The 56,044-nt window shown below is 61.5% G+C and carries 54 protein-coding genes, 2 tRNA genes and 1 pseudogene (1 of these 57 cut by a window edge); 24 read left to right on the top strand and 33 right to left on the bottom strand.

The genetic code is table 11. The annotated features are described in order from the left end of the window. A protein-coding gene (flgK, locus tag KP701_RS06325) for a flagellar hook-associated protein FlgK (RefSeq protein WP_215746380.1) crosses the window boundary here: on the bottom strand, positions 1–26 show its start. It extends 1,504 nt beyond the left edge of the window; the window shows 26 of its 1,530 coding nt (coding positions 1–26); it begins with the start codon at positions 24–26; the stop codon falls past the left edge of the window. Between the two features lie 25 nt (positions 27–51). Next, positions 52–1,338, bottom strand: a complete 1,287-nt coding sequence (gene flgE, locus KP701_RS06320) for a flagellar hook protein FlgE (RefSeq protein WP_252345458.1) — start codon at positions 1,336–1,338, stop codon at positions 52–54. Between the two features lie 169 nt (positions 1,339–1,507). On the opposite strand from flgE, the gene KP701_RS06315 reads away from it, so the two are divergent. Continuing rightward, a complete protein-coding gene (locus KP701_RS06315; protein WP_252345448.1) occupies positions 1,508–2,893 on the top strand; it encodes an MATE family efflux transporter in 1,386 nt (461 codons plus the stop codon). Between the two features lie 73 nt (positions 2,894–2,966). On the opposite strand, the gene KP701_RS06310 is transcribed toward KP701_RS06315, so the two are convergent. Then, positions 2,967–3,932 (bottom strand): DMT family transporter, encoded by a 966-nt coding sequence (locus KP701_RS06310; RefSeq protein WP_225198165.1) that lies wholly within the window; start codon positions 3,930–3,932, stop codon positions 2,967–2,969. Positions 3,933–4,325: 393 nt separating this feature from the next. Between KP701_RS06310 and KP701_RS06305 the strand changes: the two genes are divergently transcribed. After that, positions 4,326–4,643: a hypothetical protein gene (locus tag KP701_RS06305; protein WP_252345447.1), complete on the top strand. Its 318-nt coding sequence runs from the start codon at positions 4,326–4,328 to the stop codon at positions 4,641–4,643. Between the two features lie 58 nt (positions 4,644–4,701). On the opposite strand, the gene KP701_RS06300 is transcribed toward KP701_RS06305, so the two are convergent. Then, a complete protein-coding gene (locus KP701_RS06300; protein ID WP_215746378.1) occupies positions 4,702–6,624 on the bottom strand; it encodes a S9 family peptidase in 1,923 nt (640 codons plus the stop codon). A 150-nt stretch (positions 6,625–6,774) separates the two neighbouring features. Between KP701_RS06300 and KP701_RS06295 the strand changes: the two genes are divergently transcribed. Then, positions 6,775–7,374: a DedA family protein gene (locus KP701_RS06295; protein WP_215746447.1), complete on the top strand. Its 600-nt coding sequence runs from the start codon at positions 6,775–6,777 to the stop codon at positions 7,372–7,374. Between the two features lie 23 nt (positions 7,375–7,397). Beyond that, entirely contained in the window at positions 7,398–8,369 is a 972-nt protein-coding gene (locus tag KP701_RS06290) for an SDR family oxidoreductase (RefSeq protein ID WP_215746377.1), read from the top strand. A 99-nt stretch (positions 8,370–8,468) separates the two neighbouring features. On the opposite strand, the gene hemJ is transcribed toward KP701_RS06290, so the two are convergent. The 3 genes from hemJ to hemE are packed head-to-tail and all read right to left on the bottom strand — an operon-like array spanning position 8,469 to position 10,674. Next, positions 8,469–8,915 (bottom strand): protoporphyrinogen oxidase HemJ, encoded by a 447-nt coding sequence (hemJ, locus tag KP701_RS06285; protein WP_011252598.1) that lies wholly within the window; start codon positions 8,913–8,915, stop codon positions 8,469–8,471. Next, positions 8,912–9,616 carry an HAD family phosphatase gene (locus KP701_RS06280; RefSeq protein ID WP_215746376.1) on the bottom strand — a complete coding sequence of 235 codons (705 nt, stop codon included), beginning with the start codon at positions 9,614–9,616 and terminating at the stop codon, positions 8,912–8,914. Before KP701_RS06280 ends, hemJ begins: the two co-directional genes overlap by 4 nt. Continuing rightward, complete coding sequence (hemE, locus tag KP701_RS06275) at positions 9,613–10,674, bottom strand: uroporphyrinogen decarboxylase (RefSeq protein WP_215746375.1); 1,062 nt, start codon at positions 10,672–10,674, stop codon at positions 9,613–9,615. The genes KP701_RS06280 and hemE overlap by 4 nt, the downstream gene beginning before the upstream one ends. 353 nt (positions 10,675–11,027) lie before the next feature. On the opposite strand from hemE, the gene KP701_RS06270 reads away from it, so the two are divergent. From KP701_RS06270 to KP701_RS16555, 4 genes are all read left to right on the top strand, one after another. Further along, positions 11,028–11,639, top strand: coding sequence for a nucleoside triphosphate pyrophosphatase (locus KP701_RS06270; RefSeq protein WP_215746374.1), 612 nt, complete (start codon positions 11,028–11,030; stop codon positions 11,637–11,639). Between the two features lie 90 nt (positions 11,640–11,729). Further along, positions 11,730–11,805: transfer RNA gene (locus tag KP701_RS06265), tRNA-Ala, on the top strand. A gap of 140 nt (positions 11,806–11,945) precedes the next feature. After that, positions 11,946–13,088, top strand: coding sequence for an AGE family epimerase/isomerase (locus tag KP701_RS06260; RefSeq protein WP_215746373.1), 1,143 nt, complete (start codon positions 11,946–11,948; stop codon positions 13,086–13,088). Between the two features lie 126 nt (positions 13,089–13,214). Continuing rightward, positions 13,215–13,652 (top strand): YjjA family protein, encoded by a 438-nt coding sequence (locus tag KP701_RS16555; protein ID WP_225198159.1) that lies wholly within the window; start codon positions 13,215–13,217, stop codon positions 13,650–13,652. 51 nt (positions 13,653–13,703) lie between these two features. Here KP701_RS16555 and KP701_RS06250 read toward each other — a convergent pair whose 3' ends face one another. Further along, positions 13,704–14,207: an aminoacyl-tRNA deacylase gene (locus tag KP701_RS06250; protein ID WP_215746372.1), complete on the bottom strand. Its 504-nt coding sequence runs from the start codon at positions 14,205–14,207 to the stop codon at positions 13,704–13,706. Between the two features lie 81 nt (positions 14,208–14,288). Here KP701_RS06250 and KP701_RS06245 point away from each other — a divergent pair, with 81 nt between their 5' ends. The 4 genes from KP701_RS06245 to KP701_RS06230 all read left to right on the top strand — a co-directional run bounded on the left by KP701_RS06245 (position 14,289) and on the right by KP701_RS06230 (position 17,126). Continuing rightward, positions 14,289–14,696, top strand: a complete 408-nt coding sequence (locus KP701_RS06245; RefSeq protein ID WP_215746371.1) for a lytic transglycosylase domain-containing protein — start codon at positions 14,289–14,291, stop codon at positions 14,694–14,696. A 73-nt stretch (positions 14,697–14,769) separates the two neighbouring features. Then, positions 14,770–15,657 carry a metal ABC transporter solute-binding protein, Zn/Mn family gene (locus KP701_RS06240; RefSeq protein WP_252345446.1) on the top strand — a complete coding sequence of 296 codons (888 nt, stop codon included), beginning with the start codon at positions 14,770–14,772 and terminating at the stop codon, positions 15,655–15,657. After that, positions 15,644–16,333: an ATP-binding cassette domain-containing protein gene (locus tag KP701_RS06235; RefSeq protein ID WP_215746370.1), complete on the top strand. Its 690-nt coding sequence runs from the start codon at positions 15,644–15,646 to the stop codon at positions 16,331–16,333. Before KP701_RS06240 ends, KP701_RS06235 begins: the two co-directional genes overlap by 14 nt. After that, complete coding sequence (locus KP701_RS06230; RefSeq protein ID WP_215746369.1) at positions 16,320–17,126, top strand: metal ABC transporter permease; 807 nt, start codon at positions 16,320–16,322, stop codon at positions 17,124–17,126. The genes KP701_RS06235 and KP701_RS06230 overlap by 14 nt, the downstream gene beginning before the upstream one ends. On the opposite strand, the gene KP701_RS16475 is transcribed toward KP701_RS06230, so the two are convergent. After that, a complete protein-coding gene (locus KP701_RS16475; protein WP_256445006.1) occupies positions 17,113–17,241 on the bottom strand; it encodes a hypothetical protein in 129 nt (42 codons plus the stop codon). The two genes, KP701_RS06230 and KP701_RS16475, sit on opposite strands and share 14 nt — an antisense overlap. 133 nt (positions 17,242–17,374) lie before the next feature. Here KP701_RS16475 and KP701_RS06225 point away from each other — a divergent pair, with 133 nt between their 5' ends. After that, a complete protein-coding gene (locus KP701_RS06225) occupies positions 17,375–18,859 on the top strand; it encodes a sugar porter family MFS transporter (RefSeq protein ID WP_215746368.1) in 1,485 nt (494 codons plus the stop codon). Positions 18,860–18,893: 34 nt separating this feature from the next. Beyond that, a complete protein-coding gene (locus KP701_RS06220) occupies positions 18,894–19,334 on the top strand; it encodes an HIT family protein (RefSeq protein WP_215746367.1) in 441 nt (146 codons plus the stop codon). Here the strand turns inward: KP701_RS06220 and KP701_RS06215 are convergent. The 5 genes from KP701_RS06215 to rfbB form a co-directional block, all read right to left on the bottom strand. Then, a complete protein-coding gene (locus tag KP701_RS06215; protein ID WP_215746366.1) occupies positions 19,326–20,264 on the bottom strand; it encodes a glycosyltransferase family 2 protein in 939 nt (312 codons plus the stop codon). The two genes, KP701_RS06220 and KP701_RS06215, sit on opposite strands and share 9 nt — an antisense overlap. Before the next feature lie 111 nt (positions 20,265–20,375). Then, complete coding sequence (gene rfbD / locus KP701_RS06210; RefSeq protein WP_215746445.1) at positions 20,376–21,269, bottom strand: dTDP-4-dehydrorhamnose reductase; 894 nt, start codon at positions 21,267–21,269, stop codon at positions 20,376–20,378. 8 nt (positions 21,270–21,277) lie between these two features. Next, a complete protein-coding gene (rfbC, locus tag KP701_RS06205; protein ID WP_215746365.1) occupies positions 21,278–21,841 on the bottom strand; it encodes a dTDP-4-dehydrorhamnose 3,5-epimerase in 564 nt (187 codons plus the stop codon). 102 nt (positions 21,842–21,943) lie between these two features. Beyond that, positions 21,944–22,810, bottom strand: coding sequence for a glucose-1-phosphate thymidylyltransferase RfbA (gene rfbA / locus KP701_RS06200; RefSeq protein WP_194264946.1), 867 nt, complete (start codon positions 22,808–22,810; stop codon positions 21,944–21,946). Between the two features lie 20 nt (positions 22,811–22,830). Next, a complete protein-coding gene (gene rfbB / locus KP701_RS06195; protein ID WP_215746364.1) occupies positions 22,831–23,886 on the bottom strand; it encodes a dTDP-glucose 4,6-dehydratase in 1,056 nt (351 codons plus the stop codon). A gap of 199 nt (positions 23,887–24,085) precedes the next feature. Here rfbB and KP701_RS06190 point away from each other — a divergent pair, with 199 nt between their 5' ends. After that, positions 24,086–26,134: a hypothetical protein gene (locus tag KP701_RS06190; RefSeq protein WP_215746363.1), complete on the top strand. Its 2,049-nt coding sequence runs from the start codon at positions 24,086–24,088 to the stop codon at positions 26,132–26,134. Beyond that, entirely contained in the window at positions 26,131–26,817 is a 687-nt protein-coding gene (locus KP701_RS06185) for a histidine phosphatase family protein (protein WP_215746362.1), read from the top strand. Before KP701_RS06190 ends, KP701_RS06185 begins: the two co-directional genes overlap by 4 nt. Before the next feature lie 111 nt (positions 26,818–26,928). On the opposite strand, the gene KP701_RS06180 is transcribed toward KP701_RS06185, so the two are convergent. From KP701_RS06180 to KP701_RS06140, 9 genes are all read right to left on the bottom strand, one after another. Beyond that, a tRNA-Lys gene (locus tag KP701_RS06180) sits at positions 26,929–27,004 on the bottom strand. Between the two features lie 119 nt (positions 27,005–27,123). After that, positions 27,124–27,999 (bottom strand): ParB/RepB/Spo0J family partition protein, encoded by an 876-nt coding sequence (locus KP701_RS06175; RefSeq protein WP_215746361.1) that lies wholly within the window; start codon positions 27,997–27,999, stop codon positions 27,124–27,126. A gap of 6 nt (positions 28,000–28,005) precedes the next feature. After that, a complete protein-coding gene (locus KP701_RS06170; protein WP_062510748.1) occupies positions 28,006–28,809 on the bottom strand; it encodes a ParA family protein in 804 nt (267 codons plus the stop codon). Next, a complete protein-coding gene (gene rsmG, locus KP701_RS06165) occupies positions 28,799–29,380 on the bottom strand; it encodes a 16S rRNA (guanine(527)-N(7))-methyltransferase RsmG (protein WP_215746360.1) in 582 nt (193 codons plus the stop codon). The genes KP701_RS06170 and rsmG overlap by 11 nt, the downstream gene beginning before the upstream one ends. Then, complete coding sequence (mnmG, locus tag KP701_RS06160; protein ID WP_215746359.1) at positions 29,377–31,233, bottom strand: tRNA uridine-5-carboxymethylaminomethyl(34) synthesis enzyme MnmG; 1,857 nt, start codon at positions 31,231–31,233, stop codon at positions 29,377–29,379. The genes rsmG and mnmG overlap by 4 nt, the downstream gene beginning before the upstream one ends. Positions 31,234–31,236: 3 nt before the next feature. After that, positions 31,237–32,550 (bottom strand): tRNA uridine-5-carboxymethylaminomethyl(34) synthesis GTPase MnmE, encoded by a 1,314-nt coding sequence (gene mnmE, locus KP701_RS06155; RefSeq protein WP_215746358.1) that lies wholly within the window; start codon positions 32,548–32,550, stop codon positions 31,237–31,239. Between the two features lie 126 nt (positions 32,551–32,676). Continuing rightward, entirely contained in the window at positions 32,677–34,113 is a 1,437-nt protein-coding gene (locus KP701_RS06150; protein ID WP_215746357.1) for a cytochrome c, read from the bottom strand. A gap of 29 nt (positions 34,114–34,142) precedes the next feature. Beyond that, positions 34,143–36,416: a PQQ-dependent dehydrogenase, methanol/ethanol family gene (locus tag KP701_RS06145; protein ID WP_215746356.1), complete on the bottom strand. Its 2,274-nt coding sequence runs from the start codon at positions 36,414–36,416 to the stop codon at positions 34,143–34,145. A 238-nt stretch (positions 36,417–36,654) separates the two neighbouring features. Further along, entirely contained in the window at positions 36,655–36,882 is a 228-nt protein-coding gene (locus KP701_RS06140; protein WP_215746355.1) for a hypothetical protein, read from the bottom strand. Here KP701_RS06140 and KP701_RS06135 point away from each other — a divergent pair. Further along, entirely contained in the window at positions 36,881–37,327 is a 447-nt protein-coding gene (locus tag KP701_RS06135) for a methylated-DNA--[protein]-cysteine S-methyltransferase (RefSeq protein ID WP_215746354.1), read from the top strand. The genes KP701_RS06140 and KP701_RS06135 overlap by 2 nt on opposite strands. A gap of 86 nt (positions 37,328–37,413) precedes the next feature. Here KP701_RS06135 and rho read toward each other — a convergent pair whose 3' ends face one another. The 3 genes from rho to KP701_RS06120 form a co-directional block, all read right to left on the bottom strand. After that, on the bottom strand, positions 37,414–38,715 hold the full coding sequence (rho, locus tag KP701_RS06130; protein WP_011252631.1) for a transcription termination factor Rho: 1,302 nt from the start codon (positions 38,713–38,715) through the stop codon (positions 37,414–37,416). A 286-nt stretch (positions 38,716–39,001) separates the two neighbouring features. Next, positions 39,002–40,531, bottom strand: coding sequence for a GMC family oxidoreductase (locus KP701_RS06125; protein ID WP_215746353.1), 1,530 nt, complete (start codon positions 40,529–40,531; stop codon positions 39,002–39,004). A gap of 14 nt (positions 40,532–40,545) precedes the next feature. Then, complete coding sequence (locus KP701_RS06120; RefSeq protein WP_215746352.1) at positions 40,546–41,193, bottom strand: gluconate 2-dehydrogenase subunit 3 family protein; 648 nt, start codon at positions 41,191–41,193, stop codon at positions 40,546–40,548. A 203-nt stretch (positions 41,194–41,396) separates the two neighbouring features. Between KP701_RS06120 and sucB the strand changes: the two genes are divergently transcribed. Beyond that, positions 41,397–42,506: a dihydrolipoyllysine-residue succinyltransferase gene (gene sucB, locus KP701_RS06115; protein WP_215746351.1), complete on the top strand. Its 1,110-nt coding sequence runs from the start codon at positions 41,397–41,399 to the stop codon at positions 42,504–42,506. Between the two features lie 115 nt (positions 42,507–42,621). Continuing rightward, positions 42,622–43,632, top strand: coding sequence for a L,D-transpeptidase (locus KP701_RS06110; RefSeq protein ID WP_215746350.1), 1,011 nt, complete (start codon positions 42,622–42,624; stop codon positions 43,630–43,632). Here the strand turns inward: KP701_RS06110 and KP701_RS06105 are convergent. Continuing rightward, a complete protein-coding gene (locus tag KP701_RS06105; RefSeq protein WP_215746459.1) occupies positions 43,629–43,853 on the bottom strand; it encodes a hypothetical protein in 225 nt (74 codons plus the stop codon). The two genes, KP701_RS06110 and KP701_RS06105, sit on opposite strands and share 4 nt — an antisense overlap. 75 nt (positions 43,854–43,928) lie before the next feature. On the opposite strand from KP701_RS06105, the gene KP701_RS06100 reads away from it, so the two are divergent. Beyond that, complete coding sequence (locus tag KP701_RS06100) at positions 43,929–46,040, top strand: TonB-dependent receptor (RefSeq protein WP_371818904.1); 2,112 nt, start codon at positions 43,929–43,931, stop codon at positions 46,038–46,040. Beyond that, a complete protein-coding gene (locus tag KP701_RS06095; RefSeq protein WP_215746348.1) occupies positions 46,037–47,212 on the top strand; it encodes a histidine-type phosphatase in 1,176 nt (391 codons plus the stop codon). Before KP701_RS06100 ends, KP701_RS06095 begins: the two co-directional genes overlap by 4 nt. Positions 47,213–47,288: 76 nt before the next feature. Here KP701_RS06095 and KP701_RS06090 read toward each other — a convergent pair whose 3' ends face one another. The 3 genes from KP701_RS06090 to KP701_RS06080 all read right to left on the bottom strand — a co-directional run bounded on the left by KP701_RS06090 (position 47,289) and on the right by KP701_RS06080 (position 49,524). Continuing rightward, positions 47,289–47,681: a DUF3597 domain-containing protein gene (locus KP701_RS06090; RefSeq protein WP_011252638.1), complete on the bottom strand. Its 393-nt coding sequence runs from the start codon at positions 47,679–47,681 to the stop codon at positions 47,289–47,291. 75 nt (positions 47,682–47,756) lie between these two features. Beyond that, positions 47,757–49,052, bottom strand: coding sequence for an adenosylhomocysteinase (gene ahcY / locus KP701_RS06085; protein WP_215746347.1), 1,296 nt, complete (start codon positions 49,050–49,052; stop codon positions 47,757–47,759). Positions 49,053–49,146: 94 nt separating this feature from the next. Beyond that, on the bottom strand, positions 49,147–49,524 hold the full coding sequence (locus KP701_RS06080) for a hypothetical protein (RefSeq protein ID WP_052327488.1): 378 nt from the start codon (positions 49,522–49,524) through the stop codon (positions 49,147–49,149). Positions 49,525–49,777: 253 nt separating this feature from the next. Here KP701_RS06080 and KP701_RS06075 point away from each other — a divergent pair, with 253 nt between their 5' ends. Continuing rightward, complete coding sequence (locus KP701_RS06075; protein ID WP_041111545.1) at positions 49,778–50,842, top strand: transporter; 1,065 nt, start codon at positions 49,778–49,780, stop codon at positions 50,840–50,842. Positions 50,843–50,930: 88 nt separating this feature from the next. Here the strand turns inward: KP701_RS06075 and KP701_RS06070 are convergent, their stop codons facing one another. The 3 genes from KP701_RS06070 to mutY all read right to left on the bottom strand — a co-directional run bounded on the left by KP701_RS06070 (position 50,931) and on the right by mutY (position 54,986). Next, complete coding sequence (locus KP701_RS06070) at positions 50,931–52,622, bottom strand: alpha-keto acid decarboxylase family protein (protein WP_215746346.1); 1,692 nt, start codon at positions 52,620–52,622, stop codon at positions 50,931–50,933. Between the two features lie 661 nt (positions 52,623–53,283). After that, a complete protein-coding gene (locus KP701_RS06065) occupies positions 53,284–53,928 on the bottom strand; it encodes a hypothetical protein (protein WP_215746345.1) in 645 nt (214 codons plus the stop codon). After that, on the bottom strand, positions 53,925–54,986 hold the full coding sequence (mutY, locus tag KP701_RS06060) for an A/G-specific adenine glycosylase (protein ID WP_215746344.1): 1,062 nt from the start codon (positions 54,984–54,986) through the stop codon (positions 53,925–53,927). The genes KP701_RS06065 and mutY overlap by 4 nt, the downstream gene beginning before the upstream one ends. A 10-nt stretch (positions 54,987–54,996) precedes the next feature. On the opposite strand from mutY, the gene KP701_RS06055 reads away from it, so the two are divergent. Both KP701_RS06055 and KP701_RS06050 read left to right on the top strand, forming a co-directional pair. Then, a complete protein-coding gene (locus tag KP701_RS06055; RefSeq protein WP_172492401.1) occupies positions 54,997–55,539 on the top strand; it encodes a DUF721 domain-containing protein in 543 nt (180 codons plus the stop codon). Between the two features lie 112 nt (positions 55,540–55,651). Continuing rightward, positions 55,652–56,044, top strand: a pseudogene (locus KP701_RS06050) (hypothetical protein); the annotation flags it as partial.

Genomic DNA, 56,044 nt, shown 5'->3' with positions numbered 1-56,044 from the left:
ATCGAGAGTGCGCTGTTCAGTCCCATGAGGCAGGTATCCCTTCAGTCCGGCTTACTGGATCATCGCCAGGGTTGTCTGAAGAAGCTGATCAGCCGTGGAGACCACTTTCGTGTTTGCGCCATAGGCCTGCTGCGCCACGATCAGCTTGCTGAGATCGCCGGTCAGGTCCGTGGTGGATTCTTCGATGGAGCCCGTGGTCAGGGTGCCGGCGCCATTGGTGTTGACGGCATTGATCTGCGGGCTCCCGGACTGCGACGTGGCGGTATAGGCCTGTCCGTTCTGGGCAGACAGGCTGTTCGGATCTGCGAAGGTTGTCAGCGGGATCTTGGCGACGAGCTGGGAATAGCCGTTGTCGAAAGTCGCCATGACAGAACCGTCAGTTCCCATGGAAATGCCGGAGAACGTGCCGCTGGTCACGCTGTCCGACGTCATGGAAACGGTGTTTGCCGAACCGAGGGTGACGCCGCTGAGGCTCACGGTCATATCCTGAGGGGAGCCTGTATAGTCGAAACTTGTGCTGGAAGTGCTGCTGGTTCCAGCGCTGTTCTGGGACGTCACGGAGGAAACGGCGCCGGTGGAATCAAACGTCACGGTTGCGCTGTTGCTGGTGTCGTTGGCATCCTTAACAGTCCAGGTCGTGTCGTTGACCTTCGTCCAGGTCAGATCGACCGTCGAGGCCGTACCTGTGCTGTCATAGGCTGTCGCCTTCATATCCGTGCCCTGACCGACAGGAGTGGTGCTGGAGCTGTCGAGCGTGCCGGTTGCGGTCAGTTTCGTGCTCTCTGTCGGTCGGAACGCGACGCTGGAGGGGACCTGAATGGCAGAGAGAGACGTGCCCAGGGTGCCTGAGGTGGCGTCAACGTTGTAGCCCTCAAGGTAATAGCCGGACGTGTTGACCAGATAGCCGTTCTTGTCCTGCGAGAAGTCACCGTTACGGGTATAATACTGCTGCGTCCCCAGAACGGGGGTGCTGTCATTGCTCTGGCCGGTGGCATGCACGACGTTGAAGAACCCGTTGCCGGAAATGGCGAGGGCGGTGCTGTTGGTCGACGTCGTAACCATACCCTGGGTGTCGGTGTGCTGACGGGTGGTCGCAGCGACGCTGTCACTCAGGGATTCACCGTCATTGGCCAGTTCGTTGTTGGTGACGTAGTCCTCGAAACTGGTGGTGCTCGCCTTGTAGCCGGTGGTCTGGCTGTTGGCGATGTTGTTGGACAGGTCGGTAAAGGCGTGGGACTGCGAATTCAGGCCACTGACGGCGGTGTGAACCGCATTGATGATCGAGGACATGGCATACTCCCGGACGTGGAACAGGCTGCGGGTCGTATGCCCGAGCATCACGGCCAAGGATTCCACGACGGATATTAAAGAAGTCCTTACAAACCTGAAAAGGACGGATTCGCCATTGCTGGCGCTGGATTCGCGGGCTGTCACGGCAGGGTGTGGGCGCGAAAAAACGCCCGGGACCTCTGGTTCTCCGGTTGCGGAGGGGGCATGATGGGCGCGCATGCCCCAGCCAGACGACGACCCGAAAAAGCCCAGTATTCCTGACGATTCTCCGGTCAGACCCGCCAGATTCGTTCATGGCAGCATCATGCGTCATGTCGTGACCATGGCCGGGACGGGCGCTATCGGGCTGATGGCGGTCTTTGCCGTTGATCTGCTCAATTACGGCTATATTTCCCATCTGCATGACAAGACACTGACCGCGGCGATCGCGTTTGCGACGGCGGTCAGTTACGTGCAGGTCTCTGTTTCCATTGGCATGACGATCGGGCTCGGAGCCTGCACGGGACGGATGATCGGGGCGCGGCAGCATGCCGAGGCGCGGCGGATGGCCTCGGCGTTTCTGGTGGTCATGGTGGCGATTGCGGCCGTTCTGGGGTTGCTGACGGCGACATTCGCGATGCCTCTGCTCGGGCTGCTGGGCGCGCATGGCGAGGCGCAGAAACATGCGGCCACGTTCCTGCATATCGTCTCTCCGGCGTTGCCGCTGGTGTGTATGGGAATGGCGCTGTCGTCACTTCTGCGGGCGGTCGGGGATGCCAAGCGCTCGATGCGGGTGACGCTGACAGGGGCCGTCGTTTCAGCCTGTCTGGATCCGGTCATGATTTTCGGGCTGCATCTGGGGCTTGAGGGCGCGGCGATCAGCACGGTTCTGGCGCGTCTGGCCATTGCTGCGAGCGGATTCCTGAATCTGCGGGGTCACGCCATGCTGGAATGGCCGGAGCGATCGGCGTTCGGGCCGTCGACGCGGCTGATTGGCGGGATTGCTGTTCCGGCGATTGCGACCAATCTGGCGACACCGACAGGGGCGCTGTTCGTGACACATGCGATGGCGCGTTTCGGGCTCAATGCGGTTTCGGGACAGGCGACGATTGACCGAATTGTGCCAGTGGCGTTTTCGCTGGTCTTTGCGCTGACGGGATCGGTAGGGCCGATCATGGCGCAGAACCTTGGCGCGCGGCAGATCCATCGCGTGCAGGAGGCATTGTTGGCGGCGCTCAAGCTGACGGCGCTGTGTGTGGGCGTGACCTGGCTGATCCTGGCGGCGACGCACAGTTACATCATCCAGCTTTTCGAGCTTCAGGGTGTAGGCGTGGATATCGTACGGCTGTTCTGCTGCTGGCTGGTGCTGAGTTACATGTTCGTGGGACTGCTGTTCGTGGCCAATACGGCGTTCAACAATCTGGGGCACCCGTTCTATTCCACGGGCTTCAACTGGGGCAGGGCGACGCTGGGGACCATTCCGTTCGTGTGGTTCGGGTCGGCTTACGGGCCGATCGGAATTCTGGTCGGGCAGTCGCTGGGCGTGGTGCTGTTTGGCAGTCTGGCGGTGGTGACGGCGTTCCGGGTGATCCGGAAGCTGGAGCCGGGGATTGTGAAGCCTTAAGCAACTGCTGGGGTTGCCGCTGCGTCTCTGAAGCCAGTGTTCTGACCCGGAGGCGCAGCGGCGGGAGCTGGTTTTATCGTGCGGAGAGAGCCGTTTTCTTTGCGGCTTTGAGGTTGCCCTTGGCGATTTTGCGCGCCTTGAGGCGTTCGAGACGCTCTTTCATCGCCATTTTCTCGTAGCGGATGCGCTGACGGATCCAGTTCAGCATGCCGGAGGCTGTCAGGACCGCAATGCCGACGAAAGTCCAGCGGTCGAGCGGCTGTTTGAAAAGGAAGTAGCTCAGCGCAACGCCCCAGGCCATCTGGCTGTATTGCGGCAGGGCGACGCGGTTTGCCGGTGCCCGGGCGGTTGCGAGCATCATGCAGAGCTGTCCGAGAGCGGTCAGGAAGCCGTATCCGAACAGGTAGAACCAGATCTTTGTGCTGGACGGCCATGTGGCGTGGGCGATCATCAGCAGACCGTTGCCAACCAGGGCGCCCATCAGGCTGGACCCGAAGAGCGACAGGCGGACGGTTTCCTTACTGGCGATCCGGTAGGCGATCACGCTGCCCGCATTCGCGCAGGCAGCCATGAGGGCGCACAGATGGCCGAGATTGAGAGGACGCACGCCGGGGCGCAGGACGATCAGGACGCCCGCAAAGCCGAGCGCAACGGCCAGCCAGGCCCAGAAGGTCACTTTCTCCTTAAGCAGCACGACGGACAGGATCGTGACAAACAGCGGCATCAGGAACGTGATCGACAGCGCCTCGGGCATCGAGAGCAGCATGAAGGCTTTGACGCTGGCGGCCGTGGCGACGAAGACGCAGACGGCCCGCAGCAGCCACATGCCACGAAGTTTCGGACGCACGATGTCGAGATAGGATTCAGTCGGTTTGCGAATGAAGGGAAGGATGAGAAACCCGAACACTCCGCCAAAAAACGCAACCTCGAAGGGATCGAGACTCCCGTCCAGCAGTTTGGAAAAGGCATCGCTGATGGCGAACGCGGAGTATGCTCCGAAGGCCAGGGCCATTCCGGAGAAGAGGGTTTTGGTGTCCATGAGACTCTGGGATTCTGAAGGAGAAAAGAGAAAGCGTGCAGTCCTGAGACAGGGCACCAGTAATTTCGGTGAGGCTTCTTAGAAGAAGTACTATGGAAATTCAAACCCGTTTCCGTAATGGCGAGTATTTTCTTTTATGATTGGGCATATATTTTATAATAACATATATTTATTTATATATAACATTTTAAAGGTGATTAATTCACACTGAATCCTGCTTTTGGTGTGTTCCGGTTCAGCCGGAAAAATCGACTCTGGTGAAGGCGCCCGTTATAGAAGCGGCACTCTTCAATGCTGTTTTCAGGGGAACGGTCTGTGCAGTGCGAATGGCGTAGGTCTTACGACAGGCTGGTTCCAATGCTGATTAAGGAGCATTTCGGGGATCCGGGGGTCATGACCCGGCAGTTTCCCTACATGAAATCGAATTTTCTCTGGAAAGGGGATGATTTCATCCTCACACCGGAGGCGCTCGCCAATCCCAAGAACAAGTATCATGGGCTTGAGCGGCTTGCGCTGGAGCATCATGCGGCCGGGGACTGGCGACTGGCCGGGGAATACTGGCTGATCGCTGCGGGATGGCGACGGAACATGATGGATCCCGAAAACGAGCGGCATGTCGAATATGATCGCGCGCTGGCGGACTGGAAAAAGAAGAAGCTTGGTCGGAATGCGATGCCTTATCCCAGCCAGTTCGGGCTTTCGGACGACTGATTTTCCGGAGCGCTCCATGCAGGGAGAGAAATCCCTGCATTAAGACCCAGTCTGAAAATTACTGACCAAACACCTGCTGATAGAAAGCGAGCTCTCTTTGCAGGGCGTCTTCTATGGTGTCGCGGGCGCGGAAGCCGTGGGCTTCCTCCGGATAGACGTGCAGGGCGGAATGTTCGAGTTTTGTGCGCATGGACTCCGCCTGTGAGAGGGGGACGACCCTGTCTGCGCCGCCATGCAGGAACAGGACGGGAACAGTAATTCCCCCGGCCTGCGTGATGGGAGAACGTTTCAGATACACGGCTTCGTCTTCCGGATAGGGACCGATCAGGCCGTCCAGATAGCGGGCTTCGAATTTGTGGGTTTCTTCGGCCAGGGCGCGCAGGTCGGTGACGCCGTAGAGGGAGGTTCCTGCAGCGAAGAGGTCCGACTGGGTCAGGGCGCCGAGGACGGTCAGGCCGCCGGCGCTGCTGCCGCGAATGACGCAGCGGGCGGGATCAGCAAGGCCGCGGTCGAGCACAGCCTTCACGCCAGCGAGGCAGTCTTCGATGTCCGCGACGCCCCACTGGCCATCCAGTGCTTCGCGATAGGCGCGGCCGAAGCCGGTTGAACCGCGATAATTGACGTCGAGGACAGCGAAACCGCGCGAGGTCCACCACTGCACCTTGAAGGCGAAGGACGGATTGGCCCGACCGGTCGGACCGCCATGCGCCATGACGACGAGCGGCGGTTTTTCGCCGGGCTGGAGCGCGCTGGTGCTGCTGGCAGGGGTGTAAAAAAGCGCGTGGGCTTCTGCGCCATTGGCCGTCGGGAAGGTCAGGGGAGTGGGGGTTGCGATATCAGCTTTTGTCACGCCGGACGGCAGGGTGACGCTGGTGCGGAAGCGGTCATACGGTTCGCCGGGACGACCGACAGCAATGGCGGCTGGCGCGTCGGACGGGGCGTCGATCCAGGCGAAGCGTCCGTCTTCGAGCGGTTGCGGGACATTGACTGGGCTTCCGAGGGAGACGTCCGTCCAGTGTCCGTTGTCTTCCAGCAGGACGTGATTGAGGCCGTGGCGGATGCCGAGGGCCAGCAGTCTGTTTTCGGGCAGCGGGGCCATGGTGCGTTGACCGAAGACCCAGTGCGGCAGGCCGATTTCGGCATTGGCGCCATCGAGAGTGTGCGGGTGCCAGCCTGTGTCGTCATGGGAAAAGCGGATGGGCGTCCAGCGGCCTGCGGCATCGGACGTGGCGTAAAGTGTGCCGTCCTGGGACCAGCAGGGTTCGATGATGCTACATTGTTCCGGGCCGGTCAGGTCGGTGACGGGACCGAGTGTGCCGGTTGTGCGGTCGAAGGGGGCGACGGAGAGGGTTGTGACGGTCCAGGGCATGGCCGGGTCGTTCCAGCTGAACCAGGCCAGGAAGCGTCCGTCGGGTGAGGGGCGGGGCGCGGCGTAGAAATCTGCGCCTTTAGCCAGCACGGTTTCACGTCCGTCGGCCTGAATATGGACGATGGCTGCAACAGGCACGCCTTCGCCGTGGGTTTCGCGCACGCAGAACACGGCATCAGAGACAGGATCGAAGGTCAGATCGGCGTAGCGGTGTTCGGGGGTTTCGCCCGGGTTTGCCCATTGCGTGGCGCTGGGGCCGTTGCTGAACCAGATGCCGCCACGTTTACGGTCACTGAAGACGACCTGCGGGGCGCCGTCCTTCAGACGCACAGCCCATGCGCCGCCGCCATATTCGTGCACACGGGTGCCGACCGAATATCCGGGCGGGATCAGGTCGTGGATTTTGCCTTCGGGGTCGCGGGCGGTGATGACAGAGCGGCCCTGTTCATCCGGACGGCTTTCGAGCCAGAAGATCCAGTTACCCGCCGTGCGCAGTTCGGAGAAGGACAGGGTGCGACCGGCCACGAGTTCGGGCGTGACCCAGGACGGCCAGTTTCCGGATGCGGATGCGGGAGCGCGGGGGGAAACTGTGGGGGAAGGCGATGTCGTCATTTTTCATCCTGTCTCCGATGCCGTAGTATCGTAACCGGCGGCACTCTCTTCCGCCACAGCTTGAACGGGACCAGGACACTGTTTCACCTCAGTCATTTTCTCGACCACATGCTGGTGCATTACGGCTATGGCGTCGTCGGCATCATCGTCATGTTCGAGAGCATGGGCCTTCCTCTTCCGGCGGAGAGCGTCATCATCGCCGCTTCGCTCTATGCGGGCAGCACCCATCATCTGGAAATCCGCTCGATCGCACTGGCCGCCGTGCTCGGCGCCATCATGGGCGACAATATCGGGTATCTTATCGGCCATCACTTCGGTTACGGCATTCTGAAAAAGCACGGCTACAAGGTCGGCATGACGGAAGAGCGACTGATGCTGGGGCGGTATCTGTTCCGCAAGCATGGCGGGATTGTCGTGTTCCTCGGCCGTTTCATCGCGGTGCTGCGGGTGTTCGTGGCGCTGCTGGCCGGAGCGAACCGGATGCCCTGGCATTCGTTTCTGTTCTTCAATGCGATGGGCGGCATCTGCTGGGCGGGAGGCTATGCTTTCGTGACCTATGAGCTGGGCAAACAGATCGAGAAGATCTCGGGTCCAGTGGGTGTGGTCATGGCCATTCTGGGGGTGAGCTGTCTGATCGGGGCGCTCGTTTTTCTCAAGAAGAACGAGAAACGCCTGACGGAAGAGGCGCTCAGGGAAGCCGAAGCGGACGAAAAACGCGACGAAGCCCGCGCAGATACGAAACCGAGCTGACCCACACTGGAAGGACAGACCCGATGACACAGACCGCCTCACCCGCATGGTCCACGGATTCCCTTGAGCGTCTGGACGGAAAGACGGCGCTCATCACCGGATCGACGGGGGGTCTGGGATTTGAGGTCGCCTGCGGGCTGGCGAAACAGGGCGCCGCGATCCTTCTGAGCGGGCGCAATCATGACAAGGGGCAGGCGGCTCTGGCGCGGCTGCATGAGCGGGTGCCATTCGTGAAGGCACGGTTCGAGCTTCTGGATCTGGCGTCTCTTGCGGGAATTGAAGCGTTTGCGTCAGCCATGCGCAGCCGGGGAGAGCCGATCCATCTTCTGGCGAACAATGCCGGGGTCATGGGACCCGCGACAAGGCTGACGACGAAGGACGGGTTCGAACTTCAGTTCGGGACCAATCATCTCGGGCATTTTGCGCTGACCGGACGGCTGCTGCCGCTGCTGGCAACCGGGAATGCGACGGTCATGACAGTGGCGTCTCTGGCAGCTCTGAAGGGGGAAATCCCGTTCGGCGATCTGAATGCGCGGCATTCCTACAATCCGATGGTCCGCTACCGGCAGAGCAAGCTGTGCAATCTGCTGTTTGCGCTGGAACTGAACCGCCGGGCGCTCAAGGCACCCTGGCCCATCTATTCACGGGCCGCGCATCCGGGCTGGGCGGCGAGCGATATCGTGGCGAATAACGGCAGTCTCGATCAGTCCGCCAACAGGGCGGCCCGGTTCATGCGTGGGCTGGCGCGGCGTGTGGCCGGGCCGGTCTTTCACGCCATGGGACAGACGGTCGAGGAAGGCGCATGGCCGCTGCTGTATGCGCTGGCCAGTCCGGAGGCACGGGACGGCGGCTATTACGGGCCGCAGGGCCCGGGAGAGCGCCGGGGGGTGCCGGGGATCGCAGGGCTTCCGGCTCTGGCGCATGTACCGGCACTGGCAGAGCGTCTGTGGACCGTCTCCGAACAGATGACCGGCGTCAAATACGGACTGCTCTGAGACGAATAAAAGTTTTTGGTGAAGCTTTTTCCAAAAAGCTTCAAAGAACGTCACCTTTTTGAAAAAAGGCGACACCCAAAAACTTTTATCAGGACGCTATCAGGGACGGACGATGATCATGATGACGATGATCATCATCAGGATCGTGGGGACCTCATTGGCGATCCGGTAGAATTTTTCCGGATGCTGGTTGCGGTCTTCGGCGAAAGCGCGACGCCAGGCCCCGCAGGCACCGTGGAATCCGGCGAGCCCCAGAACGCAGATCAGCTTCGTCCACCACCAGCCGGCATTCCAGTCAATCAGGCCGGGAATGGAGGCCAGCGCGCCGCCGGCGAGAAAGGTCACGATCATGGCCGGAGTCATGATCTGGCGCAGGAGTTTGCGCTCCATGACCTTGAACCGCTCGCTCTCGGCCGAACCCGGTACCACCTGACAGTGATAGACATACAGGCGCGGCAGATAGAACGTCCCGGCCATCCAGGCGATGAACGCCATGATGTGCAGGGACAGGATCCAGCTCTGATAGGTCGCGAGAAAGTCGGTCATGTGTGTTTCTGGCTTTCCAGCGTCCGGCGCAGCAGGGGTACCAGCTCGTCCAGATGCGTGATGCGGACGGAGCCTTCGACAGGCCAGAACGAGGGCAGGGGCACATCCTCGGGGCGAAGAAGCACACAGGCCATTCCAGCCTTCCAGGCAGCTTCCGCACCGGTATTACTGTCTTCAATGACGACACAGTTTTCTGGCAGTACACCTTCGGCCTTCGCGGCGTACAGATAGACGTCCGGAGCGGGTTTGGGGCAGCCCATGTCATTGGCGGAATGGATGCGGTTTTCGGGGAAATACTGCGACATTCCGGTACGCTCGAACTTGGCTTCCATCTCGCGGACGGAAGAATTCGAGCCGACGCGAACCGGCATTCCCAAAGACCGGACGCCTGCCAGCATTTCGAGCGCTCCGCTTACGGGTTCTGCGCTTTTTCGCATCATCTGTACGAGATTTTCGCGCAATCTGAATGCCGTTTCTTCCGGCAGGGAATGCCCGAGTTCCTGCTCGAGTTCCGTCACGATCTGCGGCAGGGCCTTGCCTGCAAAACGCTTATGCGCCTCATCATCCGAAATGGACAGCCCCTTGGATCGGGCGAATTCCGCCGTGGCCCGGCAGGACGGGCCTTCGCTGTCCACGAGAACGCCATCGCAGTCGAAAATGACCAGTTTCAGCTGGCCTGCCGGGTCCAGAGCGGTTGTCATACCGAGCGTACCGCCTCGACGAGGGCCGCCACGTTTTCAGGTGGCGTGTGCTGCATGACGCCGTGACCGAGGTTGAAAACATGCGGTTTTCCGCGCATCGCGTCACGAATGGCCTGGGCTTCGCGCACCATTGTCTCGCCGCCGGAAAACAGGATCATGGGATCCATGTTGCCCTGAAGCGTCAGGCCGGGGCGGACTTCGGAGACCAGTTCGGAGATCTGGGCCGGGTCGGCAACAGTGTCGAGAGCGAGCGTGTTGACGCCGGTTTTCTGCGCATATTCGCGAACCATGATGCCGCCAAGACGCGGGAAACCGATGATCGGGGTTTTGGGATGCCGGGCACGGATGTACTCGACGATCTGGCGCGTCGGTTCGATCACGTAGCGGCGGAAAGCAGAAGGCGGCAGGATTCCGGCCCAGGAATCGAAGAGCATCACGGCTTCCGCGCCGGCTTCAATCTGGCCGCAGAGCATCTCGGCAGTACTCGAGGTCAGGGTATCGATCAGGCGATCGAACAGGGCCGGGTTGGTCTGCATCATGCGGCGGGTTTCGGCGAAATCCCGCGATCCGCCGCCCTCAACCATGTAGCACGAGACCGTGAACGGGCTGCCTGCGAAGCCCAGAAGTGTGGTGACGTCCGGAAGCTCTTTTGTGAGGCGGGACAAGGTTTCCCGCACTGGAGCGACGACATCCTGTACGCGTTTGGGGTCCAGTCTGGCGAGGTCAGCTTCGGAGCGGATGGCGCCGAGCACGGGACCGCGTCCGTCAATGAATTCAAGGGACTGACCCATGGCCCAGGGCAGGATCAGGATGTCGGAAAACAGGATGGCACCGTCCATGCCGTAGCGGCGGATCGGCTGAATCGTCAGCTCGGTGGCCATGTCCGGGGTCATGCACCGGGTCAGGAAGTCGGCCCTGTCACGCATGGCGCGGAATTCGGGGAGATATCGGCCTGCCTGACGCATGAGCCAGACCGGAGGCGGCCAGACGGCTTCACCACGGAGGGCCCGCAGAAGCGGTTTCGACGAGGGTGAGGAAGGTGCGTTTTCCGAAATCATGCCGCCCACTAATCATAAAAGAAAAAAGAAAGAAATGCTGGAGGTTAAGATGATCCCTGTGGATACCGGGGTACCCGGCTTTCTGAAAATGTACCCCGTCTTACTCACACTGTGTACAACTCCAGAAGCCGCACTTTGCAAGGGAGTCGTTGATTCAATCCCGAATTGCCCACAGAGAGCCTGTGTACAACCCCCAGTTCCGGCTGGTGTACCGTACAATCCACGGTACTCGGTACTCCTTTCGCAAGGGCAGGTACTATCCCCATGTACCCCAGTACTGACGCAATCTCTTCACCGGGTGATCCGCAGTACTCGTCCCTGTTCCAACAGTCGATAGTACGGAGTCGTACTTCATGATGTCTTTCAGTACTTCCCTCATTCTTGCCAGCGGCTCTTCGGCCCGGCGCATGCTGCTCGAAAATGCGGGGCTGGCCGTGCAGGTCAGACCGGTCGATCTCGACGAGGAGGCGCTGCGGCGATCCTGCGAAGAGCAGGGGCATACGCTTTCCCAAACGGCCATCGCGCTGGCGGATGCGAAAGCCAACCTTGCGACGCGGGATACGGGGTTCGATGAACTGACGGTCGCGGCGGACCAGATCCTCGATCTGGATGGCGTTGCGTTTGCCAAGCCGGGGTCTGTGGCCGAGGCGGCGGAGCATCTGCGCCGGCTGCGGGGGCGGACGCATGTCCTGCGCACGGCTGTCGTTCTCTATAAGGGGGGCGAGAAGGTCTGGGAGCATCTGGCGTCGCCGCGCCTGACCATACGGGATTTCTCTGACGACTTTCTGAAGGCCTATCTGGAGCGGGAAGGGCCAGCGATCCTGTCCTGTGTGGGGGCGTATCGGCTCGAGGGGTCTGGGATACAGCTTTTTTCGGCTGTCGAGGGGGCGCAGGATGCCGTGATGGGACTACCGCTGTTGCCGCTGCTGGAGGAACTGCGGGAACTGAAGGTCCTTGCGGCCTAAAAAATCTGTTTTTCAGGCTTGTCAGGGCGAAATCATGACGATATACCGCCCTCATCCGGCCCCGTCCCAAAGGGGCCGCTTGAAACATGTGGGGCCATAGCTCAGTTGGGAGAGCGCCTGAATGGCATTCAGGAGGTCGTCGGTTCGATCCCGATTGGCTCCACCAGTTTCCCTTTTTCCCTGAAAATCTGAATTTTCTGTTTCAGCTCCGCCGTAGCAAGCTCGCGATCTGTTGACGCGGGCGTTCAGCTCTCATACGGCAGTCGGATGCAGACCGGAACGCGACACGCCCCCTTGCTCACCTTCATGGATGCTGACCAGCGGGCGCTGTGGAGCGGCTGGCTTAAGCGGACGGTGCTGCCGGTATGGAGCGGCGTCGGGTTTGATCGCAGCCGGTGCCTTTATCATGAGCGACTGACATTTTCCGGAGAACCGCTAGTTCTGCCGGCCTCGCGCCTGATGGTGCAGGCGCGGCAGATCTCGACGTTCTGTCGGGCTGCGCTGGACGGGCTGCATGATGCTTCGGCGCAGGCGCTGGCATGTCTGGAGGAAGTCGAGCGGCTTTACCGGCATCGGGACGGTCAGGCGGGATGGATCTTTTCCGTGGCGCCCGACGGGGCGCCGGTCGGGACGCAGCGCGATCTTTATGCGCATGCCTTCATTCTCTTTGCTTATGGCTGGGCTTACCGGTTGAGCGGCAATCCGGATTTCCTCGCGGTGGCGCGGCAGACGGTTGTGGAGCTTCACCAGATCTTCGCGGCGGAGCATGGCGGATTTCTGGATGAAGTGCTGCTGACGGAGGGTGGGGCTACGGGAGTTGTAAGGCATCAGAACCCGCACATGCATCTGCTTGAGGCGTTTCTGGTGTTGTTCGAGGTGTCAGGGGACAGCTTTTATCTGGACGAGGCGACGGCGCTGGTGCGTCTGGCGCTGGAGCGGCTGATCCAGCCGGGGTCCGGGGTCTTGCCCGAGGAGTTCGGAGCGGACTGGCGGCCGGTGGCGGCTCCGGGAGAAAACCGGGTGGAGCCGGGGCATCTGTTCGAATGGTCCTGGCTGCTGGGGGATTATCTGCGTCTGAACCCTGTGGCGCAGGATAGAGGAGCGATCCGGCAGGCTGCGGATGGGCTATTCGCATTCGGGATGCGTTACGGAGTGCGGTCTGGAGGGCAGGGAACTGCGGTGCGGGATGCCATTGCGGATGATGGACGCTCCCTGGAAAACGCCACGCGGATCTGGCCGCAGACCGAGCTGTGCCGCCTGCTGATCTGCCGGAACGAGAACCCGGAGATCCTGCGGGGCCTGACGGAGCATTTCTTCGGGACGTTCATTCCTGACAGCACGCGTGCTCTGTGGATCGACCGGTTTGATGCGTCTGGTAAGGCGAGCGTTCCGGACGTGCCGGCCAGTTCGCTTTATCATATCTATGGTGCGGCGCGGGAGTTCTGCTGAGACGGCAAGGGTGGACCTGCTGTCCAGCTATGTTAGCGTGGCCCCGGGGTCGGTATGAATTCTGGCAGCGACGGTTTCCGACTTCTGGCAGGTGCTGCCCTGAACGTTCTCTGAAGGAGAAATACGGTGCGTTACTCAAACGGTATTTTCGCGGTTCTTGCGGCAGCAGGTCTTGTTGTGTCCTCGGCTCATGCCCAGTCCATTCCGGGCGTTGGCAGTGCAGGCAATGCCATGAGCGGCATGTCGGGCATGAGTGGCATGACCGGTGGCACCGGCATGATGAGCAGCATGCTGCCGAACATCTCTTCCGCCAGCACGGGCAATGTCGCTGGCGTTCTGAGCTACTGTGTGCAGAACAACTATCTGAGCGGCAGCGGTGCGACCTCGGCCCTGAGCAGCCTGACCGGCAAGCAGGATGTGACGTCGTCCAGCGATTATACGGCCGGTCAGCAGGGGCAGCTTCTGACGGGGGGCAGCAATGCGTTTTCGCTGTCGAGCCTGAAGGGGCAGATGAAGCAGAAAGTCTGCAACATGGTCCTCAGCCGCGCGAAGAATCTGCTCTGAGGCATCCGTGTTCCGGGTGGTCGCGTTCGCGACCATCCGGTTTGGGATGGCTTAAAGTGGCTTGACGAGATCGGCCGTGATCCCGTTGGTGGCGGTCAGGGCATCCTGGGGTGAAAGCTCGATCAGGAGGCCCTGGCTTCCGCCATTGATGACGACGGGCGGGCCGTCCATGCCGCAGTGTTCGAAGGCTGTGGGGACGGTGCTGCGCTGGCCAAAGGGGCTGACGCCGCCGATGCGGTAGCCTGTGCGCTGTTCGGCATCGGGGCGTGACAGCATCTTGGCTTTGCGGCCTCCAAAGGCCTGGGCCACGCGGGCGAAATCCAGTTCGCGGTCCGCAGGCAGCACGACGCAGGCGGGGCGGCCGTCGATCTGCACCATCAGGGTCTTGAGGACGTGATCCGGCGACAGGCCGAGTGCTGCGGCAGCGGCCACGCCGAGTTTTCCGGCCGAGGGATCGTAGTCATAGACATGGCGTTCATAGGAAATGCCGAGCGCGTCCAGTGTCAGGGTCGCGGATGTGTCCTGCACGCTTGTCCTCCTGTCCTGTGCGGTCATCTTGCATGTGTTCAGGATGGCAGGCGCGGGCGTCCGATGCTAGGGTCAGAACCATGATTCAACAGCGTTTCGTCCGCAACCATGGCTGCTAGTCTGCTGGCCTGCATGCTGGCTTCGGCCCTGCATTACCGGCTGCCACCACGCATCCTGCCTGCGATCCAGCGGGTCGAGGGCGGGACGATGGGTCATGTCAGTACGAATACGGACGGGTCGGTTGATATCGGGCTCATGCAGATCAATTCGCGCTGGATTTTGCCGATCGCGTCCATGATCCATCAGCCTGTGCCGCAGGTGGCGGCGCGACTGGCGCTTGATCCGTGTTTCAACATCGCGGCAGCAGCCATGATCCTGCGCAGGGCACTGGACGACGAGCATGGCAATCTGATGAAGGCGATCGGGGATTATCATTCCCGGACGCTGCCGCTCAATCTGGATTATCAGCGTAAGGTGGTGGCCGCGGCGGCGATCCTCTATCTCCGTCGGGGGTGAGGGGCTCTGGTGAGGTGGTCAGACGGGATGTGTTACTTTATAACGCTACACCCATGACGCTTTCCCGAGGAAAATGATGCGCTGTTTCCCGGCTTTTTTGCTGGCTGGCCTGGCTCTGGGCAGTCTTGGGAGCGGTTTGGCCGCTGCTCAGGCCGAGCCTTCTCGAATTCCTGTATCCGTGGTGTGTGCGGAGGCGGCGTGGTGCGATGTGGCGGCGCAGATCGGCGGGGCGGATGTGCAGACCCATGCCCTGCTCGCAACACCGGGGATCGATCCGCATGATCTGACGCCTTCGCCTTCCATGGCGCGGGCTATGGCAGGGGCGACGATCGCGGTGGTGAACGGGGCGACCTATGATGACTGGGCGCTGCCGTTTGCGGCGTCCGTGCCCGGAAAGATCGTGGTGGCGGGGATTGCCGGATGGCAGCCCGGCGATAATCCGCATCTTTTTCTTGATCCAGAGGCGGTGGGAAAGGTCGCGCATGTCTTTGCGGACATGCTGGCGCATCAGCCGGGAATTTCGGCATCGGCTGTGGAAGCGCGGCTGGGGGCGTTCCTGAAGGAACTCGACGGTGTGAAGGCCTGGCTGGCCGTAATGAAGGCGCATCATGAGTCCGTGCCCGTGGCGGCCGTCGAGCCGGTCGGGGAGATGCTGCTTCGGGATGCGGGGCTGAATGTCGTGGATGAGAGTTTTGCCCTGGCGATCATGAACCATGCCGAGCCGTCTCCGCGGGATGTGGCGCAGGTCGATACGCTGATCGACGGGCGGAAGGTGCGGATGCTGATTACCAATCCGGCCATTCATTCCCCGCAGATCGACCGGCTGGTGGATCGGGCGCAGGCGGTGGGGCTGCCGGTTGTGGCGATTGGCGAGACGCTGCCTCCCGGTCAGTCCTGGCAGGGTTGGGTTCACGGGATTCTTCAGACTGTGGAGCAGGCGCTGGGTGATGGTGGACACTAAAAGGGTCTGCTGTCAGCCGGAGCGGGGGCTGGTCCTGCGGGATGTGACGCTGACGGCAGGATCGACCTGCGTGTTGCGGGATGCGTCCCTGACGGTGCCACTCTCGGGAATGACGCTTCTGTCCGGGCGCAACGGGGCCGGGAAATCCACGCTGCTGCGGGCGATGCTGGGGCTGGTGCCGCTTCAGGGCGGTGAGATCCTCACCCATGGTCTGCCACCGGCGCAGGCGCGGCAGCATATCGGTTACATGCCGCAGAGTGTTACGGATGCGGCGCTTCTGCTTCCGGCGGTCAGCCATGTGCGGGCGGCGGTGGACGGTCTGCGCTGGGGGCTGCCGCTGCGTCTGCGGCCACGGCGGGAAGAGGCAGACCGGCTTCTGGCGCTAACGGGGGCTTCGGCGTTTGCGCATCGTCCGCTGGGGCTGCTGTCCGGCGGGGAGCGTCAGCGGGTCGGTCTGGCGCAGGCTCTGGCGGGAAATCCGGATCTGCTGCTGCTGGATGAGCCTCTGGCGGCGCTTGATCATGCGGGACAGGAGCAGACGGTGCGTCTGCTGGGAGATCTGACGGCGCGTCTGGGGATCGGAATTGTCCTGACGTCCCATGAAACCGAGGCGCTGGCGGGTGTCGTGACGCGGGTCATGCAGCTTGCGGACGGGGGGCTGCATGTTCGAGTTTGATTTCATGCGCCATGCCTTTGTGGGCGCGGCAGTCGTGTCGGTTCTGGCGGGGACGGTCGGCTGGTTCCTGATGCTGCGCCGTCAGGCATTTGCGGCGCATGCACTGTCGCATATCGGGTTCAGCGGTGCGGCCGGGGCGGTGTGGCTTGGTTTTCCGCCGCTGTCGGGGATGGTGGTGTTCAGTCTGATGGCAGGGTTTGTCATCGGGGCCGAGCGGGAAGGGGAACGGGGCGTTCCGGCCCAGCGGGACAGCACGATCGGGCTTGTGCTCGCGGCCAGTCTCGGGCTTGGGGCCTGGTTCCTGCACATGAGCAACCGTGGTTCCAGTCTGGCGACCACGCTGCTGTTTGGCGATGTGCTGGGGATCGATCTGCGGACTCTGGAGGCGCTGTGCGGGGTGGCCGTGCTGTGTCTGGGGCTGCTGGCGTTTCTGGGGCGGCGGCTGCTGTTTGCCAGTCTGGCGCCGGAAGTGGCGCGGGCGCGGGGTGTGCCGGCGCGGCTGGTCTCGGTGGTGTTCATGGCTGTGGCGGCGCTGGCCTGCGCGGCCTGTGCGGAAGTGGCCGGGGCGCTTCTGGCGTTCAGTCTGATGATCGGGCCGGCCGCGACGGCGCTGAAGCTCGGGCTTGGGCCGCTGGCCGGGATTGCGCTCTCGGTCGGGCTGGCGCTGGGGCTGTCATGGGGTGGGCTGATGCTGTCCTGGGTGACGGACGCGCCTGTGCCGTTCTGGATCGGGCTTGGAGCCGCCCTGTCCTATGCGCTGGCCGATCTGTGGCGTCGGTTCAGAAGTCTGTAAGGCCGGATAGCTTGAAATGGATCAGCATGATGAATGCGACCAGCATTCCATGCATGATGATCAGCGCTTTCGTGCCAATAACCGGAACATCATTGGTTGTGTCGGGTGTCTGCATGGGGCGTATCCTGACGGTCTTCGGATGTGATAGTCAATCCTGATCGTGTTTTCCTGACTGTGTTTCAGGTCGAATTTTGGCGGTTTTCTCCCGGGCCTGAAAAACCATCCGTTTTGTGATATGTTATCCCACTATGGAAAACGATACGAAAACAGTCCGAACCGGACGGGACCACATCGATCCCGCGTCCATCGAAGTTTCTCCCAACGCCAAGCTGATGCTGATTCTGGCCGCTGTGGTCGCCGCGATCTGCGGTGGTCTCTATGGCTATGACACGGGCATCATCTCCGGCACGCTGCCGCTAATCGGGGATGATTTCCGCTTGGGTGCCACCATGAAGGAGTGGGTTGCATCCGCCATTCTGCTCGGTGCCATCTTTGGCGCATTTGCGGCCGGAGGGCTTTCGGAGAAATTCGGACGCCGGAATACCACCTGCATGGTGAGTGGTCTTTTCGTGATGGGTGCCACGGCCTGTTCGCTGGCGCCGGATGTGTGGAGCCTGATCGGCGCGCGCTTCGTGCTGGGGCTGGCGGTTGGCGGTTCGACGCAGGTCGTGCCGATGTATATTTCCGAATTGGCGCCACAGGAGCGCCGTGGCACGCTGGTTACGATGTTCAACGTGGCCATCGGTCTGGGCATTCTGATCGCCAATATCATCGGCTTTACGGAGCGGGTGAACTGGGGCTGGCGGCCGATGGTCGGTGTTGCGGCCATTCCGGCGGCCATCGTGTTCATCTCGATGTTCTTCATGCCCAAAAGCCCGCGCTGGGCGGCTGAGAACGAGGGCATGAAGAGTGCCATCATCCAGCTTGGCCGGATCCGCACGACCAAGCGGGCCATCCGCCGCGAGGTGCAGACCATCCGCGAGAACGCGGAAGGGATCGATCCGAAGAACCGTGGCTGGCGCGGCCTGTTCCAGCCCTGGGTGCGCCCTGCACTTGTGGCCGCTCTTGGCGTTGCGTTCTTTACGCAGTGCGGCGGTCTGGAAATGATGATCTACTATACGCCGACCTTCCTGAATGATGCGGGTTTCGGCACATCCTCGGCCCTTCTGGCGTCGCTGGGTGTGGCGGTGATCTACTGCATCATGACGTTCCTGGGCTGCATGTTCGTGGATCGGATCGGCCGTCGTCGCCTGATGCTCATCATGGGGCCGGGAGCGGCTCTGTCGCTGGTCGGGCTTGGGGTGATGTTCCTGAGCCATCCGGCTCCGGGCAGCGTGGGTGCCTACATGATCGTCGTGTTCCTGCTGCTGTTCATGATGTTCAATTCCGGCGGCATCCAGGTCTGTGGCTGGCTGCTGGGGGCTGAGATGTTCCCGCTGTCGATGCGCGGACAGGCGACGTCTCTGCATGCCGCGACGCTGTGGGGGGCCGATCTTCTGGTGACCAGCACGGCGCTGAGCATGGCCGAAGCCATCGGGCTGAGCTGGACGATGTGGTTCTATGCTTTTGTGAACCTGGCATCCGTGATCTTCGTGTTCTTCTTCGTGCCGGAAACGGCTGGTGCGTCGCTTGAGGACATTGAAGAGGCTCTCCTTGAGAAGCGCTTCCGTCCGACGCCGGGGAATACCCGGATTGTGCAGAGCGATGACGGGGACGCCGAAGCCGCTGCATGATAGCTTTCCCCTTCATACAGAAGGGGAACTGACCATGACGGATGTTATCGCACAGAGGGTTGCTGCCGCACGATGTGGCAGCAACCCTTCTGTTATCGGGCGTATGAAATCGGGCTGGCTGGTGATCGGTCAGACCCAGCCTCTGCCGGGCTATTGCCAGCTTCTGGCTGATCCGGTCGTGCCCACGATCAATGATCTCAAGGGTGAGGCGCGGGCGCAGTATCTGGCGGATATGGCGGCGGTCGGGGATGCGTTGCTGGCCGTCACCGACGCGGTGCGGATCAATTACGAGACCTGGTGCAATCTGGCGCCATCCCTGCACACTCACATTGTCCCGCGCTATGCCTCTGAAGATCCGGAAAAAGCCACGCGCCCGGCGGGGACGGTCTATGACTACGACGCAGCGCGGCCGTTCAGTCTGGAGCAGGACGGCTCGTTCATGGAGGCCATGCGGCGTTATCTGGATCTAGCGTGAGAGTAGGTACCAGATCCGGAAGACGGTGGTTTCGGAGAACCGCTGTCGCCGGAGGGACGGATATCTGAAAAGCGTGCGCAGTCGGGCGCGGAATGTGCGGGCGGCGGCGATGTCCGTCAGCAGGCGCCGGGCCGGAGCGGACAGGTTTTCCGGACGGTCCAGCAGATGCGTCACGTTGGAGTGGAAGATCGTCATGAAGACCTTCGGTCCACGACGGCAGGCGGCCCAGGCGCGTCTGATGAAGGAACCGGTTGCACCAACGGTGTTGTGGGCGTGCTGCCGGTAGTAGCTGACGCAGCGGTTGTCGAAAATGACCTCTCCGCCGGCTGCGGCCGTCAGGAGATAGGCCCACCAGTCATGCAGGACCGAAGGCGGGGGTGGCGTGTTCCGCATCAGGCTGTGGGTTGCGGCGTTCAGCAGGATGGTGTGGCCGGTTGCGATGTTTTGCGTCAGGGAAGCCGGGAAATCAGGTCTGCGACGCAGGGGAGCGGATTCCTGGAAAATGACGAGATCCGCGTCTGTCAGATACTGGCGGGCGCAATAGAGGGTCGGCTTTTCGGCCGCGCGACGGCTGACGGCATCAAGGGCCCATTCCAGCTTCTGCGGTTCCCAGATGTCGTCCTGATCGGCGAAGGCGACATAGGGCGTGTCGGGGATGGCGTCGAGCAGATGCGCGTAAGATCCTGCGACGCCCAGGCGGCCGTTGCGGGTCGTGATTTCGACGCAGCGGCCCTGTCCGGGGCCTTCGGCAAAGGCACGCATCCGTTCGCGCGAGAGATCGGTTGAGGCGTCATCGCGCCAGTAAAGCGTCCAGTCAGGATGGGTCTGGGCCAGGATGCTGGCAAGCTGGGCGTCCAGATAGGTTTCGCCATTGTAGAGCGACAGGAGAATGGCGACCTGACGGGAAGATTCGGCCCTTTTCTGTGTCATGTTTCGGCACCTGGGCATGAGGCCGAAAGAAAGGAAAAGGGAATCATTCGGACGCAACGGCAGAGAGTGTGATGGTCGGTTGCCCTCCCGCCGGGAGAGGGCAACAGGCAGTCAGGCTTCAGGAGAAAACAGCTTGTGGACGATATGCGTCACGCTGTGGCGCCAGTCCGGCATTTTTACGCCGAAGACGCGATGGAGTTTCGAATTGTCCATCCGGGAGTCCTGCGGACGCTTGGCTGGCGTGGGCCAGTCTTCGGTGCGGATGGCGTTGACCTGCGGCATGGTCTGGCCATGCTTTGCGGCCTCTTCCAGCGCGGCGACGGCCAGGCCGTGCCATGTGGTTTCACCGGTTCCGCTGGCGTGGAAAATGCCGCAGTATTCCGGTTTCCAGCCATCGCGTTCGATCAGGGCGATGATGGCGAGAATGGCTTCGGCCAGATCGTCCGAACTGGTCGGATTGCCCTTCTGGTCCCCGACGACCTTGAGCACGGGGTTTTTCGCGCCCGCATTGATCATGGTGCGCACGAAGTTCTTGCCATGAGCGGAATAGACCCAGGCAGTGCGCAGGATGATGCTCTTGATGTTGGCGGTCAGGACGGACTGCTCACCTTCGGCCTTGGTGCTGCCATAGACCGTCTCGGGAGAGGTGGCATCGTCTTCGGTGTAGGGCGTGCCCTTGTCACCGGAGAAGACGTAGTCCGTCGAGACATGGATGAACGGGATATCCGCCTTGGCGCAGGCTGCGGCCAATGCGGCCGGGCCGGAATTGTTGGCGCGTTCGGCGCCGTCCTTTTCCGTCTCGGCCAGATCGACGGCCGTCCAGGCGGCTGCGTTCACGACCACGGAAGGTTTATACTTCTCGACCGTGGCGGCAATGGTTTCCGGGCGGTCGAAATCGAATTCCGGACGGCCGACGCGGATGATGCGTTCGTCGCCGAGATTCTGAAGGGACGTCGCAAGCTGGCCGTTGCCGCCCGTGACGAGAATGGGACCTGTGCTGGACATCGTCATGCTCACTTTTCGTACGAGAACCAGCCCTTGGCTTCGGTAAAATGCGGTGCGACCTTGTCCTTGTCGGACAGGATGGCGTCAGCTTCGGAAACGGGCCAGTCGATCTTCAGTTCCGGGCAGTTCCAGATGACGGCGCGTTCGGAGACCTTGCTGTAGAGCGAGGTGCATTTGTACTGCACCTCGGTGTTCTCTTCGAGCGTGACAAAGCCGTGCAGGAAGCCGGGCGGAATCCAGAGCTGGGACCAGTTTTCGGCGGAGAGTTCCGCTGCGCACCATTTGCCATAGGTCGGCGAGCCCGTGCGTGCGTCGACGGCCACATCCCAGATGGCGCCGCGTGTGACGCGGACAAGCTTGCCCTGTTCGTAAGGCGCAAGCTGGCAGTGCAGGCCACGGACGACGCCCTTCTGGCGTGAAAGGCTCTGGTTGTCCTGAACGAAGGGCAGGTCGATGCCGGCTTCGCCCATGCGCTCTACATTGTAGGTTTCGGAGAAGAAGCCGCGATTGTCACCAAAACGGGGAGGCGTGACGAGAATGACCTCTGGAATGGAAAGACGTTCGACTTTCATGCTCTGAAAATCCCTGTTTTGCAGATGGGGTCGTGAAAATTGGTCACGAAAAAACGGCTCCGGCTGCAAAAAGATGCAGGAAGCCGGAACCGTATGAAGAAATCAGCTGTCGGCCAGTTCCCGCAGCAGGCGACCGAGTTCGGTCTTGCCCATTTCCTTCGCGTGTTCGCGAAGCTGGTCGGCGGTGATGAACTTGTTGCGGAATGCCACTTCGGCCGGAGAGCCCACCAGCATGCCCTGACGGGACTGGATGGTCTGCACGAAGGTTCCGGCCTGCATCAGGCTGTCGGGCATGCCAGCGTCGAGCCAGGCGCAGCCACGGCCCAGACGATCCACCTGAAGGGTGCCTTCTTCGAGATACATGCGGTTGAGGTCGGTGATTTCCAGCTCGCCGCGGGCGCTGGGCTTCACTTTCTTGGCGAAGTCCACGACGCGGTTGTCGTAGAAATACAGACCCGTGATGGCCCAGTGGGATTCCGGATGGGTCGGCTTTTCCTCGACCTTCAGGGCCCGGCCGCTCTCGTCGAAGGAGACCACGCCGTAACGTTCGGGATCGCGGACCTGATAGGCGAAGACCGTGGCACCCTGCGGACGGTTCGACGCGGCACGCAGAAGAACGCCCAGGTGTTCGGAGAAGATCAGGTTGTCGCCCAGTGCCAGGGCACAGGGAGCGCCCTGGATCCAGTCTTCGGCGATCAGGAACGCCTGTGCCAGACCGTCCGGCGACGGCTGAACACGGTATTCGAAAGTGACGCCGAACTGCGAGCCATCGCCCAGCAGGCGCTGGAACTGAGGCATGTCATGCGGGGTCGTGATGATCATGATGTCCCGGATTCCCGCCAGCATCAGCGTGGAAAGCGGATAGTAGATCATCGGCTTGTCATAGACGGGCAGGAGCTGCTTGGAGGCTGCCATCGTCATCGGATACAGGCGTGTGCCCGAACCGCCGGCGAGAATGATGCCCTTCATGGGCTTTGTCTCGATGGTGCTCACGTGTTTGCTCCCAGTCTCTGGCCGGTGTAGCGCTTGGAGCGGATTCCTTCCCACCAGGCGCGGTTATCGAGATACCACTGAACGGTCTTGCGGATGCCGCTTTCGAAATCGTGCTTCGCTTTCCAGTCGAGTTCCTTCTCGGCGTGGGACGGGTCGATCTCGTAGCGGAAGTCATGGCCGGGGCGGTCCGTCACGAAGCGGATCAGACGCTCGCGCGGGCCAGCCGGATCGGGCTGAAGCTCGTCGAGGACGGCGCAGATCTTCTTGACGACTTCGAGATTGGTGCGGGGCTGACGGGCACCGATGGCGTAGGTTTCGCCCGGCTTGCCGATTTCGACGGCCTTGACCAGTGCTTCGGCATGGTCTTCGACGAACAGCCAGTCGCGGACATTCTCGCCCTTGCCGTAAACCGGAAGCTCGCGGCCTTCGATGGCGTTGATCGTGACCAGCGGGATCAGCTTCTCGGGGAAGTGCCAGATGCCGTAATTGTTGGTGGTGTTCGTCACGAAGGTCGGCAGGCCGTAGGTGTGGAACCAGGCGCGGACCAGATGGTCGGACGAGGCCTTGGAGGCCGAATACGGGCTGCGCGGATCGTAAGGTGTGGTTTCCGTGAACGGCGGGTCGTTCGGCTCCAGATGGCCGAACACTTCGTCCGTGGAAATGTGATGGAAGCGAAAGGCCTTCTTTTCGGCCTCTCCCAGCGTGTTCCAGTATTTCCGCGCGGCTTCGAGCAGGGAATACGTGCCGACGACGTTCGTCTGGATGAAAACGCCGGGACCATCGATCGAGCGGTCCACATGGCTTTCCGCTGCGAGATGCATGACGGCGTCCGGGCGGTATTCCTCGAACAGGCGCTGCATTTCCACGCCGTTCACGATGTTCGCGCGGGCATGGGAATACCGGGGATCGTCTGCGACTTCGCTGACCGTGTCTTCCGACGCTGCATAAGTCATGCAGTCAACGTTCAGAACCGAATGTTCGGTGTTCCGGATCAGATGGCGTACAACGGCCGATCCTATGAAACCACAGCCGCCTGTCAGCAGAATCCGCATTTGAACCTCATGATATTGGATCAGGGTCTGAAACCCCGACAGAATAACTTTTATCTTACAGCGTTGTTGAAACAGCGCAAATAACGCCGGTACGTTTCTTTACACGCCGGACAGGTGACATTGGGAAATGCTTTCACCTCTCGCGCTGTCCGGGCTGATGGGCTAATCCCACAGTCGTGCGGAGGCAGGAGAGGCAGATATGCTGGCTGATACTTTGACACGCTCCCTGACGGATGTTCTGGAGCGGCCCGATCTTCGGGTGATTGCGGATGGGCTGGTTCCCGTTCTGGATGTGTCACTGTCGCTCCCATTCCGGATCGTGGGAACGCTGGAACCGGGGAAGCCTTTCTGTCTGCAGACGGCCACGCTTACTTTAGGTGGTCCGTGTCTTGAAGCGCCGCGTCTTGCGCCAACATTTCTGCGTCATGCTATCGAACTGATGAGGTTGCTGGAGCCGGGTGCCAATCCCTATCTGGCCAGCTTTGCCGCAGCGCGTGTGGCGGCGCTGTTTCATGCGCTCGATACAGGTGAGGTTACGCCGCTTCCGGCCTGGCTTGCGGTTTTCAGCGATGATGTGCCGGATGCACCGGCTCTTATGCAGAGCTGGGAGACGCTGAGCGCGTTCCTGCCGGATCTGCCTGTTTTCACGCAGCATGAAGCCGAACGTCTGCAGAAGGTTCTGACCCGTCTGTGGCCTGTTCTCGCGCCGGCCGAGAGCCTGATGAGCGGTGGCGGGGATTCCCGACTAGCGGTTGATCCGCATACGGGGCTGAACCGGTATTCAAGTTCTCATCGTCCGCGCCCCTGGGCGATCACTTTTGGGTCATCGACGGCGTCTTCGCTGTCTGAACGCGGATTTGGTGGTGCGGAAGCCGCCCGGCGCGGCATGATGAGTGCGCTTCTGGCCAAGCAGGACCCGGATCTGGTGCAGGAAGGCGTCGTGCGCCGGGCCCGCGAAGCGATCGGCGCGCATTTCGGTCTGCCGGAAGATGCTGTTCTGTTGTCGGCGTCCGGGACGGACTGTGAACTGGCGGTTCTGGCGCTTGTGGCGGCCGGAACGGATCGACCGGTCACATCCATTCTCTTGGCCCCTGATGAAACAGGCAGCGGGGTTCCACTTGCGGCCTGTGGGCGGCATTTCGCGACGGACAGCGCCTGTGCCACGCTGGTGGGTAAGGGGGAGGTGATCGAAGGCTTCTCGCCCGAGACGCGGCTGATCGGTGTGGATATCCGTGCGGCCGACGGAACGGCGCGGCCGGTGGCCGAGATCAATACACAATGTGCAGACCTTGTGCGGCGGGAAGTGGCGGAGGGGCGGCATGTGCTGCTGCATCGGCTGGACCAGTCGAAGACGGGGCTTGCGGCACCGGACATGGATCTTGTCTGGAAATTGTGTACGGAGCTGGGCGATCAGCTCAGTGTTGTAGTTGATGTCTGTCAGGCGCGGCTGAGCCCGTCGCGTGTGGCGGAATGGGTGGAGCGGGGGATCATTGTCATGATTACCGGCTCCAAGTTCTTTACCGGCCCACCTTTCTGCGGGGCAATTCTCCTTCCTCCCGCAATCCGCAGTCGTCTGCCGTCCCTGCCGCTTCCCAAAGGGCTGCGGGCTTATGGCAACCGGGATGAGTGGCCGGAGGGCGCGGATGCTTCGGCTCTTAATAACGGTCACAATATCGGACTGGCGCTGCGCTGGTATGCGGCTCTGGCGGAAATGGATGCACTGTTTGCGCTGCCCGATCCTGTCATTCGTGGACGTCTGACCCGGTTCATGACGGAGGCCGTGGCTATGGTTAATGCCCGTCCGGTTCTCACCATGCTGCCCATGGGGACGCCTTTTGATGACGGTCGCTGGGATGCGGTGCCGACCATCCTGTCCTTCCTAGTTGAAGATCCGCATGCTTCCGGCCGTCCGCTGGCATTGGAAGATGCCCGGCGTCTGCATCGCTGGCTGAACGCGGATCTGTCGCCCTGGGTGACGGAAGGCGAGGGCAGCCTGCTCTGTGTGCTGGGGCAGCCGGTGCCGGTGCCTCATCCGCTGGTGAACGGACCGGCGGGCGCGCTGCGTCTGTGCGCGGGTGCGCGTCTTGTGTCTGGTGAGCCGTCACATGAGGGACTGGACGAGGAGCGCCGCTTGCAGCGCGAATGCATGGATGCGCGCCGGGTGCTTGGAAAACTGGAGCTGATCCTGAAACACTGGGATGTTCTGCTGGACGCGAACCCTGTCCCCCGTTACGCCCCATTAGCATGACCCAGACAGATAAAGCGGTCCCGCACGGGCATTTTCTCGATACGCCGGAACTGCCGAAGGGCGTTACCCGGTTCTGGCTGATCCGTCATGCGGTTGTGGAAGCCAGTGCGCGCAAGACGATGTATGGCGCGCTCGATGTGCCGCTGTGCCGTGAGGCGATGGCGAGCCAGCAGGGCGGCTATGCCACACTGGCGCGGCGTCTGCCGAAGGATGCGCTGTGGTATAGTTCACCGTTGCAGCGGGCGCAGGATACTGCGGCTGAGATCCGCAAGGCGGGGGCGTTTTCGCAGGATGTGACGATTGATGGCCGCTTCATTGAGCAGTCGATCGGGAGGTGGCATGGCACGCCCCATTCGGAATTCATGTCCCTGCTGCGTCTGCCGCCCAATCCGTTCTGGTCCATTTCCGCCTGTGAGCTTCCGCCGGGCGGGGAGAGCATGCTGGATGTCTGCGCGCGCGTGGGACACGGGCTTGAGGATCTGGCGAATGCGCATGAAGGGCAGGATATGGTTGTCGTCAGCCATGGTGGGGCCATCCGTGCAGCTCTGGCGCATGCGCTGAGTGTGCATCCCGATACGGCGCTGCGCTTTTCGATCCAGAACCTGTCCATCACCATTCTGGAGCGTATCGACTGCCTGTGGCGCGTCGTGACGGTCAACGAACTGCCTGATTTCCGAGGCTGAAAGCCGGGGCAGTCTCTGGATTTCAGGGGCTGCCCGGAAACACGAAAAAAAACCCGTAATGGGCTTTGGCAGATCACTATGAAATTTTTGGGAAACAACCGGAGACGGGCATGGTGGGCACACAAGGGCTCGAACCTTGGACCCGCTGATTAAGAGTCAGCTGCTCTACCAACTGAGCTATGTGCCCATGGCCCGTCTACCGGTGGAGCGGCTTATAGCGGTATTCCGCGCTGAGCTGCAAGGGGTTTTTCATCTTTTCGTGCAGTTTGGTGCTGGAAAAAAGAAAAAACCTTTTATTTCAATATCTTATTTGCGGTTAAGCAGGCGCATGACGCTCTCGAACTGCTCCAGGGAGGTGTAATCGATCTTCAGGGAGCCACCTTTTTTTCCATTGTAGGAAATATGGACTTTCAGTCCGAGGCGGGAGGACAGGTCATTTTCGATCTGCAGGATTTCCGCGTCCCGTGCCTTTTTGGCCGGCGTCAGGGTAGTTTTGCCGCTGGTCAGGGCTTCTGTCTGACGCACGTTGAGGCCACGGGCGATGACGTTTTTTGCGGCGGCGACCGGGTCGGGGTGCGTCAGCAGGGCGCGGGCGTGACCGGCCGTGAGTTCGCCATTGCGGACATGCGCGCGGACTTCCGGCGGCAGGTTGAGCAGGCGCATGGTGTTGGTGATGTGCGGGCGGGACTTGCCCACGGCACCGGCCAGTTCTTCCTGCGTCAGGGTGTAGTCCGTGACCAGGCGTTGCAGGCCCTCGGCTTCCTCGATCGGGTTGAGGTCCGCGCGCTGGAGGTTCTCGACCAGAGCGGCGGCCATGGCGTCCGTGTCGTCCAGTTCGCGGATATGGACGGGGACGCTGTGCAGGCCTGCGAGCTGTGAGGCGCGCCAGCGGCGTTCGCCGGCGATGATCTGGTAATGGCCTGCTTTTTCGGGATCGGGACGGACGAGTAGCGGTTGTAGGACGCCGCGTGAGCGGATGGAATCGGCCAGTTCGGACAGGCGCTCGGGGTTCATGTCCTGTCGCGGCTGGAAGGGGCTCGGCGCCAGAACATCCACCGGCAGGGAGGAATGCTGCTGAGGCTGCGCATTCGCGCGCGTGGCGCGGGCGAGCTGTGGCGCCTGATCACCCAGAAGAGCCGCGAGGCCGCGACCAAGCCGCGGGGAACTGTCCTTTTTGGCCATCGCCGGTTACGCCTTTGCCTTGTTCTTGTTGCGTTTGATCAGTTCGTCCGCCAGCGCCAGATAGGCGATGGCACCCGTGGAGCGGGCGTCATAGTCCAGCACGGGGCTGCCGTGGCTCTGGGCTTCGGAAATGCGGATATTGCGCGGAATGAGCGTTTCGAACACCTGATCGCCGAAGAAGCCGCGTGCGTCCTGCGCTACGAGTTCGGACAGGTTGTTGCGGCGGTCATACATCGTCAGAACGATGCCTTCGAGATGCAGATCGGCGTTGAAGGCGCGGCGCACGCGATCGATGGTGCGGACGAGCTGACTGATGCCTTCGAGCGCGAAGAACTCGCATTGCAGAGGCACGATCACGCTGTCAGAAGCCACCAGCGCATTCAGCGTCAGCAGACCGAGGCTTGGAGGGCAGTCGATCAGGATAGTGTCGTAATCGCCTTCCAGCGCGCGCAGGGCATCTCGCAGACGGTATTCGCGGCGCTCGTCACCGATCATCTCAAGCTCGGCACCGGCCAGTTCGTTATTGGCGGTGATGATCGCCAGATTGTCGAATTCGGTCGGCTGGGGCAGGGCGTGAGGCTCGGCTTCCACCATCAGCGCGGCATAGGTGCCGGTGTTGCGCTGGTCGTAGTCGATGCCCAGGCCGGTGGAGGCGTTGCCCTGCGGATCCAGATCCACGAGCAGGACGCGCTGTCCCTGACGGGCCAGACCCGCGGCCAGATTGATGGTGGTGGTGGTCTTGCCGACGCCTCCCTTCTGGTTGGTGACGGCAATGATCCGGGTGGTGGGAGATTCGGTTTTAGACGACACGCTTGAAATCACTGACTTTGATGATGGCTCCGCCGGGGTCGGTGCGGCTGGGAATAATCGTGTGGCTCATGTGCCAGTCGGCGCTTGCCTCGGTCAACTCGGCCTGCGCCTTCTGACCCTTCAGGAACAGGCAGAACCCGTCTTCCTTCAGCAATGGCCGTGCCCATTCGAGGAGCCTGTTAAGAGGAGCCAGCGCCCGGGCCGTGATGATGTCGGCCGGAGGGGGGCTGGCGGCTTCGATACGCTTGGCGATGACCGTGACCTTTGCGTCGCAGATGCGTCCTGCTTCCCGCAGGAAGGCGCATTTGCGCTGGTCCGATTCAATCAGGGTGGCGGGGTTTCCGGTTGCGATAGCCAGAATAATGCCTGGAAAACCGCCGCCCGAACCGAGGTCAGTAATGGTTGCGCCTTCGGGGATCAGTTCCGCGAGCTGGAGGCTGTCTTCGATATGACGGGGCCAGAGCTGGGCGATGTCACGTGGACTGACGAGATTGATCTTTGCGTTCCACTGCACGAGCAGGTCGGCAAAGCGCTCCAGCCTCTCATGTGTTTCACGTGAAACGGTGGTCATGACAGGGTCCTTACATGGGCCAGCAGGGCGACCAGCGCGGCGGGTGTGACCCCGCGCACGCGCTGTGCTGCGGCGAAACTGGTCGGGCGGGCCTGGGAAAAGCGCTCGCGCATTTCGCTGCTCAGGCCGCCGATGGCACTGTAATCCAGATTGGCACGAAGGGCGATGGCACTTTCGGACGCGAGCTGTCGAATTTCACGATCCTGTCGGTGAAGATAGCCGCCATAGCGGGCTTCGGTCTCGACATGGCGGCGGACGCGCAGGGGGAGCTCCGCGAACCAGGGGGCCAGCGTGTCCAGTTTCGTATGGTCGCCATTGCTGGCCAGAACGTCGAGAACCGTGCGTCTGCGACCGTCCAGCGAGACTTCGAAACCAACATCGCGCAGGGTCTGCGGCAGGAAGGTCGTCTCGGCCGCGCGGGTCATGGCGGCGTCGAGTTCGGCTTTCTGGGCCGTGAAGGCTGCTGTGCGTTCGGACAGGACGCAGCCCGCGGCGATGCCCTTTGGCGTCAGGCGCAGGTCGGCGTTGTCGGCGCGCAGGGTCAGGCGATATTCGGCGCGCGAGGTGAACATGCGATAGGGTTCGCTGATGCCGTGCAGGGTCAGGTCGTCGATCATGACGCCGAGATAGGCGTCGCTCCGGTCCAGCGTGAGGGCTTCGTTTCCAGCGGTGGCGCGGGCGGCGTTCAGGCCCGCGAGGAGGCCCTGTGCTCCGGCTTCCTCGTAGCCGGTCGTGCCGTTGATCTGCCCGGCCAGATACAGGTCCGGCAGATGGCGCAGTTGCAGGGAGGGCAGAAGTTCGCGCGGGTCTACATAATCATATTCGACGGCATAGCCTGCCGTGACGATACGCGCCTTTTCCAGACCGGGCATGGTGGCGATCATCGCGGCCTGTACGTCAGCGGGCAGGCTGGTGCTGATGCCATTGGGATAGACCAGATCGCCGCCCGGATTTCCTGGTAGGGCTTCAGGTTCCAGAAAGACCTGATGCGATGTGCGCTCGGCAAAGCGGACGACCTTGTCCTCGATGGACGGGCAGTAGCGCGGGCCACGACCGGCGATGGCGCCCCCATACATGGCCGAGCGGTGCAGGTTCTCGTTGATGATCCTGTGGGTTTCGGCGGTCGTATGGCTGATGCGGCAGACGACCTGCGGATTGGTGATGGCCGTCGTCATGGGGCTGAAGGCCTCGGGCTCTGCATCGCCGGGATCGGCCGGGAGGTTCTCCCAGTCGATGCTGTCTTTGGCCAGACGCGGTGGGGTGCCGGTCTTGAGACGGCCCATCTGAAGGCCCAGCGCATAGAGCCGTTCGCCCAGACGTTTTGCTGGGGCTTCGCCGATACGGCCGGCTTCCGTCTGGGTGTGGCCGACATGGATGACGCCGCGCAGGAAGGTTCCGGTGGTCAGCACAACGGCGCCGCAGCGGAACTCGCGACCGTCTTCGCAGATGACGCCGGTGATGTGGCCGTTCTCTTCGATCAGGTCGCCAGCGGCGCCTTCGAGGATTGTCAGGTTCGGCGTTGCGGCGAGAAGATCCTGAATGGCGGCGCGATAGAGCGAACGGTCCGCCTGCGCGCGCGGGCCGTGGACGGCAGGGCCCTTGGAGCGGTTGAGCAGTTTGAAATGGATGCCCGCGCGATCTGCGGCTTTGCCCATCAGGCCGTCGAGCGCGTCAATTTCGCGCACGAGATGGCCCTTGCCGATCCCGCCGATGGCCGGGTTGCAGGACATGGCACCAATCGTTTCAAGCCGATGGGTCAGCAGCAGGGTGCGCGCGCCGAAGCGGGCCGATGCCGCTGCGGCTTCACATCCGGCATGACCGCCGCCGATCACGATGACATCGAAATCGCTCAAAACCTACTTCCCGATACAGAACTGCCCGAAAATCGCATCGAGCAGGGATTCAACATCAACACGTCCCGTCAGACGCCCCAAGGCCAGCATGGACAGGCGGAGTTCTTCGCCCCGAAGTTCCGGCCAGGTTGCGGTCCGTGCGCGCTCCAGATGGGTTGCGGCCTCCTGGATTCCAGCGCGGTGTCTGGCGCGGGTCAGCGGAGGTGCGGCTGAACCGGCCATGAGTTCTGCCACCCGTTCGGACAGGACCTGACGCAGCGCAGCGAGGCCTTCGCCGGACTGTGTGCTGATCCCTAACATGCCGGGCGGCGTGGGCGCGATGTCGATTTTCGTCCGGACGGGAATTTCCTGCCCGGAAAGGGATTCGAGACTTTCATTCGGGCCGATCAGATGCAGCACGACGTCGGCTTGTTTCACGTGAAACAGTGCGCGGCGGATGCCCTCGGCCTCGATTTCGTCTTCCGTCTCTCGCAGGCCAGCCGTGTCAATCAGGCGCAGGCGCACGCCGTCCAGAACCCAGTCGAGCGCGATGGCATCTCGTGTGGTGCCGGCGCGATGGGTGACGATGGCGGCGTCGGTTCCGGATAACGCATTGAGAAGACTGGATTTCCCGACATTTGGAGCGCCGGCGATCACGACGGTCAGCCCCTGACGCATGAGTTCGCCGCGATTGTCCTGAAGATGGGCGGACATCTCGGTCTGGAGCTTTGAGAGTTCCTCGATCAGGCCGTCTTCCACATCCTGTGGCAGTTCTTCGTCCGGGAAATCGATCAGGGCTTCCTGATGGGCGAGGACGAGACGCAGGCGCTGTGCCCAGTCATCGTACAGGCGACTCAGGGCACCATCGGCCTGACGGAGTGCCTGTTTGCGCTGACTTTCGGTTTCGGCGTCCACGAGGTCGGCGATGGCTTCGGCTTGAAGCAGATCCAGTCGTCCCTTCTGCACGGCGCGGCGAGTGAATTCGCCGGGTTCGGCGGGGCGGGCGCCCAGATCGGTCAGGGCATCAGCGACGCGGGCGATGATGGCGGGGCCTGCGTGGAGATGCAGTTCAAAGCCGTCTTCGCCAGTGTAGGAGTTGGGGCCGGGGAGCCAAAGGGCGACGGCGTGATCGAGCACCTCTCCGTCATGGCGCAGGGTGCGCAGGCTGACGCGGCGGGGTTCCGGAAGGCGCCCGTTGCAGAGAGCTTTCAGGATCGTATCGCTGCCCGGCCCGCTGGCACGCATGATCGCAATGGCCGCACGGGATGGGCCCGTGGCCAGTGCAAAAATGACCTGTGGCGTGGTGTCAGGGGCGTCCGGAAGGGATGAGCGCATCATGGGTTTCTATGTAGTGCAGGTGGCCTTGCGGTGAAATGCCCTGTGCAATGCCTTGCGCGCAGACACGAAAAAAGGCGGACCGTTTCCGATCCGCCCTTTCTGTCAGACTGACAGGGAGTGGGAAGCTTACTGGGCTTCGTCCACGCCTGTGTGGGTCTGCGGGGAGAAGGTCCAGCCTTCGCCGTAAGGCTGCGGCATGTAAGCCATCCAGCCCTTGCTGGAGACGTTCCAGCCAGCAGTGGAGACCGGAGCACCCGTCGTGCGCAGCTTCTGGATGTCGGAAGCGGACACGGTTCCCGGTGCGTTGTTGCCCCAGCCTTTGCGCATGAAGTTCACGACATCGGCCATCTCCTGGTCGGAGAGGTGATTCTTGAACCCGGGCATGGCAACAGCGGACGGTGCGCTGTTGGTCGGGGGCAGGATGCCACCGAAGGCCACGACATTGGCGAGCGACGTCGGATCATCCGTCAGGACGACCGGGTTGCCTGCCAGCGGCGGGAACATGCGGTTGACGCCCGTACCATCGTTCATGTGGCAGATGGCGCAGTTGTGCAGATAGACTTCCGCACCTGCGTTGCCCTGACCACCCTTGTTCAGCAGAGCGGTCGTCTGACCGTCATCCTGACCGAGGTTCTTGCCTTCCGGCACGGCCGGCATGCTCTTGAGGTACTTGGCCGTAGCGCGCAGATCGTCGTCGGACCAGTGCTGCGTGCTGTAAGCCACCACGTCGGCCATGCCACCGAAGACGGCGGAGTGGTCGATACGGCCGCTCTTGAGGAAGGTGACGATGTCATCTTCAGACCAGCGGCCCAGACCCGTGTCGCTGTTGCTGCGCAGGCTCGGTGCGATCCAGTTGTCGATCGGGGCACCACCGGCGAGGTAGGCGTTGCCGCCAGCCGTGCCGTAGGCCTTGACCTGCATCCCGAAACCGCGGGGCGTATGGCATTCGCCGCAATGACCCGGGCCGTTGACGAGATATTCGCCGCGGGCGACTTCCGGATCACTGATGCTCTTGTCCACGCCCGGCGTCATGCTCGGGACGAACATGGCGCGCCACATGCCCAGCGGCCAGCGCATGGAGAGCGGCCAGCTGATGTCCGGTGCCTTGTTCTGCTGGGCGACCGGCTTCACGCCGTGCATGAAAAAGGCATACATCGCACGGATGTCGTCATCGGACAGACGTGCGAATTCAGGATAGGGCATGGCCGGATAGACCGTTGCACCATCCTTGCGGATGCCTTTGCGGAGGGCCTTCGTGAAGTCCTCCAGGGTGTAGTTGCCGATACCGTGTTCCGGGTCCGGTGTGATGTTGGTCGAATAGATCGTGCCGATCGGGCTCTTGATCTCCAGACCGCCCGCATAGGGCTGTCCGTGAAGGGCCGTGTGGCAGGCGATGCAGTCCGACAGGCGGGCGACATATTCGCCACGCTTGATCAGGGCTTCATCGGCGTCCTGGGCATGGGCGGCGCCGAAAGACACCGCCATGAGGCCGATAGCGGCCGCGAGTTTCCATCCCTGTTTCATCTCAGATACCAGCCTGTCCCGAGTTAATGCGTTCAGCATGTCACGTGCTCCTTATGCAAACCGCTGCCTCAGGGGTGATCCGCGGTCGGAACATCGGCCGTGGACTGCGGGACATTGAGGAACTGATCGTTCGGAACGCCAGTTGAGTTTTCACGTGCCTTGACTTCGTCGTCGTAGGATTCGTTCGCGCGCTTCACGATGAAGTTGCGGATATCCTCGATCTGCTCAGGCGTCATGGAGGTGTCGAAGCGGTCCATGCCGTAGGCCGTCAGAGCACCGCGACCAACGAGCTTGTAGAAGCTTTCCTTGCCGCGCGGAGCACCGGACCAGCGAAGGTCAGGCAGAACGCCACCGGAGATCGCATTGTCGCCATGGCAGGCCGAGCAGAACGTCTGATACAGGAAGTATCCGTTCTTCTGACGGGCCTCGTCATAGGTCGGAACCGGCTTGACCGGGGTGAAGCCAAGCTCGTTCTTCGGCGGCAGGCTGTCCTTGCCGTCAAGCGAGAAGGCAATCACACGGGAGTGGTTGACCGTCCAGCCCGAGGTGCGGGCAACGCCGCCATACAGGAACGGATAGATGCCGCCCCAGCCCACTTCAACCGCGACATACTGCTTGCCGTTGGCCGTATAGGTCACCGGCGGAGCGATGATCGCGCTCTGTGCGGGGAAGGAATAGAGATCGTTGCCGTTCGTGGCGTCGTAGGCGTGGAATTCGCCGTTCGCCAGACCCTGGAAGATCACGTTACCGGCCGTGGCCAGAATACCGCCGTTCCACGGACCCTTGTGGTTGATCGTGAAGGCCGGAGCCATCTTTTCCGGATCCCAGGCGACCGTCCAGCCCTTCAGGACCTTCAGGAAGTCCTTCTTGGCGGCGACATGTTCCGGATCGTTGTCGTCGAAGAGGCCGATCTTGTTCATGTCGAGGCCGAGGTTCCAGGCGTCATGATACGCCTTGAAGCCACCTTTCTGGCCATCGTACAGGAGTGGGATCTGCTGGGCCGGAATGTAGACCAGCTTTGTCTTCGGGCTGTAGGCCATGGCGGCGAAGTTATGGCCACCGAGCTCACCTGGAATGCCGAGCCAGGGCTTGCCCGTCAGGGTCCACAGGGCGTCAGGCACGTAGTTCGGGCGACCCGTGACCGGATCCAGGCCGGTGGCCCAGTTCTCGTAGGTGTAGGGCTTGCCGGTGATGAACTTACCCGTCTTCGCATCGATGATGTAGAAGAAGCCGTTCTTCGGAGCATGCACGATGACGTGGCGCATCTCGCCATTGACCGGCATGTCGAGCGTCATGATCTGCTGGACGGAGGTGTAATCCCACTCGTCCATCGGCGTTTCCTGGAAGTGCCAGACATACTTGCCGGTGTCAGGATTGATCGCGACGATGCTGCCCAGGAAGAGGTTGTCGCCCTTGCCCTCGGAGCGGAACTTGTAGTTCCACGGCGAGCCGTTGCCGACGGCCAGGTAGACGAGGTCCGTCACCGGGTCATAGACGAGCGAATCCCAGACGGTACCGCCGCCGCCCTGCTGCTTCCAGGCGCCGTTCTTGCCCCAGGTCGGGTAGGCCTTGGACATCAGGATGTCGTCGGAGGCTGCGCCGTCCGGCTTGTTCTCGGGGTTCGGAACGGTGAAGAAGCGCCAGTCGAGCTTGCCGGTTTCTGCGTCGAAGGCAGAGACGAAGCCGCGGGCGCCGAATTCTGCACCACCGTTGCCGATCAGGACCTTGCCCTTGGCGATACGGGGGGCACCGTCAACCGTGTAGGACCGCTGGTGGCCGAGCTGGGCCTCCTTGGGGATCGTGTAGACGCTCCAGACCAGCTTGCCGGTCTTGGCGTCGAGCGCGATCAGACGGCCGTCGAACGTGCCGAAATAGACCTTCCCGTTCCAGTAGGCGGCGCCACGGCTGACCGTGTCACAGCAGCCACGGTCGGCGATGTTGCCCGGAACCTTCGGATCGTAGGACCACAGGAGCTTGCCGGTCGCTGCATCCAGCGCCTTCATCTTGCTCCAGTTGGTCGTGGCGTACATGACGCCGTTGACGATCAGGGGCGTGCCTTCCTGGCCGCGGTTCGTGTCCAGATCATAGTGCCAGGCGAGCTTCAGCTTGCCGACATTCTCCGTATTGATCTGGTCGAGCGGGCTGTAGCGCTGCTCGGAATAGGAACGGCCGTAGGAGAGCCAGTCCCCGGGATGGCCGCCGTTATCGGAGCTCGTGATTGCTGCGCCGGTATCTTCCTGCGCAAAAGCGACAGGTACAGCTGCAGAAATCGCCAGAGCGGCGGCGCAGCTGAGAAGGCGCTTTTTCGTAACCTTGATCGGCGTCAGTAGACCAGAAGTCATGATCCAACTGTCCTTTTTGTAAAGACTGTTTCCGCTGTGATATTCTGGACCTGTGAAGTCTTGAAAGGGACGGGGGATAATCCTCGTTCTCTCAATCCACCACTCAGTACCGGACACCGGCAGCATGAGAACTTACTGAGCCTATTTTATTGCTTAAGACAAACACGGCTTCTGACGTTTCCGTGAGGGGATGGGCGGGATTGCCCTGAAACCGGGCGGGAGGCTGCTCACCGAATAATTACACTGCCGTTCCGGAAATCCTCCGGCTGCTTTTCGAATACAAAAAACGGCAGTTTTCCAGCACATTACAGAATATTGCTACAAAGCCTACATGAGCGGTCCAGTATGTGTTTTGTGCATATTGATATGTCTCGATATGCGTTTTTAGCATGGCTAAAAAGTCTCGCCCTGGTGGTGATATCGCCGGATTGACGGTTTGGAGCGGCTCGGGCACCGTGTCGTTCATGCCACAGCTATCCTGCCACTCACCTTTCGGGGCCCTTACCATCAGTGAAGATGAGGGCCAGATCGTCGCTCTGGACTGGGGTTGGGGGCGCGATCAGGAGGAGACTCCCCTTCTTCTGAAGGCCCGCGACCTTCTGGAGCGCTATTTTGACGGGGAATCGGTCGATTTCGACACCCTGCCCTACCGTCCTTACGGGACTCCGTACCGCCAGAAGGTCTGGGACGCGCTGCGCCGGATTCCCTATGGCCAGACGCGGACCTATGCCGACATCGCGGCCGAGGTTGGCGGTTCCGCACGGTCGGTTGGCGGGGCGGTCGGAGCGAATCCGATCCCCATCCTGATCCCCTGCCATCGTGTCGTCGGGCGTTCGGGACTGGGGGGCTATTCGGGGCTTGGGGGTGTGGCCGACAAGCACGCGCTCCTGCATCTGGAAGGCGCACGCTAGGATCCGGTCTTTCATTCCACGTCGCTGGAACACAAAAAAGGGGAGCCGAAGCTCCCCTTTTTCATGTCGGCCGTGCTGATCGTGGATCAGTTGTTCATGGCCTCGAAGAAGTCGTGGTTGGACTTGCTGTATTTGAGCTTGTCCAGCAGGAAGTCCATGGCGTCCATCGTGCCCATCGGAGCCAGGATGCGGCGCAGGACCCACATCTTGGACAGCTCGGCGCGATCGACCAGCAGTTCTTCCTTACGCGTGCCCGACTTGGTGATGTCGATTGCGGGGAAGGTGCGCTTGTCAGCCAGCTTGCGGTCGAGGATGAGCTCGGCGTTGCCGGTGCCCTTGAACTCTTCGAAGATGACTTCGTCCATGCGTGAGCCTGTGTCGATCAGGGCCGTTGCGATGATCGTCAGCGAGCCGCCTTCCTCGATGTTACGCGCGGCGCCGAAGAAGCGCTTGGGGCGCTGCAGGGCGTTGGCGTCCACACCGCCGGTCAGCACCTTGCCCGAGGAGGGGACAACGGTGTTGTAGGCGCGGGCGAGACGGGTGATGGAATCCAGCAGGATGACCACGTCGCGCTTGTGCTCGACAAGGCGCTTGGCCTTTTCCAGCACCATTTCCGTCACCTGGACGTGGCGGGTTGCCGGTTCGTCGAAGGTGGAGGAGACGACTTCGCCGCGGACCGAGCGGGCCATGTCCGTCACTTCTTCCGGGCGTTCGTCGATCAGAAGGACGATCAGGAACACTTCGGGATGGTTGGCGGAGATGGAGGCGGCGATGCTCTGGAGCATCACGGTCTTGCCGGTGCGGGGCGGGGCGACGATCAGGGCGCGCTGGCCCATGCCGATCGGCGTCACGAGATCGATCACGCGCGGGGTGTAGTCGCGCTGGTCTTTCTTGCCCTTGCCGCGCGGGGAGGATTCCGTGACGGCGGCTTCGGACTGTTCGACTTCCATCTTCAGGCGACGCTCGGGGTAGAGCGGCGTGAGGTTGTCGAAGTTGATGCGGGTCCGGACGGTTTCCGGAGCCTCGAAGTTGATGGTGTTGACCTTCAGCAGCGCGAAATAGCGCTCGCCGTCGCGCGGGGCGCGGATCTGGCCTTCAACCGTGTCACCCGGACGGAGGCCGAAGCGGCGGACCTGGGCGGGGGAGATGTAGATGTCGTCAGGGCCGGGAAGGTAGTTGGCTTCCGGGCTGCGCAGGAAACCGAAGCCGTCCGGCAGGATTTCCAGCGTTCCTTCGCCGTAGATCGCCTGATCGCGCTCGGCAAGGGTCTTGAGGATGGCGAACATGATGTCCTGCTTGCGCATGGACGAGACGTTCTCGATCTCCAGTTCCTCTGCATAAGCCAGCAGATCGGCCGGAGATTTCTTCTTGAGTTCGGCGAGATGCATGAAAGACGCGCCTTGATGTGCCGTAAGGGGCAGACCTGATAGGGGAGGATGCGCGACCACACAGAAGACAGGGCGACTGGGCGGGGGCTTCGGGTGTCAGGCGGGGATCCGTAAAGATTTCGCAGGACAGTGAAGCGGGCGTCATCCGGATGGAAAGGGAGACCGGGTGACAGGACGTCACCGGAAAGTCGTCCTTCGATTACCGGAGCGCGCGAACCGGTGTCAAGGCTGGTGCGCGTGCTCCGGAACACTTTGATCTATGTCAGCGTGGGTCAGTTTTTCAGGATCAGGCTTTCAACATGGCGTCCGCCGTGCGCAGGGACAGGGCCATGATGGCCAGTGCGGGGTTGGCGGCGGCGGCGCTGGGGAAAATCGAGTGGTCCGAGATCCACAGATTGTCGATATCGAAACTGCGGCCTTCCGGATTGACGACATTGCTGCCCGCATCCGTACCCATGCGGCAGGTGCCGATCATGTGGGCAGCGCGGTCGATGACGCGGATGTCTTTGGCACCGATGGCCTCCCACATCCGGCTTAGCAGGCTGGCGGCATGATTGTGCATGGCCCATTCGTTGGGGCCATAGGAGTGCTCGATCAGGGGTTTGGGGAGGCCGAACGCGTCTTTCTCATTTGAAAGCGTCACGCGGTTTTCGGGGCGGGGGAGACATTCGCCGTTGATGCCCATGCCGGCGGAGCGGTTATATCCGGCAAGCGCGCGGGCAAAGGCGGGCCCACGTGTTGTGGTGCTGCGGGCGAGGTTCTGGCCCCAGGTCGCGGGCATCATTCCCAATGACTGGATCAGATAGCCGCCGACGAAATCCGCGTCTTTCGGGCGCATCATGTCTTCGGTGATGGTCAGGGACGGATAGCCGCGATTGGGGCGGATGTCTTCGTCGAACTCGCCCCAGACCTGTGTGGAGACATGCGTCATGTAGTTCTGGCCGACCTGACCGGAGCTGTTGGCGAGGTCGTTGGTCAGGAGCAGGCGCGGGGTTTCAACCGCACCGGCAGCAAGGACGAGGGTCGCGCATTTCTGGCGGTGTTCGACACCGTTCTGGCGATAGACCACGCCGGTCACGCGGCCGGCGCTGTCGCGTTCGATCGTATGGGCGAAGCAGCCGGGGCGGAGTTCCGCACCATGGGCGACGGCCATGGGGAGCCAGGTGTTGTCCGCGCCGGATTTGGCGCCGTTGCGGCAGCCCTGATGACAGGCGCCGCAGTTTGCGCAGCCATGACGGGTGCCGAAATGGGGCTGTTCGACATCGCGGGTGATGAGGGCGGCCGGGCCATCGGCATGGCGCAGGCCGAGCGCGTCACAGCCTTCGCGCATTTTCAGCGCGGCGGAATTGGCAGGCGGTGGCGGGTAGGCGTAGCGGCGGTTCGGGTCCCACGGATATGACGCCGGGCCGGAGACGCCGATGAAGGATTCCACGCGCTCGATATAGGGGAGTAGTTCTTCCAGACCGAAGGGCCAGTCCACGCCCTTGCCGGTTTCGGTGTGCAGGTGGAAGTCCCGTGCGTCCATGCGGGGCATGAAAGCGCCATAGTGCAGCAGGGAGCCGCCGAGGCCGGTGCCGCTGTTATTGCCGCCGAAAGCCTGCGGATTCGTGCCGGCGGAGAGGCGTTCGTGCAGCCAGTACAGTTCGCGGGCGGCGATTTCGTCAGGCGTATGACCCATGGCGGTGAAGGCGGGGCCGGCTTCGAGCACCACGACGGTTTTGCCGTTGCGGGCAAGCTCTGCGGCCAGTGGTGCGCCACCGGCACCGCTGCCGATGACGACGGCATCGACGATGTCTGTTTCTGCGAATGTCTTCATGACGGATGTGCTGCTCATTCCCTGGAGTCTGCCATCTGGGCGAGGGGGGCGGTGGCTTTGGGCTCGAAATCTTCGCGGCTGTCGGGGCCGACTTCGGTAAAGCCCTGAAAGACGGTGTCGCCGCCGGTCAGGCTAGAAGAAATGCCCAGCGCCTGCTGGATGCGCGGGTCACTCATGACGCAGTCCACGACCTCGCCGCGAAGGTCTCCGGCCCAGCGTTTTATCTGGGGCGGGGTAAGGCGGCCGTCGCGGTCGAGGCCGATCTGTCCGGCCATCAGGGCGTCGAGCAGGGTGCCGCGCAGGTCCGGAGCCAGATGGATGAAGCGGATGCCGTGCTGTTCGGCTGCGACATCGTCGAGCGTCAGGAGGGCTGCCTCCCAGGCTTTGGCATCGGGCGGGAGGTCCGCAAAGCGCCAGCCGTCACGGGGGCCGGAGAGTGCAGCGTCGATCCGGGCCGTCATGTTGATGTCCGTGCCGGGAGGCAGGATTTCGTCGAGGGGGAGCAGGACGGGAAGAAGCGCATCAAGAACGGCATAGGCCTGAAGCGACAGGGTCCGGGGATGTGTTTCGGGGGCTGAAAGCCGGGACGTCAGGATGTCGCGGGTGCGGGCGGAGAGGTGGTCGGAGTCCAGAATTTCAGGACGGTCGGGCGGGGGGGACATTGCGGCCTCCTGTGTTTTGGTTTCAAAGTCCGGCGACGGTGATGGTTCCGCCTCCCGCTGGCGGCAAAGATGCAGTATCCTGCATGACCGAACCTTTTCCGGTATGGTGCCGGGCGTGATTCTGGGGGCCAGTTTTTGGAACGGACCGCAGGACAGACAGACATTTCCCCGCTTCGGGGCGGGACGCAAGACAGGGAAGCAGCATGACGGTCGAGATCAGGGTTCCGGCGCTTGGAGAAAGCCTGACGACTGCGACTGTCGCGCGGTGGCTGAAACAGTCCGGCGACTATGTGCAGCATGACGAAACCATCGTGGAGCTGGAGACGGACAAGGTCAGCGTTGAGGTGACGGCACCGTCCGCCGGGCGTCTGGAAGACTGCGTGGCAGTGGGGACGGAAGTCGAGATCGGCGGACTGCTGGGCGCTGTGGACGAGACGGCAGAGGCACCGGCTGCGCCTGAACCTGCGCCGGTGGCTGAAGCGCCTGCCGAGCCGGTTGAGCCGCCGCCAGCACCCGAGCCTGTTGTGGCTCCTGCGCATGTCACGCCGCCCGCGCCGGAAGCACCGAAGCCTGCTGCTGTTGCGCCGGCCCCCAAGCTGTCATCGCATGAAGCCCGGGAACGTCGCGTGCCGATGAGCCGTCTGCGTCAGACGATCGCCCGCAACCTGAAGGCCGCGCAGAACACGGCGGCCATTCTCACGACGTTCAACGAGATCGACATGTCCGCCGCCAAGGCGCTGCGGGCCCAGTACAAGGAAGAGTTCGAGAAGAAGCATGACGGAGCCCGGCTGGGGTTCATGTCCTTCTTCGCGCGCGCTGTGGTTGGGGCGCTGAAGGATTATCCGGCGATCAATGCCCAGATCGAAGGCGATGAGATCGTCTACCGTGACTTCGTCAATCTGGGCATTGCCGTCGGGACGGAGCGCGGGCTTGTGGTGCCGGTGTTGCATGATGCCGATCAGATGAGCTTTGCCGAGCTGGAGCGTCGCATTGCCGATTACGGTAAGCGGGCGCGGACGGGTGGACTGAAGCTGGAAGAGCTGTCGCATGGGACGTTCTCCATCACGAATGGCGGGATTTTCGGGTCGCTGCTGTCCACGCCGATCCTGAACACGCCGCAGTCCGGAATCCTGGGGATGCATGCCATTCAGGATCGTCCCGTCGTGCGGGACGGGCAGATCGTGATCCGGCCGATGATGTATGTGGCGCTGTCTTACGATCACCGGATCGTGGACGGGCGGGAGGCGGTGAGCTTCCTCGTCCGGATCAAGCAGCTTGTGGAAGATCCGCGGCGTCTGCTTCTGGATCTGTGATGCCTTTTGCGTAGTTGGGGCGTTGGAAGACGTCTCTGCTGCGCTGAACGCCGGACAGGTCTCTGTTCCCTCGCGTTCTGTCTGTTGTTCTGAACCCGAGGATGGTGTCCTGAAGATGCGTGATGTTTCCAAACTGACACGGTTTGCTGCCCTGCTATGTGTATCCACGACGATGGTTGTGGGGGTGGCACCGCTGGCAGCCTGTGCCCGGCCGGACAGTGCAGGGCCGGAACTGTCGACGCATCAGCCGGATACGACGCCATCGCTGGGCGCTTCGGTGCCACCGCCCGCCAGCAATCCGCCGACGGATACGCCGCCGCAGCCTGATCTTGCACCGCCGCCGATCGATATTCCGGATCTGCCAGTCGTGTCGGACGAGGTGGCGCGGCAGGAGGCGTCCCGTCTGGCGGTGCTGATGAAGCACAATGTCAAAGGGTTCAGCACGTACACGCCGGAGCGTCGAAAGACATTCCTGACGCTTGCGAAGGATGCGGTCACGCAGGCGGATATGCCGGTTTCACGGCCGCAGCTTGTCATGGTCGTGGATCGCAACGAGAAGATCCAGCATCTGGATTATGTTCTGGCGCTGCCGGATGCGCCCTGGGAGTCTCTCGGAGGGACGCCGGTTTCGACCGGGACGACGGGGCGCAAATATTACTACATCACACCGACCGGCGTTTTTCAGAACACGGCGGATCGTCTGGGCTATCGGGCGGAAGGCACGAAGAACAAGTACGGAATCCGCGGGATCGGCGCGAAGGGATCGCGCGTGTGGGACATGGGGTGGCAGACGGCGATGAAGGGCTGGCTCCCGCGTCATGAAACCGGGCAGATCCGGCTGGAAATCCATGCGACGGACCCGCAGTTCCTGGAATGGCGTCTGGGGCATCCGGCGTCGGAAGGGTGCATCCGGATTCCGGCGACCATGAATAAATTCATGGATCATTACGGGCTGATCGATGCACTTTATGAGCAGGCCGCGAGTTATGATCCGCGCTTTCAGGCGCTGCTGCCGAAAGACCGGCAGCCGACGCAGATTGCAGGCGATCTGGTGGTTGTGATTGACTCAGGGCCGCTGACGGAGCCGAAGATCGACCCTATTGCGGATAAAAGACCGTTACCTTAAGTATCGAACGAGAAATATTTCAAAATAAGTATGAAGGTTTGAAGTAAAACGTGTGAATGTTTTATTTCAGGAACGGTAAAGCAGTTTTCCTGAGCTGAAGCCTTCCGTATGGAATGCGCGCCATTTACTGGAGCCCATTCCCCATGACGTTCAAGATGCGTAACCATATCCTGCTTTCCGGGTGCTTCGCCGGTGCCCTGTTGCTGGGAGGAAGCGCCCACGCAGATGTTTCTGATTCAAAACAGAATAAGCATGAGGAGCACAAAGCCAAAAAGGAAAAAGCAGCGACGCCTGGCGTGGAAAATCTGACTGTTCTTGGTCATGCCGCGCGGATTGCACCTGCGACGGTGCCGCTGGATATTACGGAACCGACATCAAAAATTCAGTCTGGCTTTCTGAGTAACAACATCATTCCGCTTGCCAGCATCGACGATATCATCCGCTTCCAGCCGAGCGTCTACTCGCAAAATCCTAACGGTCCCGGAATGGGTAAGGCTGAGGCGATGAGCCTTCGTGGCTTTCAGGACGGGCAGTACAACATGACGTTCGATGGCATTCCGTTCGGCGATGCCAGTGATCTGCACCACACGACATCATCGTTATTTATTTCGCACTTCCTGGGGGAGGCGCAGATTGATCGCGGTCCCGGAACTGGCTCCACGATCGGGAATGCGACGTTCGGTGGAACGATGGGGTTCATGTCCAAGACGCCGTCGGCAAAGAGCGGTGTGTCGCTATACGGGACTTATGGCAGTTTCAATACGCGTGCCGGTGGCATCGAATTCGACAGTGGAAAGACGCGTTTTGGGCGTGCGTTTCTCGACATGCAGCATGAAGAGACGAACGGCTATCTGACCAATTCGGCCGAGCGCCGGAGCAATCTGATGTTCAAGGATGTGATTGATCTTGCGCCCGAGACGACGCTGACATTCGAGACGACGTATAACAAGGAATGGCAGTACACGACGCAGGGTGCGACGCTCGCGGAATATGCGAAATACGGCAAGAATTACGGGCTGTGCAACGACCCGTCGAAGCAGTGTTATTACGGATATAATCCCAGCACCTACACATCCGATTTTGATTATGTGAGCCTCAAAAGCCGCCTTGCATCGTGGCTGACGATGGAAAACCAGCTTTATACGAGCGGGTTCGAGCATGATTATACGGAAAGCACGGATGCCAGCCAGACGAGCACGGCTGCGAATGGTGTGACGTTCTATAATTCGGCCGGGAAGAAAGTGGCGAACTATGCCAATGATATTCCTGGAAAATATGCAGATGCCAAATTCCGTTCTTATGGCGATACGTTGCGGTTCAAGGCGCATACATCCTATGCGGATATTCTGTTCGGCGTGTGGGCGGATGTGCAGAAGGATCGCCGTTACACCTATGCGCTGGATCTGAGTAAAAATGCGATCCCGGTTCCATCCAAAACAGGATCGGCTTACAGCTATGATATTTCCGATCTGAACACGACGGTGCAGCCCTATCTCGAGTTCGATATTCATCCCTGGAAAGGGGCGGTTATCAAGCCGGGTGTGAAATATTCCATGTTCACACGGGATTATGATGCGGCGATGAACAAGTCGACAAAGGTGCCGCTGAAGGATACCCAGCATTATGGATCCTGGCAGCCATCCATTGCGATTAATCAACGTATTATGAAAAACTGGAGTGCGTATGCGCAGATTGCGCGTGGGTTCCTTGCACCGCCGATGTCGGTTTTTCAGGTTCAGTCCGTGGGGAATGTGAAGCCCGAAACCACCCTGAATTATCAGGTTGGATCGGTTTATCACGGCAAGAACTGGATGCTGTCACTGGATGGATATTACATCGATTTTTCCAATTATATCGCTTCCGCACAGATTAATGTCGAGAACATCGGGACGACCTCGACGTATGTGAACAGCGGTGGTGCGGTTTATCGCGGGATCGAACTCGAAGGGCAGTATGTCATCGGATACGGCTTTTCGCTTTACGGCAATTACAGCGTGAATGACGCGCGCTACAAACACAGCAGCGTGCGTGTGGCGACAACGCCGGATTCACTGGCATCGTTCGGTCTGCTTTATGAAAATCCGAAGGGGCCGTATTTCTCGCTGATGGGGAAATATGTCGGGCATCACTGGGGGCTGGACAGCACCACCAATTCGGCTGGCCATACGGTGTTTGAAAACCAGTACAGGATCCACGGTAATGTGACGGCGGATCTGGCCCTGGGCTGGCGCATTCACAACATCGGTGGCTTCATGCGTGATGTGACGCCGAGCCTCAAGATTTCCAACCTCTTCAACAACCGCTCCATCAGCGATTTTGCGGGCAACCAGTCTTACGGGGACGCGCCGCTTTACTGGCGGCTGGCCGGACGGAGTGTGTTCTTCAACATGACGGCGACCTTCCCGTGAAAAAGACCGGCTGTGTCCTTCTGTTTGCGCTGTCCCTGACGGGATGTTCGGGCGGAGCCTCTGCGTCGTCCGGGCCTGTTCTGGAAAAAGTCGTGCTCCTGTCCCGGCATGGGATCCGGAGCCCGACGGCGTCTCCGGCGTCTTTGAAAGCGAAAACCGGGTTCGACTGGCCTGAATGGTCCGTGGCGCCCGGCGAGATGACGCCACATGGCGCGGCGGCGCTGGGAGCGATGATTCAGGCTGTCCGGTTGCATTACCTGCATCTGTCTTTTGGACCGTTACAGAACTGTTCCGATCAGATCCGGGTCTGGGCGGACGGGGCGGATCACAGGACGCAGCAGACCGGGCAGGTCTGGGCGCGGGATGTGGCGCCGGACTGTTCTGTTAAGGCGCAGTGGCAGGTGCGGGGTGCGGATCCTGTCTATAACGCCATTGCAGCGGGTCGCTCTGTGCCACCGCGACTGGAGACGGAGCAGGCGTTTGCGTCTGCATTGCCTGTGTCCCGTACTGTGGAAGTGCAACGCGGATTGCAGGCTTTGCAGATGTTGATGGCGCCGGGAGCCTGTGACGGAGGTGCGCCTACCTCGCACTGTCTTCAGGATGACTCGCAGCTTGAGTGGAAGAAAGCCGCGCCGCATCTTTCTGGTGCCGTTGCGACGGGCGGCATGGCGGCTGAAAGTCTGTTGCTGCTGTATTCCGAGGGCTTTCCGGTGGATGTGTTTGGATCTGCGAAAGAGAATGTGCCGGGTCTGCTGAAGACTGTCATGCCGGTTCATGAGGCGGAAAGCCTGCTCCTGCGGCGTCTGCCGGTTGTGGCGCAGGCGCGGAACGGAATTATGGCGCAGAATATCCGGGAGTTTCTGGCGGATCGTCCGGTGACGGATATTCCCGGTGTGACGACGTCGACGCGGCTTCTGGTACTGGCGGGGCATGATACGAACCAGGATGCCATGGCGGCGATTTTCGGGTTGTCATGGACGTTCGCCGATCAGCCGGACAGTACGGCACCGGATACGGTTCTGGCGTTTGAGCGGTGGCGTTATCCGGACCGGCATGTGGAAGTCAGGGTCCGGATTTTCCACCAGTCGCTTGAGGAGCTCCGGGCGGGGCAGGCGTCCCATGTGGAGCGGTCGATGCAGACACTGGAGCCGCGCAATCCGATCCTGCCCTGACACAGGAATTTCATAAAAAAAGCCCGGCTGTCACCAGCCGGGCTTTTTTATGCTGTCCGTGCGGACGGGGCGCGGATCAGTGCGTCCAGTCAGCCGGGACCTTGCCGCCATTCTTGGCCAGCTCGGCATAGACCTGCTTGATGAGCCAGACGTTCATCGTCGCGGTGTCGTCCGTGCTGCCCGAATAATGCAGTTCGCCGGCCAGTTCCTTGCGGGACTGGAGCGAGCTGTCGAGACCGAGCAGCTTCAGGAGATCCACGATGGAGGTCTTGTAGTTCAGCGGCTGGCCGGCCTTGGATGCCAGATCGGACAGGACGGCATCCACGTCCACCGGAGCTGCGGCGGGCGCTGCTGCGGGAGCAGCCGGAGCGGCTGCCGGGGCAGTGGCGGCCGGGGCTGCACTGGTGGACGGCGTTGCGGCTTCTGCATGGCCAAAGATCTTGGACATGATGGTGCTGAAAAGACCCATGAGTGTAACTCCTGTTGATAAAGGAAGTCCGGAAGAGGCGTAACCGGGGTTTCACCCTTCCTGATCCGCCTTGTCTTAGTAGCGGTATTCTTCGTGTTTGAACGGACCATTGACTGGAACGTCGATGTAGTCCGCCTGTTTCTGTGACATTTTGGAAAGTTCCGCGCCGACCTTTGCGAGGTGCAGGGCAGCGACCTTTTCGTCCAGAGCCTTCGGCAGGGTGTAGACCTTCACTTCGTACTGGCCCGGCTTTGCCGTCCACAGTTCGATCTGCGCCAGGGTCTGGTTGGTGAAGGACGCGGACATCACGAAGGATGGGTGGCCCGTTGCGTTGCCCAGGTTCACCAGACGGCCTTCGGACAGAAGGATGATGCGGCGGTTCGGAGCCAGCTCGATCTCGTCAACCTGCGGCTTGATGTTGTTCCAGCGGTAGTTGCGCAGGGCTTCGACCTGGATTTCGCTGTCGAAGTGACCGATGTTGCAGACGATCGCACGGTCCTTCATCTCACGCATGTGGTCGATCGTGATGATGTCCACGTTGCCCGTGCAGGTGACGAAAATGTCGCCGCGCGGGGCTGCGTTTTCCATCGTGACGACTTCATAGCCTTCCATGGCGGCCTGAAGGGCGCAGATCGGATCGACTTCGGTCACGAGCACGCGGCAGCCTGCGTTGCGCAGGGAGGCAGCGGAGCCCTTGCCCACGTCACCGTAACCGGCGACCACGGCAACCTTGCCAGCCATCATGACGTCCGTGCCGCGACGGATCGCGTCCACGAGGCTCTCGCGGCAGCCATACAGGTTGTCGAACTTGGACTTGGTGACGCTGTCGTTCACGTTGATGGCCGGAACCTTCAGCGTGCCCTTCTTGGACATTTCCCACAGACGGTGCACGCCCGTCGTCGTCTCTTCGGAGATGCCACGCACATCCTTGAGCATTTCGGGATACTTGTCGTGCATCATGATGGTGAGGTCGCCACCATCATCGAGGATCATGTTCGGCGTCCAGCCATCGGGACCATGGATGGTCTGCTCGATGCACCAGTTGAATTCCTCTTCCGTCAGGCCCTTCCAGGCGAAAACGGGGATACCAGCGGCGGCGATGGCTGCTGCGGCGTGATCCTGTGTGGAGAAGATGTTGCACGAGGACCAGCGGACCGTGGCGCCGAGAGCGATCAGCGTCTCGATCAGCACTGCGGTCTGGATGGTCATGTGCAGACAGCCGGCGATGCGTGCGCCCTTGAGCGGCTGTGAGTCCTTGTACTCTTCGCGAAGAGCCATCAGGCCCGGCATTTCGCCTTCGGCGATGGAGATTTCCTTGCGGCCCCAGTCTGCCAGAGTAATGTCGCGAACCTTGTAATCCTGCGTCGTCATGAAATGGCCCTTGCTGCCCATCTTTGGATGGCTGCCTGTATAAAGGCTTGGCGGACCCGCGGAAAGGGCGGGCCCGGCAATAGGCCTGTCGCCCTTATTCCGGCGACGTGGTCTGAGGCGACGTTTCGGTCGGCGTGGTCGTTTTGTGGTGCGAGCGGTGATGCTTGCGGGAGAGCTTGTGCACGTCCTTCTGGTTGGAAGGGACGGGACCGGTTTCGGTCGTGGTGCGGCTCATGGCGCCGGGGGCTGCCGGGGGCGGCTGGTCCGGCTGTTCCGTGACCGTGCGCGGATTGGTCGGCAGGCTGTTGTTCGGCTGGCTGACCGTGGAGTTCTGGGCCTTCTGGATGGCCGAGGTCGAGGTCTGCGTCTGGTCGTTGCTGGGGGCGCTCACGGCCTGGGCCATAACGGACGGAGCGGCGACAGCGGTGCCGATCAGGAGGCTTGCAGCGAAGAAGGATGTGCGGATGGACATGGACATTCCTTTCCGGAGGGGAGTTCCCCTGCGTCAGGGGCTGACTCATCAGGGAGTGTTGGAATAACCGCTGCGCCCGGCCGGAGTTGCATCGCGGGACGCCTCTGTTTACGGAAAGAGGGGTATATTGCGTCGGTCTGCAGACCATGCGAGAAGCCGACAGGATTTGTTCCCCGTCTCTTTTCCAGTCGTTTCTGTTGAACCTGCATGCCGGTTCTGCCGGTCCTGAACCCCCTGAGAACAGGAGGATGTCGTGTCAGACAGCACTGCCTACAACTTCCCCTTCACGGTTCTGGACCCGGAACATCAGGAAACCGGCGCCCCCGCTTTTGCAAACGGCCTCGTCTGGGCGGTTCATGCCGTGCCGGGGCAGGAGCTGCGGACGCTGGCATCGGCGGAAGTCGAGGCGCTTCTGGCGCCGGAGCGTCCTGTCGAGAGTGATGGCTGGTACTGGCTGCATTTCGATACGGTGCACAGCTCTGCGCGGGGCTATGTCGCGCATCTGCCGGATCTGCCCGAAGACGTGTGCGCCATGCTGGCCGAGACGGAATATGGCATTGCGCTTGAAGCGTTTGGGGATCTGATCTGGGGCGCGCTGCCGGCATTTGACGATGCGCTGTCCGAAGAGGACCGGGAAATCTGCGCCTGGCGCTTTGCGATGCGGCCGGATCTGCTGATTACGACGCGGCGCAATCCCATCCCGGTTCTGGGCGCAGCATATCGCTCGCTCAAGCCGGACCAGATTCCGAAGACGCCTGCGGGAATCATTGACCGCGCCTTACGTGAGTTTACGGGGACGGTGCGGCGTCAGCTCGGGCATCTGGATGACGAACTGGACCGGGCGGAAGACGTGCTTCTGCTGATCGAGCATCGCTCCGACCTGGGGCATCTGGGCAGTATCGTGGGTAAGGTGCGCCGTCGTGCGACCGAGCTGCGCCGGGTGGTGACCCCGATCGACCGTGTTCTGAAGGACGAGGATCTGGATCTTCCGGACTGGGCCGAGGACGAGCTTCGGGACCGGGCCGAGCGGCAGGTTCATGCGGCGCTGGACGATCTGATCGCGCTCCAGGACCGTGCGCGCTCTTTGCAGGACGAATTGGGGTCCAATCAGGCGGAAGAGACCAACCGGCGTCTGTATATCGTCTCGGTCGGGACTACGTTGATGCTGCCGGCAACGTTCGTGACCGGGTTCTTCGGCATGAATACCGGCGGGATGTTTCTGGCGCAGGGGCAGATGGGAACCGTGGAAGCGGGCATTGTCTGTTTCGTCTTCATGACCGTGACGTTCCTGTTCATGAAGATTGCGCGTCTGCTCTGATTTTTCGATTGAGAGCCCGTCCAAAAGAAAAACCCCCCGTGCCAGGCACGGGGGGTTTTCTGTGTCGCAGGGACTGATCCGGGAAGGATCAGACGCTCTGGGGCTTGCGGGAGTTTGCAGCGGCAACAGCCTTGCCCCACTCCACGAGGGTTTTGGTGCAGTCCGTGCGATCGAGCTTGCACTCGATGAGCGTCGGGCCGCGGGTGTTCTTCTTGGCTTTGGCGATGGCTTCGGCCAGTTCCGCACCCGTCGTGGCGTGCAGGCCGAGACCGTACTTGCCGCTTTCCTCGCCCGGAACGCCCTGGTTGAAGCACTGCATCAGAGCTGCGTAGTCCCAGTTCTGGATGTAGTTGTACGGGCCGTCATGGATGGCAATTTCGATGACGTAGCCGTGGTTGTTCACCAGGAAGATGATGACCGGCAGTTCGTAGCGGACCATCTGGGCCACTTCCTGGGCCGTCAGCTGGAAGGAACCGTCACCGACCATGAGGACATGCTTGCGCTCCGGCGAAGCGGTGGCGTTGCCGAACATGGACGGAACGGACCAGCCGATGTGACCCCACTGCATTTCCGTCTCGACCTTGGCACCTTCGGGAAGGTGCATGCGCACGGCGTTGAACCATGAGTCGCCGGTCTCGGCGAAGAGGGTGGTGTTGCCGTCGACCAGTTCGTTGATCTGGCGGGTCATTTCGTCGTTGGACAGCGGCTTGGACGGGTCGGCCTTCGGCAGCATGACGGGCTTGTATTCGCCGGTCAGGGCTGCGGACTTCTTCGGAGCCTTCTCGGTCAGGGCCTTGACGAATTCCTTGAGGCGGAAGCCGTCGAAGGTCTTGCCGTTGACGGTAACGCGGCTGGGATCGACCTCGAGGACCTTTTCGCCACGGACGATGCTCTTCCAGCCGCCCGAGGAGTAATCGTTCCAGACCGGTGCCAGGCAGATGACGGCATCGGCGCCTTCGATGATTTCCTGCGCGCCCGGGCTGCTGACGTCGCCCCAGTACACGCCACGGAAGCCGGGGTGCGTCTCGGGGAAGTAGCTCTTTGCAGCGGCCATGACCGTGACGGGGCAGCCGAGCTTGTCAGCCAGTTCGACCGTTTCCTTGAGGGCTTCGGCTGCACGCAGCTTGGTACCGACCAGAATGGCGACCTTGTTGGCCTTGTTGAGGAAGCTCAGGCTTTCATCCAGAGCGGCCTTCAGGCTGGCTTCGTCTGGACGCGGATGGGCGTGCAGGGACGAGACCGGGCCCGGACGGACACAGGGCGCTGCCGAGATGTTACAGGCGATTTCGAGGTAGGCCGGCTTCTTCTCGCGCAGCATCGTGCGGATGACGTGGTCGATCTTGGCCGGGGCGGCTTCAGCAGACGTGATGCTTTCGGCGGCACAGGTGACGTGCTTCGCCATTTCCATCTGGTAGCTGTATTCCGTCGTGCCGATCGTGTGGTGCAGGATGTGGCCCGAACCGTGATCGTTGGAGTTCGGAGCGCCCGAAATCACGAGGATCGGCAGGTTTTCGGCATAGGCGCCGCCGAGGCCGTTCATGGCGGAGATGGCGCCGACGCTGAAGGTGATGACGGCAGCGGCTGCACCGTTGGCGCGGGCGTAACCTTCGGCTGCGAAGCTGCAGTTCAGCTCGTTGCAGTCATAGATCTGCTTCGTGCCGCCCTGTTCGATCAGCTGGTCGAGCAGAACGAGGTTGTAGTCGCCGGCAACGGCGAAATGATGCTTCAGGCCGATCTGTGTCAGTCGTTCGGCAAGATAATGTCCGACAGTATAAGTCATGATTTCAGTACCTCAGGAGCCATAGGGACGGTCAGATGACTGGATGGTCTGACTTGCTGACAGGACCATGCAGTCATCTGACCGAAAAAGGCAGGTGACAGGTCACGGGTATCCGGAAGGACCGCGTAGCCATTGGGACAACAGTGGGGTCGGGAAGGAACCTGGACCTGTCCGGGAAAAGCGTATGAGGCCATCCGGAGTTCGGGGGCAGGTGTCTGGAGCAGGACGCTGAAAGGTGACGTGCCGTCAGGGGCGTTGGAAAAACCGGGAACTTCAGGTGTGCGATTTTCTGTCGTTAAATAATGGGTAGTATAACAGAAGAGACGGCCCGTTCCGTCATGACGGACCCCAGAAACGGCAAGAAAAGAACCTCTAGATGACATATCTTCCCATGACAGCCGGAAAACAGACCGGCTTCGTATGAAATACCTGTCTGCTCCAGACACAGGAATGTTTAGAACAAAAATCCCGCCTGTGAAGGACATCGATCAAACATTACAATTAATTGAAAAAACCCTTTCTCCTGAGGGGGAATTGAATACAGCCGGAAGGCTTCCTTGAAACGGATGAGGACCACAAAGGTCTGGTTCCGGTATTTCAGGCTGGAAATAGCGTCGAGACGTCCCGGATGACTCTTCCGGGACTGGCCGCCTCTCTGATTTTACAGTGTTTCCGGTGTCGCCGCCGGGGCCGTCTGATGGTGCACGGTGACAGGGGTCGGGGCGGTGTCGGTCTGCCATGTCAACTCGAACGAAGCGCTCGTGCCGGGCATGATCTGGCCGATCCGGGTCAGAGCATCGGTGTTCAGGAACAGGGGAAGGTTTCTCTCGCCGAACCGGAGGATCATCTGCTCGTGCAGGGCTGGAGTCGGCAGGTCTTCGCCGGTGTCGTCTTCCAGCTTCAGGGCGCCGGGCGTTACGAGCAGGGATAGTCCGCGCAGCATTTCCAGAGTCAGGGGAAGAAAGGTTTCCCACTCTTTTTGCGACGGGGAATAGTAATCCACGAGGCCGGAACCAAAAGGAACGCTGATCAGGTAGGTCTCATGCCTGGGCAGGAAGAATGCGACCCGGTTATGGGGCAATTCCTGCATTTCCATTTCCGGAAAAGCCCGGGGCATGAACACGCGTTTTTCCATGAACGGGCGGCAGGGGAACTGGAAGGCTGCCGGGACAAGGGCGCAGAGGCCCGGAAGGCGGCCTGGCTGAAAAGGGGTGCGGGTTGGAGCATCTTTCAGCGGGTCGTGGTCGAGCATCCAGCCATGCCAGTCCATGAACCACAGGCGCAGTGTCGGGGATGTGTCAGTCATCGTGTCTCCGGAGTCTGCTTGGTGAGGGCCAGGCATTTCTTCATGACGCCGGGCAGGGCGGCGCGCTTTGCTGAGCGGAACGTGCCGAAAGAGGAATCGATCCCTGCATTATGACCATCTGGAAGGCAAGCCTCGTAGACCGTGAGGTACAGGGTGAAATGGGTGAAGACATGGCGGATTTCGCCCCTGCGGACCCAGTCGGTCAGGCAGGGGGCATGGGTCAGAGCGTCTTCGTCCGTCCAGGGCGTGCTGCGCCAGTCGGTTCCGGGGAACTCGTCCATGCTGCCGAGCAGGCCGGTGGGCGGGCGTGTGCGCAGAAGGATCTGGCCGCTGGAGTCGTGCAGGAGGAAATGTGCGCCGTAACGGGTAGGGCGGGCCTGTCTGGGCTGTTTGGCCGGGAGTTGTGCTGTGATGCCGCGGGCATGGGCGATGCAGGACGTCTGCCAGGGGCAGGTCAGGCAGGCGGGGCTGCGCGGGGTGCAGATCGTAGCGCCGAGATCGAACAGGGCCTGTGCGAAGTCTGACGGACGGCTTTGGGCCACCTGATCGTCGTTCAGGAGCGCGGCCTGTCGGGCAAGGAGAGGGCGTGAGGCTGGCAGGGGCGCTTCTATGGCGTTCAGGCGGGCTGTGACGCGCTCGACATTGCCATCAACCGGGACGACGGGACGTCCAAAGGCGATGGCGGCGATGGCGCGGGCCGTATAGGCGCCAATTCCGGGGAGCGTCAGCAGTTCTTCGACCGTGTCGGGGAAACCGCCACGTTCGGAGACGCGTTTTGCACAGGCATGGAGATTGCGGGCGCGGGCGTAGTAACCGAGGCCCGCCCAGAGGTGCAGGACGTCTTCAAGCGGGGCCGCCGCGAGATCCTGAACTGTCGGGTAATGCGTGAGAAAGCGCTCGTAATAGGCTATGACGGCTTTGACGGTTGTCTGCTGGAGCATGATTTCGCTCAGCCAGACGGCGTACGGGTCCGGACGCTGGCCGGGCAGGCTGCGCCAGGGAAGGGCGCGGCGATGGTGGTCGTACCAGCGCAGCAGGGCGGATGCATCAGGAGTCACGGGAACGGATATGACGAAGGATTGCGGTTCGGACAAGCGCCCCACACGAAACACGTCCCGAAAGAAAGCCGCACCGGAGCCTGATGGCTGGGTGCCGTCAGACCGGAACTGGAAGCCGCGCCGCTCGGGCGCGAAGCAGATCGGCTCTTTCGTGCAGGCGCTGACGCAGCCGGTCTTTAAGAAGAAACCGCCCGTTCTGGCGCGACTGATGATGGACTGGGTGGATTTTGTCGGACCGCGTCTGGCAAAGCAGACCGAGCCGCGACGTCTTTCTGCAGGGACGCTGACGTTGGCGTGTTCGGGACCGATCGCCATGGAGCTTCAGCATCTGGCGCCCCAGATCATCGAACGCATCAATGTCGCCTGCGGGTTGCGGGGGGAATACGGAATCGAGCGTCTGAAGATCGTTCAGGATCTCGTCGCATTTGAGCGACCGACGCCGAAGCGTCCGAAACCGGTGCAGATCGAGGTGCCGGATATCGAGGATGAGGAGCTTCGACTGGCGCTGGAGAGCCTTGGTGGACATCTGGGTGCGCGGCGCCGGCGAAGGTGACGGGAATGTTTCACGTGAAACAAGTTGTTTCGTCATGGGAAAGCCACCTTCCCACGCGATCTGATAATGCCGATATGGGAAAATGATCAGGCTTTCCCACAGGAGACTTGCCATGACCTTTGCACACAGACCCGCTGCCGCACTGATGCTGGCCCTGCTGGCGTCCTCGATTTCTCTCCCTGCCTTTGCCCAGCATGGTGGTGGCGGCCATGGCGGTGGTGGAGGCGGTGGCTTCCATGGCGGCGGTGGCATGGGCCCCGGCGGCATGGGCGGCGGCGGGTTCCGTGGTGGTCCCGGTGGTGGCGGTTATCGTGGTGGCTGGGGAGGTGGTTATGGCGGCGGCCGTCCTGGCTGGGGTTTCCGTGGCGGCGGCTGGGGTGGTGGCTGGGGTGGCCCGCGCTTTGCCGGCTGGGGCTATCCGGGCTGGGGTGGCTGGAACGGCTGGGGCGGTCCCGGCTGGTTCGGTTACGGCTGGGGTATGCCGGGCTGGGGCGGCGGCTGGGGC

The sequence above is a fragment of the Gluconobacter sp. P1C6_b genome, assembly GCF_018811945.1.
Classification (GTDB): domain Bacteria; phylum Pseudomonadota; class Alphaproteobacteria; order Acetobacterales; family Acetobacteraceae; genus Gluconobacter.
This window is presented reverse-complemented; position numbering and strand designations above follow the sequence as displayed.

Coding starts and splice junctions, on each gene's coding strand:
- flgE (WP_252345458.1), bottom strand. CDS start 1,338: ATGCTCGGGCATACGACCCGCAGCCTGTTCCACGTCCGGGAGTATGCC.
- KP701_RS06315 (WP_252345448.1), top strand. CDS start 1,508: ATGCCCCAGCCAGACGACGACCCGAAAAAGCCCAGTATTCCTGACGAT.
- KP701_RS06310 (WP_225198165.1), bottom strand. CDS start 3,932: ATGGACACCAAAACCCTCTTCTCCGGAATGGCCCTGGCCTTCGGAGCA.
- KP701_RS06305 (WP_252345447.1), top strand. CDS start 4,326: ATGACCCGGCAGTTTCCCTACATGAAATCGAATTTTCTCTGGAAAGGG.
- KP701_RS06300 (WP_215746378.1), bottom strand. CDS start 6,624: ATGACGACATCGCCTTCCCCCACAGTTTCCCCCCGCGCTCCCGCATCC.
- KP701_RS06295 (WP_215746447.1), top strand. CDS start 6,775: ATGTTCGAGAGCATGGGCCTTCCTCTTCCGGCGGAGAGCGTCATCATC.
- KP701_RS06290 (WP_215746377.1), top strand. CDS start 7,398: ATGACACAGACCGCCTCACCCGCATGGTCCACGGATTCCCTTGAGCGT.
- hemJ (WP_011252598.1), bottom strand. CDS start 8,915: ATGACCGACTTTCTCGCGACCTATCAGAGCTGGATCCTGTCCCTGCAC.
- KP701_RS06280 (WP_215746376.1), bottom strand. CDS start 9,616: ATGACAACCGCTCTGGACCCGGCAGGCCAGCTGAAACTGGTCATTTTC.
- hemE (WP_215746375.1), bottom strand. CDS start 10,674: ATGATTTCGGAAAACGCACCTTCCTCACCCTCGTCGAAACCGCTTCTG.
- KP701_RS06270 (WP_215746374.1), top strand. CDS start 11,028: ATGATGTCTTTCAGTACTTCCCTCATTCTTGCCAGCGGCTCTTCGGCC.
- KP701_RS06260 (WP_215746373.1), top strand. CDS start 11,946: ATGGATGCTGACCAGCGGGCGCTGTGGAGCGGCTGGCTTAAGCGGACG.
- KP701_RS06250 (WP_215746372.1), bottom strand. CDS start 14,207: ATGACCGCACAGGACAGGAGGACAAGCGTGCAGGACACATCCGCGACC.
- KP701_RS06245 (WP_215746371.1), top strand. CDS start 14,289: ATGGCTGCTAGTCTGCTGGCCTGCATGCTGGCTTCGGCCCTGCATTAC.
- KP701_RS06240 (WP_252345446.1), top strand. CDS start 14,770: ATGATGCGCTGTTTCCCGGCTTTTTTGCTGGCTGGCCTGGCTCTGGGC.
- KP701_RS06235 (WP_215746370.1), top strand. CDS start 15,644: ATGGTGGACACTAAAAGGGTCTGCTGTCAGCCGGAGCGGGGGCTGGTC.
- KP701_RS06230 (WP_215746369.1), top strand. CDS start 16,320: ATGTTCGAGTTTGATTTCATGCGCCATGCCTTTGTGGGCGCGGCAGTC.
- KP701_RS16475 (WP_256445006.1), bottom strand. CDS start 17,241: ATGCAGACACCCGACACAACCAATGATGTTCCGGTTATTGGCACGAAA.
- KP701_RS06225 (WP_215746368.1), top strand. CDS start 17,375: ATGGAAAACGATACGAAAACAGTCCGAACCGGACGGGACCACATCGAT.
- KP701_RS06220 (WP_215746367.1), top strand. CDS start 18,894: ATGACGGATGTTATCGCACAGAGGGTTGCTGCCGCACGATGTGGCAGC.
- KP701_RS06215 (WP_215746366.1), bottom strand. CDS start 20,264: ATGACACAGAAAAGGGCCGAATCTTCCCGTCAGGTCGCCATTCTCCTG.
- rfbD (WP_215746445.1), bottom strand. CDS start 21,269: ATGTCCAGCACAGGTCCCATTCTCGTCACGGGCGGCAACGGCCAGCTT.
- rfbC (WP_215746365.1), bottom strand. CDS start 21,841: ATGAAAGTCGAACGTCTTTCCATTCCAGAGGTCATTCTCGTCACGCCT.
- rfbA (WP_194264946.1), bottom strand. CDS start 22,810: ATGAAGGGCATCATTCTCGCCGGCGGTTCGGGCACACGCCTGTATCCG.
- rfbB (WP_215746364.1), bottom strand. CDS start 23,886: ATGCGGATTCTGCTGACAGGCGGCTGTGGTTTCATAGGATCGGCCGTT.
- KP701_RS06190 (WP_215746363.1), top strand. CDS start 24,086: ATGCTGGCTGATACTTTGACACGCTCCCTGACGGATGTTCTGGAGCGG.
- KP701_RS06185 (WP_215746362.1), top strand. CDS start 26,131: ATGACCCAGACAGATAAAGCGGTCCCGCACGGGCATTTTCTCGATACG.
- KP701_RS06175 (WP_215746361.1), bottom strand. CDS start 27,999: ATGGCCAAAAAGGACAGTTCCCCGCGGCTTGGTCGCGGCCTCGCGGCT.
- rsmG (WP_215746360.1), bottom strand. CDS start 29,380: ATGACCACCGTTTCACGTGAAACACATGAGAGGCTGGAGCGCTTTGCC.
- mnmE (WP_215746358.1), bottom strand. CDS start 32,550: ATGATGCGCTCATCCCTTCCGGACGCCCCTGACACCACGCCACAGGTC.
- KP701_RS06150 (WP_215746357.1), bottom strand. CDS start 34,113: ATGCTGAACGCATTAACTCGGGACAGGCTGGTATCTGAGATGAAACAG.
- KP701_RS06145 (WP_215746356.1), bottom strand. CDS start 36,416: ATGACTTCTGGTCTACTGACGCCGATCAAGGTTACGAAAAAGCGCCTT.
- KP701_RS06135 (WP_215746354.1), top strand. CDS start 36,881: ATGCCACAGCTATCCTGCCACTCACCTTTCGGGGCCCTTACCATCAGT.
- KP701_RS06140 (WP_215746355.1), bottom strand. CDS start 36,882: ATGAACGACACGGTGCCCGAGCCGCTCCAAACCGTCAATCCGGCGATA.
- rho (WP_011252631.1), bottom strand. CDS start 38,715: ATGCATCTCGCCGAACTCAAGAAGAAATCTCCGGCCGATCTGCTGGCT.
- KP701_RS06125 (WP_215746353.1), bottom strand. CDS start 40,531: ATGAAGACATTCGCAGAAACAGACATCGTCGATGCCGTCGTCATCGGC.
- KP701_RS06120 (WP_215746352.1), bottom strand. CDS start 41,193: ATGTCCCCCCCGCCCGACCGTCCTGAAATTCTGGACTCCGACCACCTC.
- sucB (WP_215746351.1), top strand. CDS start 41,397: ATGACGGTCGAGATCAGGGTTCCGGCGCTTGGAGAAAGCCTGACGACT.
- KP701_RS06110 (WP_215746350.1), top strand. CDS start 42,622: ATGCGTGATGTTTCCAAACTGACACGGTTTGCTGCCCTGCTATGTGTA.
- KP701_RS06090 (WP_011252638.1), bottom strand. CDS start 47,681: ATGGGTCTTTTCAGCACCATCATGTCCAAGATCTTTGGCCATGCAGAA.
- ahcY (WP_215746347.1), bottom strand. CDS start 49,052: ATGACGACGCAGGATTACAAGGTTCGCGACATTACTCTGGCAGACTGG.
- KP701_RS06080 (WP_052327488.1), bottom strand. CDS start 49,524: ATGTCCATCCGCACATCCTTCTTCGCTGCAAGCCTCCTGATCGGCACC.
- KP701_RS06070 (WP_215746346.1), bottom strand. CDS start 52,622: ATGACTTATACTGTCGGACATTATCTTGCCGAACGACTGACACAGATC.
- KP701_RS06065 (WP_215746345.1), bottom strand. CDS start 53,928: ATGACTGACACATCCCCGACACTGCGCCTGTGGTTCATGGACTGGCAT.
- KP701_RS06055 (WP_172492401.1), top strand. CDS start 54,997: ATGACGAAGGATTGCGGTTCGGACAAGCGCCCCACACGAAACACGTCC.